The 54,077-nt window shown below is 53.7% G+C and carries 67 protein-coding genes, 2 tRNA genes and 6 pseudogenes (2 of these 75 only partly in view); 19 read left to right on the forward strand and 56 right to left on the reverse strand.

Annotation, left to right across the window (positions count from 1 at the left end; all coding sequences use genetic code 11):
- The 4 genes from ACQ86N_RS23205 to ACQ86N_RS23220 form a co-directional block, all read right to left on the reverse strand.
- Positions 1–28 carry the start of a helix-turn-helix domain-containing protein gene (locus ACQ86N_RS23205; RefSeq protein WP_431217189.1) on the reverse strand. It extends 278 nt beyond the left edge of the window, so only the first 28 of its 306 coding nucleotides appear in the window; it begins with the start codon at positions 26–28; the stop codon falls past the left edge of the window.
- Positions 29–237: 209 nt separating this feature from the next.
- Positions 238–828 carry a hypothetical protein gene (locus tag ACQ86N_RS23210; RefSeq protein WP_431217190.1) on the reverse strand — a complete coding sequence of 197 codons (591 nt, stop codon included), beginning with the start codon at positions 826–828 and terminating at the stop codon, positions 238–240.
- A gap of 474 nt (positions 829–1,302) precedes the next feature.
- A complete protein-coding gene (locus ACQ86N_RS23215; protein WP_431217191.1) occupies positions 1,303–1,449 on the reverse strand; it encodes a hypothetical protein in 147 nt (48 codons plus the stop codon).
- A 255-nt stretch (positions 1,450–1,704) separates the two neighbouring features.
- Positions 1,705–3,009: a site-specific integrase gene (locus ACQ86N_RS23220; protein ID WP_431217192.1), complete on the reverse strand. Its 1,305-nt coding sequence runs from the start codon at positions 3,007–3,009 to the stop codon at positions 1,705–1,707.
- 172 nt (positions 3,010–3,181) lie between these two features.
- Between ACQ86N_RS23220 and ACQ86N_RS23225 the strand changes: the two genes are divergently transcribed.
- Positions 3,182–3,259: transfer RNA gene (locus tag ACQ86N_RS23225), tRNA-Val, on the forward strand.
- Positions 3,260–3,294: 35 nt separating this feature from the next.
- Positions 3,295–3,367, forward strand: a tRNA-Lys gene (locus tag ACQ86N_RS23230).
- Between the two features lie 53 nt (positions 3,368–3,420).
- On the opposite strand, the gene ACQ86N_RS23235 is transcribed toward ACQ86N_RS23230, so the two are convergent.
- The 17 genes and pseudogenes from ACQ86N_RS23235 to ACQ86N_RS23315 all read right to left on the reverse strand — a co-directional run bounded on the left by ACQ86N_RS23235 (position 3,421) and on the right by ACQ86N_RS23315 (position 14,058).
- Positions 3,421–3,594: a DUF2165 family protein gene (locus ACQ86N_RS23235; protein WP_431217193.1), complete on the reverse strand. Its 174-nt coding sequence runs from the start codon at positions 3,592–3,594 to the stop codon at positions 3,421–3,423.
- The gene (locus ACQ86N_RS23240) at positions 3,563–3,940 is read right to left on the reverse strand and encodes a DUF2165 family protein (RefSeq protein WP_431217194.1); all 378 of its coding nucleotides are present in this window, start codon (positions 3,938–3,940) and stop codon (positions 3,563–3,565) included. The genes ACQ86N_RS23235 and ACQ86N_RS23240 overlap by 32 nt, the downstream gene beginning before the upstream one ends.
- A 10-nt stretch (positions 3,941–3,950) precedes the next feature.
- The gene (locus ACQ86N_RS23245; protein ID WP_431217195.1) at positions 3,951–4,178 is read right to left on the reverse strand and encodes a hypothetical protein; all 228 of its coding nucleotides are present in this window, start codon (positions 4,176–4,178) and stop codon (positions 3,951–3,953) included.
- Positions 4,150–5,571 (reverse strand): RagB/SusD family nutrient uptake outer membrane protein, encoded by a 1,422-nt coding sequence (locus ACQ86N_RS23250; RefSeq protein ID WP_431217196.1) that lies wholly within the window; start codon positions 5,569–5,571, stop codon positions 4,150–4,152. Before ACQ86N_RS23250 ends, ACQ86N_RS23245 begins: the two co-directional genes overlap by 29 nt.
- Positions 5,555–5,893, reverse strand: a complete 339-nt coding sequence (locus ACQ86N_RS23255) for a hypothetical protein (RefSeq protein ID WP_431217197.1) — start codon at positions 5,891–5,893, stop codon at positions 5,555–5,557. Before ACQ86N_RS23255 ends, ACQ86N_RS23250 begins: the two co-directional genes overlap by 17 nt.
- Before the next feature lie 20 nt (positions 5,894–5,913).
- Positions 5,914–7,284, reverse strand: a pseudogene (locus ACQ86N_RS23260) (TonB-dependent receptor domain-containing protein); the annotation flags it as partial.
- A 141-nt stretch (positions 7,285–7,425) separates the two neighbouring features.
- Complete coding sequence (locus ACQ86N_RS23265) at positions 7,426–8,346, reverse strand: hypothetical protein (RefSeq protein WP_431217198.1); 921 nt, start codon at positions 8,344–8,346, stop codon at positions 7,426–7,428.
- Complete coding sequence (locus ACQ86N_RS23270; protein ID WP_431217199.1) at positions 8,343–9,023, reverse strand: TonB-dependent receptor plug domain-containing protein; 681 nt, start codon at positions 9,021–9,023, stop codon at positions 8,343–8,345. The genes ACQ86N_RS23265 and ACQ86N_RS23270 overlap by 4 nt, the downstream gene beginning before the upstream one ends.
- Positions 9,024–9,353: 330 nt before the next feature.
- The gene (leuB, locus tag ACQ86N_RS23275) at positions 9,354–10,412 is read right to left on the reverse strand and encodes a 3-isopropylmalate dehydrogenase (RefSeq protein ID WP_431217562.1); all 1,059 of its coding nucleotides are present in this window, start codon (positions 10,410–10,412) and stop codon (positions 9,354–9,356) included.
- A 29-nt stretch (positions 10,413–10,441) separates the two neighbouring features.
- Complete coding sequence (locus tag ACQ86N_RS23280) at positions 10,442–10,855, reverse strand: alpha-isopropylmalate synthase regulatory domain-containing protein (RefSeq protein WP_431217563.1); 414 nt, start codon at positions 10,853–10,855, stop codon at positions 10,442–10,444.
- Positions 10,783–11,175 carry a homocitrate synthase/isopropylmalate synthase family protein gene (locus ACQ86N_RS23285; protein WP_431217564.1) on the reverse strand — a complete coding sequence of 131 codons (393 nt, stop codon included), beginning with the start codon at positions 11,173–11,175 and terminating at the stop codon, positions 10,783–10,785. Before ACQ86N_RS23285 ends, ACQ86N_RS23280 begins: the two co-directional genes overlap by 73 nt.
- Positions 11,176–11,221: 46 nt before the next feature.
- Positions 11,222–11,692: pseudogene (locus ACQ86N_RS23290) on the reverse strand (2-isopropylmalate synthase); the annotation flags it as partial.
- 326 nt (positions 11,693–12,018) lie between these two features.
- A complete protein-coding gene (locus ACQ86N_RS23295) occupies positions 12,019–12,330 on the reverse strand; it encodes a 3-isopropylmalate dehydratase small subunit (RefSeq protein WP_431217200.1) in 312 nt (103 codons plus the stop codon).
- A complete protein-coding gene (locus ACQ86N_RS23300; RefSeq protein WP_431217201.1) occupies positions 12,321–12,575 on the reverse strand; it encodes a hypothetical protein in 255 nt (84 codons plus the stop codon). Before ACQ86N_RS23300 ends, ACQ86N_RS23295 begins: the two co-directional genes overlap by 10 nt.
- Before the next feature lie 74 nt (positions 12,576–12,649).
- Positions 12,650–12,820: an aconitase family protein gene (locus tag ACQ86N_RS23305; RefSeq protein WP_431217202.1), complete on the reverse strand. Its 171-nt coding sequence runs from the start codon at positions 12,818–12,820 to the stop codon at positions 12,650–12,652.
- The gene (locus ACQ86N_RS23310; RefSeq protein ID WP_431217203.1) at positions 12,813–13,397 is read right to left on the reverse strand and encodes an aconitase family protein; all 585 of its coding nucleotides are present in this window, start codon (positions 13,395–13,397) and stop codon (positions 12,813–12,815) included. Before ACQ86N_RS23310 ends, ACQ86N_RS23305 begins: the two co-directional genes overlap by 8 nt.
- Positions 13,384–14,058 carry an aconitase family protein gene (locus ACQ86N_RS23315; RefSeq protein WP_431217204.1) on the reverse strand — a complete coding sequence of 225 codons (675 nt, stop codon included), beginning with the start codon at positions 14,056–14,058 and terminating at the stop codon, positions 13,384–13,386. Before ACQ86N_RS23315 ends, ACQ86N_RS23310 begins: the two co-directional genes overlap by 14 nt.
- Before the next feature lie 456 nt (positions 14,059–14,514).
- On the opposite strand from ACQ86N_RS23315, the pseudogene ACQ86N_RS23320 reads away from it, so the two are divergent.
- Both ACQ86N_RS23320 and ACQ86N_RS23325 read left to right on the forward strand, forming a co-directional pair.
- Positions 14,515–15,485: pseudogene (locus tag ACQ86N_RS23320) on the forward strand (DUF6340 family protein).
- Between the two features lie 292 nt (positions 15,486–15,777).
- Complete coding sequence (locus tag ACQ86N_RS23325; protein ID WP_431217205.1) at positions 15,778–16,254, forward strand: hypothetical protein; 477 nt, start codon at positions 15,778–15,780, stop codon at positions 16,252–16,254.
- Between the two features lie 75 nt (positions 16,255–16,329).
- Here ACQ86N_RS23325 and ACQ86N_RS23330 read toward each other — a convergent pair whose 3' ends face one another.
- The 4 genes from ACQ86N_RS23330 to ACQ86N_RS23345 all read right to left on the reverse strand — a co-directional run bounded on the left by ACQ86N_RS23330 (position 16,330) and on the right by ACQ86N_RS23345 (position 18,785).
- Positions 16,330–17,424 carry an MFS transporter gene (locus ACQ86N_RS23330; RefSeq protein WP_431217206.1) on the reverse strand — a complete coding sequence of 365 codons (1,095 nt, stop codon included), beginning with the start codon at positions 17,422–17,424 and terminating at the stop codon, positions 16,330–16,332.
- A complete protein-coding gene (locus ACQ86N_RS23335) occupies positions 17,421–17,549 on the reverse strand; it encodes a hypothetical protein (protein WP_431217207.1) in 129 nt (42 codons plus the stop codon). The genes ACQ86N_RS23330 and ACQ86N_RS23335 overlap by 4 nt, the downstream gene beginning before the upstream one ends.
- 57 nt (positions 17,550–17,606) lie before the next feature.
- Positions 17,607–17,894: an ArsR/SmtB family transcription factor gene (locus ACQ86N_RS23340; RefSeq protein ID WP_431217208.1), complete on the reverse strand. Its 288-nt coding sequence runs from the start codon at positions 17,892–17,894 to the stop codon at positions 17,607–17,609.
- 528 nt (positions 17,895–18,422) lie between these two features.
- A complete protein-coding gene (locus ACQ86N_RS23345; protein WP_431217209.1) occupies positions 18,423–18,785 on the reverse strand; it encodes a hypothetical protein in 363 nt (120 codons plus the stop codon).
- A 218-nt stretch (positions 18,786–19,003) separates the two neighbouring features.
- Between ACQ86N_RS23345 and ACQ86N_RS23350 the strand changes: the two genes are divergently transcribed.
- Positions 19,004–20,101: a sensor histidine kinase gene (locus ACQ86N_RS23350; protein WP_431217210.1), complete on the forward strand. Its 1,098-nt coding sequence runs from the start codon at positions 19,004–19,006 to the stop codon at positions 20,099–20,101.
- A gap of 95 nt (positions 20,102–20,196) precedes the next feature.
- The gene (locus ACQ86N_RS23355) at positions 20,197–20,823 is read left to right on the forward strand and encodes a LytR/AlgR family response regulator transcription factor (RefSeq protein WP_431217211.1); all 627 of its coding nucleotides are present in this window, start codon (positions 20,197–20,199) and stop codon (positions 20,821–20,823) included.
- Here the strand turns inward: ACQ86N_RS23355 and ACQ86N_RS23360 are convergent.
- The 24 genes from ACQ86N_RS23360 to ACQ86N_RS23475 all read right to left on the reverse strand — a co-directional run bounded on the left by ACQ86N_RS23360 (position 20,816) and on the right by ACQ86N_RS23475 (position 40,752).
- Positions 20,816–21,568 carry a MutS-related protein gene (locus ACQ86N_RS23360; protein WP_431217212.1) on the reverse strand — a complete coding sequence of 251 codons (753 nt, stop codon included), beginning with the start codon at positions 21,566–21,568 and terminating at the stop codon, positions 20,816–20,818. The two genes, ACQ86N_RS23355 and ACQ86N_RS23360, sit on opposite strands and share 8 nt — an antisense overlap.
- Positions 21,466–22,920, reverse strand: a complete 1,455-nt coding sequence (locus ACQ86N_RS23365; protein WP_431217213.1) for an ATP-binding cassette domain-containing protein — start codon at positions 22,918–22,920, stop codon at positions 21,466–21,468. Before ACQ86N_RS23365 ends, ACQ86N_RS23360 begins: the two co-directional genes overlap by 103 nt.
- The gene (locus tag ACQ86N_RS23370; RefSeq protein ID WP_431217214.1) at positions 22,917–23,225 is read right to left on the reverse strand and encodes a hypothetical protein; all 309 of its coding nucleotides are present in this window, start codon (positions 23,223–23,225) and stop codon (positions 22,917–22,919) included. The genes ACQ86N_RS23365 and ACQ86N_RS23370 overlap by 4 nt, the downstream gene beginning before the upstream one ends.
- A gap of 80 nt (positions 23,226–23,305) precedes the next feature.
- Positions 23,306–23,911: an alpha-ketoglutarate-dependent dioxygenase AlkB family protein gene (locus ACQ86N_RS23375; RefSeq protein ID WP_431217215.1), complete on the reverse strand. Its 606-nt coding sequence runs from the start codon at positions 23,909–23,911 to the stop codon at positions 23,306–23,308.
- 15 nt (positions 23,912–23,926) lie between these two features.
- The gene (locus ACQ86N_RS23380; protein ID WP_431217216.1) at positions 23,927–26,356 is read right to left on the reverse strand and encodes an FtsX-like permease family protein; all 2,430 of its coding nucleotides are present in this window, start codon (positions 26,354–26,356) and stop codon (positions 23,927–23,929) included.
- 122 nt (positions 26,357–26,478) lie between these two features.
- A complete protein-coding gene (locus tag ACQ86N_RS23385) occupies positions 26,479–27,090 on the reverse strand; it encodes a hypothetical protein (protein ID WP_431217217.1) in 612 nt (203 codons plus the stop codon).
- Positions 27,087–27,350, reverse strand: a complete 264-nt coding sequence (locus tag ACQ86N_RS23390; RefSeq protein ID WP_431217218.1) for a hypothetical protein — start codon at positions 27,348–27,350, stop codon at positions 27,087–27,089. Before ACQ86N_RS23390 ends, ACQ86N_RS23385 begins: the two co-directional genes overlap by 4 nt.
- Entirely contained in the window at positions 27,332–28,051 is a 720-nt protein-coding gene (locus tag ACQ86N_RS23395) for an MFS transporter (protein WP_431217219.1), read from the reverse strand. The genes ACQ86N_RS23390 and ACQ86N_RS23395 overlap by 19 nt, the downstream gene beginning before the upstream one ends.
- Before the next feature lie 31 nt (positions 28,052–28,082).
- Positions 28,083–28,709, reverse strand: coding sequence for a hypothetical protein (locus tag ACQ86N_RS23400; protein WP_431217220.1), 627 nt, complete (start codon positions 28,707–28,709; stop codon positions 28,083–28,085).
- A gap of 97 nt (positions 28,710–28,806) precedes the next feature.
- On the reverse strand, positions 28,807–29,121 hold the full coding sequence (locus ACQ86N_RS23405; protein ID WP_431217221.1) for a hypothetical protein: 315 nt from the start codon (positions 29,119–29,121) through the stop codon (positions 28,807–28,809).
- A gap of 209 nt (positions 29,122–29,330) precedes the next feature.
- Positions 29,331–29,927, reverse strand: coding sequence for a TMEM175 family protein (locus ACQ86N_RS23410; RefSeq protein ID WP_431217222.1), 597 nt, complete (start codon positions 29,925–29,927; stop codon positions 29,331–29,333).
- A 116-nt stretch (positions 29,928–30,043) separates the two neighbouring features.
- Complete coding sequence (locus tag ACQ86N_RS23415; protein ID WP_431217565.1) at positions 30,044–32,668, reverse strand: M16 family metallopeptidase; 2,625 nt, start codon at positions 32,666–32,668, stop codon at positions 30,044–30,046.
- A complete protein-coding gene (locus tag ACQ86N_RS23420; protein ID WP_431217223.1) occupies positions 32,628–33,323 on the reverse strand; it encodes a peroxiredoxin family protein in 696 nt (231 codons plus the stop codon). Before ACQ86N_RS23420 ends, ACQ86N_RS23415 begins: the two co-directional genes overlap by 41 nt.
- Before the next feature lie 62 nt (positions 33,324–33,385).
- Positions 33,386–33,685, reverse strand: coding sequence for a hypothetical protein (locus ACQ86N_RS23425; protein ID WP_431217224.1), 300 nt, complete (start codon positions 33,683–33,685; stop codon positions 33,386–33,388).
- Entirely contained in the window at positions 33,627–34,010 is a 384-nt protein-coding gene (locus ACQ86N_RS23430) for a DUF4369 domain-containing protein (protein WP_431217225.1), read from the reverse strand. The genes ACQ86N_RS23425 and ACQ86N_RS23430 overlap by 59 nt, the downstream gene beginning before the upstream one ends.
- 29 nt (positions 34,011–34,039) lie before the next feature.
- Positions 34,040–35,476, reverse strand: a complete 1,437-nt coding sequence (locus ACQ86N_RS23435) for a RagB/SusD family nutrient uptake outer membrane protein (protein ID WP_431217226.1) — start codon at positions 35,474–35,476, stop codon at positions 34,040–34,042.
- Between the two features lie 10 nt (positions 35,477–35,486).
- Positions 35,487–36,587: a hypothetical protein gene (locus tag ACQ86N_RS23440; protein WP_431217227.1), complete on the reverse strand. Its 1,101-nt coding sequence runs from the start codon at positions 36,585–36,587 to the stop codon at positions 35,487–35,489.
- Positions 36,547–37,044: a hypothetical protein gene (locus tag ACQ86N_RS23445; RefSeq protein WP_431217228.1), complete on the reverse strand. Its 498-nt coding sequence runs from the start codon at positions 37,042–37,044 to the stop codon at positions 36,547–36,549. The genes ACQ86N_RS23440 and ACQ86N_RS23445 overlap by 41 nt, the downstream gene beginning before the upstream one ends.
- A complete protein-coding gene (locus tag ACQ86N_RS23450) occupies positions 36,953–38,419 on the reverse strand; it encodes a TonB-dependent receptor plug domain-containing protein (RefSeq protein WP_431217229.1) in 1,467 nt (488 codons plus the stop codon). The genes ACQ86N_RS23445 and ACQ86N_RS23450 overlap by 92 nt, the downstream gene beginning before the upstream one ends.
- A 104-nt stretch (positions 38,420–38,523) precedes the next feature.
- Positions 38,524–38,769 carry a hypothetical protein gene (locus tag ACQ86N_RS23455; protein WP_431217230.1) on the reverse strand — a complete coding sequence of 82 codons (246 nt, stop codon included), beginning with the start codon at positions 38,767–38,769 and terminating at the stop codon, positions 38,524–38,526.
- 184 nt (positions 38,770–38,953) lie between these two features.
- A complete protein-coding gene (locus ACQ86N_RS23460) occupies positions 38,954–39,226 on the reverse strand; it encodes a DUF4974 domain-containing protein (protein ID WP_431217231.1) in 273 nt (90 codons plus the stop codon).
- Positions 39,201–39,899, reverse strand: a complete 699-nt coding sequence (locus tag ACQ86N_RS23465; protein WP_431217232.1) for a FecR family protein — start codon at positions 39,897–39,899, stop codon at positions 39,201–39,203. The genes ACQ86N_RS23460 and ACQ86N_RS23465 overlap by 26 nt, the downstream gene beginning before the upstream one ends.
- A 275-nt stretch (positions 39,900–40,174) precedes the next feature.
- Positions 40,175–40,549: a sigma-70 family RNA polymerase sigma factor gene (locus tag ACQ86N_RS23470; RefSeq protein WP_431217566.1), complete on the reverse strand. Its 375-nt coding sequence runs from the start codon at positions 40,547–40,549 to the stop codon at positions 40,175–40,177.
- Entirely contained in the window at positions 40,471–40,752 is a 282-nt protein-coding gene (locus tag ACQ86N_RS23475; RefSeq protein ID WP_431217233.1) for an RNA polymerase sigma factor, read from the reverse strand. The genes ACQ86N_RS23470 and ACQ86N_RS23475 overlap by 79 nt, the downstream gene beginning before the upstream one ends.
- Positions 40,753–40,936: 184 nt before the next feature.
- Between ACQ86N_RS23475 and ACQ86N_RS23480 the strand changes: the two are divergent.
- Both ACQ86N_RS23480 and ACQ86N_RS23485 read left to right on the forward strand, forming a co-directional pair.
- Positions 40,937–41,086: pseudogene (locus tag ACQ86N_RS23480) on the forward strand (aldo/keto reductase); the annotation flags it as partial.
- Between the two features lie 112 nt (positions 41,087–41,198).
- Entirely contained in the window at positions 41,199–41,711 is a 513-nt protein-coding gene (locus ACQ86N_RS23485) for an aldo/keto reductase (protein WP_431217567.1), read from the forward strand.
- Positions 41,712–41,752: 41 nt separating this feature from the next.
- Here ACQ86N_RS23485 and ACQ86N_RS23490 read toward each other — a convergent pair whose 3' ends face one another.
- The 3 genes from ACQ86N_RS23490 to ACQ86N_RS23500 form a co-directional block, all read right to left on the reverse strand.
- The gene (locus ACQ86N_RS23490) at positions 41,753–42,232 is read right to left on the reverse strand and encodes a glutathione peroxidase (protein WP_431217234.1); all 480 of its coding nucleotides are present in this window, start codon (positions 42,230–42,232) and stop codon (positions 41,753–41,755) included.
- 164 nt (positions 42,233–42,396) lie between these two features.
- Positions 42,397–43,266: an ABC transporter permease gene (locus ACQ86N_RS23495; protein WP_431217235.1), complete on the reverse strand. Its 870-nt coding sequence runs from the start codon at positions 43,264–43,266 to the stop codon at positions 42,397–42,399.
- On the reverse strand, positions 43,256–44,872 hold the full coding sequence (locus tag ACQ86N_RS23500; protein ID WP_431217236.1) for an ABC transporter permease: 1,617 nt from the start codon (positions 44,870–44,872) through the stop codon (positions 43,256–43,258). Before ACQ86N_RS23500 ends, ACQ86N_RS23495 begins: the two co-directional genes overlap by 11 nt.
- 70 nt (positions 44,873–44,942) lie before the next feature.
- Here ACQ86N_RS23500 and ACQ86N_RS23505 point away from each other — a divergent pair, with 70 nt between their 5' ends.
- The 8 genes and pseudogenes from ACQ86N_RS23505 to ACQ86N_RS23540 all read left to right on the forward strand — a co-directional run bounded on the left by ACQ86N_RS23505 (position 44,943) and on the right by ACQ86N_RS23540 (position 50,489).
- On the forward strand, positions 44,943–45,476 hold the full coding sequence (locus ACQ86N_RS23505; protein WP_431217237.1) for a hypothetical protein: 534 nt from the start codon (positions 44,943–44,945) through the stop codon (positions 45,474–45,476).
- A gap of 59 nt (positions 45,477–45,535) precedes the next feature.
- Positions 45,536–46,657, forward strand: coding sequence for a hypothetical protein (locus ACQ86N_RS23510; RefSeq protein WP_431217238.1), 1,122 nt, complete (start codon positions 45,536–45,538; stop codon positions 46,655–46,657).
- Complete coding sequence (locus tag ACQ86N_RS23515) at positions 46,599–47,402, forward strand: YfhO family protein (RefSeq protein WP_431217239.1); 804 nt, start codon at positions 46,599–46,601, stop codon at positions 47,400–47,402. The genes ACQ86N_RS23510 and ACQ86N_RS23515 overlap by 59 nt, the downstream gene beginning before the upstream one ends.
- Positions 47,403–47,622: 220 nt before the next feature.
- Complete coding sequence (locus ACQ86N_RS23520) at positions 47,623–48,315, forward strand: fatty acid desaturase (RefSeq protein WP_431217240.1); 693 nt, start codon at positions 47,623–47,625, stop codon at positions 48,313–48,315.
- A gap of 58 nt (positions 48,316–48,373) precedes the next feature.
- Positions 48,374–48,964: a class I SAM-dependent methyltransferase gene (locus ACQ86N_RS23525; protein ID WP_431217568.1), complete on the forward strand. Its 591-nt coding sequence runs from the start codon at positions 48,374–48,376 to the stop codon at positions 48,962–48,964.
- Positions 48,937–49,353: pseudogene (locus tag ACQ86N_RS23530) on the forward strand (class I SAM-dependent methyltransferase); the annotation flags it as partial. The gene ACQ86N_RS23525 and the pseudogene ACQ86N_RS23530, both read left to right, overlap by 28 nt.
- A 258-nt stretch (positions 49,354–49,611) precedes the next feature.
- Entirely contained in the window at positions 49,612–50,145 is a 534-nt protein-coding gene (locus ACQ86N_RS23535; protein ID WP_431217241.1) for a hypothetical protein, read from the forward strand.
- Positions 50,124–50,489 carry a hypothetical protein gene (locus tag ACQ86N_RS23540; protein ID WP_431217242.1) on the forward strand — a complete coding sequence of 122 codons (366 nt, stop codon included), beginning with the start codon at positions 50,124–50,126 and terminating at the stop codon, positions 50,487–50,489. Before ACQ86N_RS23535 ends, ACQ86N_RS23540 begins: the two co-directional genes overlap by 22 nt.
- 11 nt (positions 50,490–50,500) lie before the next feature.
- Here ACQ86N_RS23540 and ACQ86N_RS23545 read toward each other — a convergent pair whose 3' ends face one another.
- Positions 50,501–51,961 carry a hypothetical protein gene (locus ACQ86N_RS23545; protein ID WP_431217243.1) on the reverse strand — a complete coding sequence of 487 codons (1,461 nt, stop codon included), beginning with the start codon at positions 51,959–51,961 and terminating at the stop codon, positions 50,501–50,503.
- Between the two features lie 139 nt (positions 51,962–52,100).
- On the opposite strand from ACQ86N_RS23545, the pseudogene ACQ86N_RS23550 reads away from it, so the two are divergent.
- Positions 52,101–52,274 (forward strand): annotated as a pseudogene (locus ACQ86N_RS23550) (alcohol dehydrogenase catalytic domain-containing protein); the annotation flags it as partial.
- Positions 52,275–52,282: 8 nt separating this feature from the next.
- Here ACQ86N_RS23550 and ACQ86N_RS23555 read toward each other — a convergent pair.
- Positions 52,283–52,492, reverse strand: coding sequence for a hypothetical protein (locus ACQ86N_RS23555; RefSeq protein WP_431217244.1), 210 nt, complete (start codon positions 52,490–52,492; stop codon positions 52,283–52,285).
- Between ACQ86N_RS23555 and ACQ86N_RS23560 the strand changes: the two genes are divergently transcribed.
- Positions 52,491–52,763, forward strand: a complete 273-nt coding sequence (locus ACQ86N_RS23560; RefSeq protein ID WP_431217245.1) for a zinc-binding dehydrogenase — start codon at positions 52,491–52,493, stop codon at positions 52,761–52,763. The two genes, ACQ86N_RS23555 and ACQ86N_RS23560, sit on opposite strands and share 2 nt — an antisense overlap.
- Positions 52,679–52,972, forward strand: coding sequence for a zinc-binding dehydrogenase (locus tag ACQ86N_RS23565; protein ID WP_431217246.1), 294 nt, complete (start codon positions 52,679–52,681; stop codon positions 52,970–52,972). Before ACQ86N_RS23560 ends, ACQ86N_RS23565 begins: the two co-directional genes overlap by 85 nt.
- On the opposite strand, the gene ACQ86N_RS23570 is transcribed toward ACQ86N_RS23565, so the two are convergent.
- On the reverse strand, positions 52,965–53,438 hold the full coding sequence (locus ACQ86N_RS23570; RefSeq protein WP_431217247.1) for an OsmC family protein: 474 nt from the start codon (positions 53,436–53,438) through the stop codon (positions 52,965–52,967). The genes ACQ86N_RS23565 and ACQ86N_RS23570 overlap by 8 nt on opposite strands.
- Positions 53,389–54,077, reverse strand: partial view of a PepSY-associated TM helix domain-containing protein gene (locus tag ACQ86N_RS23575; protein ID WP_431217248.1) — the 3' portion only. It continues 487 nt past the right edge of the window; only the last 689 of its 1,176 coding nucleotides appear in the window; the start codon falls outside the window, past its right edge; the stop codon is at positions 53,389–53,391. The genes ACQ86N_RS23570 and ACQ86N_RS23575 overlap by 50 nt, the downstream gene beginning before the upstream one ends.

The raw sequence follows: 54,077 nt of genomic DNA on the forward strand, positions 1-54,077 counted from the left end.
CTTCGCAGGGTACGTAAAGGGTAGGCATAGGGTGATCTTTTGATTATTATTTACAAAGGGCATTTTATCCCCTTGAGGAACTGGACAAAGATCAGGCTGCAGAGAGGACAGTTTTCAGTAGGGATAAAGTGTTGGGACCGATTTTGGTTAAGTGGGATTAGACACTGGTAAAGATTAGAATTTGGGGGGGTATCTTGTGCTTCCCGTTAAAGGTGTGTTGGAGGTAGTGGTCTTCACTTAGCCTTTATTCCGCTGCAATATTTCCAAAATGGGTGCCAATTGGTCACTATATTTCGGCTGATCAAGATCATTCGAAATGACAGCCATTAGAGAGTGCGGCTTTGAGTATTTTACTGGGCCGTTTTTCCGGTATGCGAAATAAATAATCCTTTCTTTATCTGTCAGCTTTTCTACGTCTACGTATTCTAGCATCTTTTTGATTTTGGCAGTAATCGCTTTTGGCTTGATAAATTGCTGGATCTGCCAATATTTGACTGCAATGGAAATCCATAAAAGCCCTTCATTTCTTTCAACCAGGCCGGCGAGATCATTAGAGGCAAAAATGTTATCTGATACAAGTTTAAAGGTTCTGTCCAACATGACAATACTCGAAGTTTCGTCGCTCTCTTCTTCGTCAGCATAATAGACAAAATCAGCCGTAACTGCTGCCAACTTATATGTGTTTTGAACCTCAAGTTCTTGATCCCAGATCTGATAAAGTAGACCGGGAAATAGTCCAATATTTGGTATTGCCTTAATTTTCCCGCCTAAATAATAACGGGTGGGCTGATCATCACTTCTGTTTTGAATTGGTTCTCTCTTCTTCATACAGTGTTCATTTTGTGATATAGTGTTTCAACTTTGTTGAATCGACCGCCTACAACGGATCTCTGGCCTCTTTATCTTCGTTGTTCTTATTTTTGAGTCTGTTATGCACGTCGAAGGCTATTTCATAGAGGTCCATGTCGAATATTCGACATATTTGAAAACAACATTCTAGCTTTTGGTTGAGTATAACGGCCTGTTGATTGGTATATATCGGTTCGCCGGTCAGTGCGTGATGATAGTCTTCGAACGGTGTGTCAGGATGGAAAATTAGTTTCTGGTCCGACTCGCACCATGCGAAAAAAGTTTCTACATCAGTATTGTTGTGGATAGCTAGAAATTCTATGGTCTCAATATCCCACTCGATTTCGTCGGAGTCGGCGATACAGAAATAGAGGTATGCTTCGCAACGTTGCAGATTTCCCTCGTAATGATCGTTAGCGAAGTCTACGAAGAACGTCCCGTCAGGAGCTTTGTCTATCCAATAGCAGCCGCCATAGGTGTGAAGTTGCTGTGGGTAACTGCCATTGAGATCGTCTGGATCGACATATTGTTTGTAAAAGCCTTTATGGCTTCTGGATCGATGAGTAATGTGTGGTCTTTGCGGAATTGTTGCAAGTTCATATATTTTGTTTTAAAAAATGATTCACCAAAATGGACATCGTTTACGGGCAGCCTTTTGCCGAGACTTCCAGTTGAATTGCATTGAGGCAGGTAAAGAAAAAAGCCATCCGAGGGGATGGCTTTGGGTGGTGATAGTGCTAATATTATGCTGCTTCGTCGTTATTTTGTCGCTTAAAAGCTTCCAGACGATTCGCGTTGATTTTCTTTTTCGATAACGGCAGGCTGCCAACATATCTGGCGGTCGTTGAGGGCTTTTTATGCCCTAGGTCCTGCCCTATTTCCAGGAGGCTTGCACCAGCTTTCCGCCAGTCGGGTGGCATATGATCCCCGGGCGACCTGGCAACCTGCCGTTTCATCAATCCCTAGTTTATCAAGGATAAACTGAATCCACTTATTAATGAATTTTATAAAGTATTCGAGGACATCGACCTGTCGAAGGGCAGTCATTTCCGGCTGAAAGATGGGGAAAAGGTAATTTTCAGGCAATTTATGCGGATTGGCAAATTCGTTGATGGTTGCCTGCATGTCGCTGGTAATGTAAACGCAAATCTGGGGCGTTTCATCACCCATAGTATCTTCGGTCTTGGCCCTCTCAAAGATGATGTGTTCGCCGTGAATGTTCTTAAATTTCAACAAGGCGACATCTTTTGGATTCATGCCTTGGCCGAAATACATAAAGAACCAAAAAGATCGAGCCTTACGCAATGGCTTCCGCCAGCGGGGTAGCAGCTTGCTGTCGTCATAATAGTAGATTTTTTCGATGGTCTCCTCCGAAAATACCTTCTTGATGTTCTGTGTGCCAGGTATTGAAAATTCCTGCTGACCAAATGGGTAGCAGTTTTCCTTTTTGATGATCTTAAGTCGGATAGCCCTGTTAAAAACGGTCATCAATGTCCTTGCATAGATCCCGATGGTCGTCTTTGAGCATTTTTTCTTCTTGACATCATCCGTGTGTTCTTTCATCCAACGGGCGTATTTCTTCAGGTAATCGGAAGTGACCGTTTTAAACAGAACATTACCGCCGAAACGGACGAGGGAGGTATACGCTGACTGATAGTTCCTGGCAGTCTTGATTGGCCCGCTCTTTCCGGACTCTTTGCCTTCCTCCAGCTTTTCTTTAATGATCACTGCGTATATTTCACCAATGGTACCGGGGGACGGCTTTTCCAGCAGGATCGGAAATTTCTTATGGAATTCGGTCAGGTCTGTTTCTTTCTGACTTGGAAGCAACGGCGTGGACTTTATCCGGGTCTGGTCAAAATGCAGATTGTCTTTTATAAAATCGCGGGTAAAGTCCTCGAAGGTAAAGAGGTCCATGTTTTTAATAAACTGGGACGCTTTTTCTTCGATGTCTTTTAGCTTATCCCGGACCTCCCGGAGCCGGGGGCTAATGTTCTTGGCCGTGAGTTTGTCATGATCGTCCTTGGTTAGTCCGTAAATGGTCTGGTAGAGTTTGGGTACTCCGTCAGAGTAAATTCGAAGCTTGTAAGGATAGTCATTGCTACGTTTTCGAAAGCTTGAGGGGCGGATGTCAAAATAAATTTCAATTTTTACCGACATAACACTATTTTCGCGTTCGCAAATCTTTCCTGCTGCTGCACAGTTTCTGCACGAAACCTCTGCATAAACGAGGTTTGAAGTCGTAAAGCAAAAGTCGCGAAAGAGAGTTTAATCTTTGAATGTCAAGTTATTAAGTTAAAATAAGTTAAGGGAGTTAAATCCCTTGGACTTTGGGAGCTTAGCTCAGCGGATTCAGAGCGTCTGCCTTACAAGCAGAGGGTCGGCGGTTCGAACCCGTCAACTCCCACCAAGTCCCGCAAGGGACTTTTTCAATCATCAACAAAAGTCTCCGTAGCTCAGTTGGTAGAGCAGATGACTCTTAATCATCGGGTCCACAGTTCGAGCCTGTGCGGGGACACAAAAAAGCGCCTGATTCAATCAGGCGCTTTTTCATTTACCTCATGTGTACCCCTAAATCTCCCCCTTCACCGGCTCCTCCCGGAACTGCAACAATATCAATGTCAGCACCAAAAAATCAAGAATCCTTTCAGCAGCCGCAAGCCCATTCCAGGCAGAACTCTGCCACATGGCAAACCATTCTCCGCCGATAACTTCAAAACCCAGGGAACCATACAATAATGCCAATTATGATACCGGCAATTCCCCAGTTTTTGGCCGCATGAAATGAGCGGGCATCCTTTCGCAGATTCCTGAACAAAAAGCAAGCCCCCTTCAAACAACAGAAAGCCATACCGGTCTCCAGAACTATTATCACAATATACGCGCCATGCAACAACACAGGCGCATGGATGCTCCTGTAACGAAGTCCGCTACCAGGAAAAGTAGTGTCCATTTTCAGGACATGTTCCACGAACAAATAGTTGGTGTAATAGTCCGTTGTATTGCCTATCGCAACCAGCAGGGCCATCATTCCAATGGCGCCCACACAGACCGCTTTTGCAACGCGAAATAAGAATGATGTCGGATACATAAAGTAAAATCTAATATCCGGGATTCTGCATCGCCTGCTTCTGACTTCCCGTCAACGCCTTCCCACCACTCTGGATCCCATCCAAAAAAGTCTGCGGTATCGGCCTCAGCAAATGAAAATCCTTGATATTCGGCGCCGCATCCGGATTGAACGCCTTAGCCCGCGCCACCAGCGTCTTCGTCCGCGACAGATCCTCCCACCTCAAAAACTCACCCGCCAGCTTCCCGTGCACGCTCATTCAGCAAAAAGCACAACATCCTGTCATAGGAGGAAGTATAGCCCAGCCTGGCAATAATATACTCGTCCGTCGCCGGCAATGGCGCGATACCCGCTACCGTTAGATCGGTTGCCCCCGTCGTCACCGGAATATTATTCGACTCATAATATGAATTCTCCGGCATGAACGAATTCAGCGCCGCAGCCTGCCCATTACTCGAAGGCGCCGCTCCCCCGTCATAATAGACAGACCGATCCTCGCCAGCCACATACTGCCCCCTCTTTCTCACCGCATTGATATACGGCAGCGCATCCGTATAAGCCCCCGTCCCCAAAGACGCCAGCCGTATCTTCGCCTCCGCCGCGATCAGATAGGTCTCAGCCGAACGCGCCAAAGTAATATCCCGCAGCCCGCGAACATCATTCATCCCACCGACACGCGAACCATCCAGGAACTTACTCAGCGACGGAAAACGTACATCGACAAACAACGCCCCATCATTCGTAGCACCATTCGGATACGCCACGTAAACATTCGCGATCGGCCTTCCCGTCTTGCTGTAAGGGACCGTATTCAGTATCTTATAAGACGAAAACCGGGTATCCCCAGGCTGGTTGATCACATACATGATCCCCACATCACCGACAGCATAACTACCCGAAGGCTTATTTAAAAGATCCTTCGTCTTAAAACTCTTCCAGAACCTCGAGTCATTGACCAGATCATACACCCGGTACATATAATAGGTAGGCCCCAGACGACTGAACGGACGGTCGCCGGTAAGATCACGCTGCATGAACGGCAAATCGTCATACCGCGACCTGTAATACAAATGCTGCGTATTGGTCCCATTGGTAGATGCATCCGCCGTAAACTGCGCCGCTAGAATGATCTCCGGCAACTTCTCATTCGCCCCATCAGGCGCCGTATATCGCCACAAACTGGCAAAATCACCCGCCAGCGGATGATTGGCGATCACCGCATCGCACAAAGGCCCTATAGCCGCCAGATCCGCAGCCTTGGTCGAAGAATTCCACGAATCGTTGATCTCGCTCGCACGACACAGATACGCCTTCGCAAGGTAGTGCGCGGCCGCATCCTTGGTAATATGCGCCGGGCCGGTCCCGTTGGACAGCAGATTGTAGGCGCTATCAAAATCCGAGATGATCTGCGCATAAACGTCCTTAGGAGCAGCACGCGTGAATTCCAATTCGATAGTCGTACTCACCTTTGTCTTCAGCGGAACCGCACCGTACTGACTCACCAGTCTCAAATAGCTATACGCCCTTAAAAAATAACCTTCCCCAAGGGCCGTTTTCTTGACGGCAGCGGAAGTAGAAGGACTGGCAGCCGCGCTTTGTATCAGCAAATTCGCGTCCCCAATACCCAGATACAGGTTATCCCACTTGGACATTGGCGGTAATGGTATTCCCGTTGATCGGCGTAATGATGGATTCCAGCCCGTTCGAGTAGGCATTGCTCTGCGCATTGGAATTGTCCCCGCCGACATGGAACTCATCCGTCCCATAAGCTGTATTCGCATACATATACTCGCCATTAAAAGGCAGCGAAAACACCTGATAATAGGCTCCGGTTGCCAGCGAGGTGATCCCCGCGTCGGTCGAATAAAAACTCATCCCCCGCGCCGTGGTAAGATTCTCATCCAGGACAGACTTCTTGCAGGACAACGCAACAACACCCACAAACAACAACACCAAATATTTATATTTTTTCATTTTTAATTTTTTAGGGATGATTAAAACGAAGCATTGATACCGAACGTAATACCACGATTGGCGATGCCGGTAGGATTCGTGGTCGTATTGACGACGTCCATATCGATATACTTTATCTTCGAGAATAGCATTCCCGGATTGGCGGCCTGCGCATAAAGTCTCAGACTCCCGATCCGTGTCTTTTTCAAAAGAGAAGGATTCATATTGTAAGCCAGCGAGATGTTGCGCACCTTAATAAAGGAAGCCTTCTGATAACCCAAAATGACCGAATAGGGATCGCCCGCTCCCGCCGTATAGATCGGCTTCTGAAAGTCGGAATTCTGGTTGTTCTCCGTATAATAATTGATCACCCGCTGGGTGCCACTGGCGCTTTCGCTCTCTCCGCCGGTGCTAAACCAGTACTTCAGCCGTCCATATAAGAACACGGACAGCTCGAACCCCTTGTAAGAAATGCTATTGGTCATCCCGACGATATAGTTCGGCCGGGTATTGCCGATGATCTTCCGGTCGTTGTTCGGGTCGATCTTGTGATCCCCATTCTGGTCGACCGGCCGCACATTTCCGGCGCTGAACACGTTGCCGTTGGCGTTAAACTGTTTATAGGTCCCCGAGTCGGCAAAGTGCCAGATCCCGGCGGACTGATAGCCGTAGATAACCCCGATCGGCTGCCCGATAAACCACAGATTGTTGATATCATTCTGCTTCCCATTGGACAGGGAAACGATATGCTCCTTTTGAAAAGAGAAATTGGTAGTGGTAGTCCAGGTCAGATCCCTGGTCTTCACGTTCACCGTATAAAGACTGAAATCGAATCCCTTGTTGGATGTGGCCCCAATATTGGCGAAGATATTATTGTAGCCCGTTACCGTGGGAATCGATCGGTTCAGAAGCAGATTGGGCGTATTGGAAGTATACACGTCGAAAACCGCCGTTATCCTTCTGTTCAGGATACTAAAATCGATACCGGCATTGTATTGCGTCGTCCTTTCCCACTCCAGCGACTGGTTTGCCAGTGTTCCCGACGGAAGCGAACCCGCCGTAGTTGAATTGACGAACGGATAGAACAATGGAGTAACCGCCCCCTGAGTGGAATAGGGCGCAATAGCGGAGTTCCCTGTAACGCCGACACCAAACCGCAGTTTCAGATCGTTCAGCCACGAAACATTCTCCAGAAAACGCTCCCGGTTCATGCGCCACGCAACCGCGGCGCTGGGGAATGTAGAATACTTATGACCCGTGCCAAGCACCGACGACCCGTCCCGACGCACCGAAACAGTCAACAGATATTTATCGGCAAAGCCATAGTTCAACCGCGCCATATACGACAACAATTGATACTGGGTTAGATTCGAGCTGTAGCCCGTAAGATTGGACGGAGATATATTCGCCTGCGTAAGCGCATTCCAGAGCTGGCTCGAAAAGGTATACCCAGCGCCGCGATCGTACTGGTGTCGGCACTGAACTTCGTATAGCTCTGCAGCAGGGTGAGACCGAAGTTGTGTTCTTTTATCTGTTTGTTATAGTATACCAGATTATCCAAAGTATAAGAGAAAGCCTGCCCCTTGGCCAACGAAGCCCGGTTGATGCCGGCGCCGATAACAGAACTGCCCATCCACAAACACCCCATCCTTATAGAGGGAAAAATCAGGCCCGAAATTCAATCGGTATTTCAACCCTTTCAGAGCAGGGACCACCCCGCCCAGGTCCACCTGCCCATAAAAACTACCAAAAGCCCTCAGGTTGGTTCTTTCGTCTTTGGTATAGTTGACCTCGTTGACAATGGTCTTAAATGCCGCGTCCCCGCCGGGATAGAGCACCCTGTTGCCAGCAGAATCATATGGCACCGCATATGGGAAAAGCGCCCTGGCCGACTCATAGATACTCCCGGTTGCCGACACAGCACTGCTACCCGTAGTCGACTGGCCAAATTCCTGAATATTATAGCTGACGTTGATATTGCTGCCCATGGAGAACCATTTGGTGGCAGCGATGTCTACGTTCGACCTTCCGGAATAACGGGTAAACGCCTGACCCAGAGAAGTCCCTTTGTTATTGAGGTAGCCGAACGACGCGTATGCTTTTACCTTATCGGATCCCCCGCTGACACTCATGAACTGCGTATTGGTAACGCCGGTCTGCGATACCATGCCCCTCCAGTCCGTCGTCGCCACCTGGGAGCCGTCCCAGCTGCCGCTGGCCCAGCCTTTCGCAATATTCGCCCACGCCGCCGGATCGGCAGACGCCAGGAATATGAACTTATCATTGGCCACTGTCGGCTGGTCGCCTCTTGGGAAAGCAAGAGGATTTGAATAATAGTAAGCCCAACGACGAAAATCAATATACTGACTGGAGTTCATCATGATGTCCCCGTCGTGGATCTTTTCAAAAGTAGCCGAACTGTTCAGGGTCAGGACAAGTTTGCCGTTCTTGCCGGATTTGGTAGTTACGATCACAACGCCATTGGCCCCCGCGAACCATAGATGGCGGTAGCGGACGCGTCTTTCAGGACGTCGATCGTTTCGATATCGTTCGGGTCGATATTGTCAATCGTACCCGTCGACAGCGGGATATTGTCCACAACGAACAGCGGCGTATTGCTGGCCGTCAGAGAACGTACGCCACGAATGGTAATATCACCCAGGACCCCCGGACGCGTATTGGAAGTAATATCGACACCGGCGATCTTTCCCTGCATGGCGTCCAGTGCGGTCACTACAGGCCTTGATTTGATATCCTGCTGATTGATCCCCGCAACAGAGCCCGTGACATCCGTCCTTTTAACGGCCGCGTAACCGATGACTACAATGTCGGACAAGGCGTCGTTTGTGCCTTTTAAGGCCACGGACAGGCTGGTCCTTCCATCCACGGCGATCTCCTGTGCTTCGTGCCCGACATAGCTGACTACCAGATGAGCCTTGCCGGAAGAAACGTTTAACTGGAAAACACCCCCCTGTTTTGTAAGCGTGGAATTCTTAGTGCCCTTCTCAACGACGGTCGCGCCCTCCATCGGTACGCCGCTGGCATCGGTAACCTTTCCCGCTACCGCGAAAGGCTGGGCATCAACGGAAAGAGCAGACATGAGTAGTAGAAAGAGGAGGATAAAATTTCCCCTGAGCAGTTTTTTGGTCATAATGGCATCGTTCGTTATTGGTTAAAAAATGAAGTTTTCTCATTAGTATTTTTGGACGGGTACGGAAATTAATGGACAGTAAAAGCCGGCACTATTGGGCCATAGGCAGGATCAAAAACATCGCAATCGGTTGCAAAACAGGATATTAGATATTACTCTGGATAAGAATTAAAAGAAGTTATCAAGATTTTAGCAAATGGCCATCCTGTGCCATCCTGTATGTTGGTTCACCGCACTCGCGTCGCAGCGCTGTCGTCCCCCACACCTTAAATCTGGAACATAAAAAAACACCTGGAGTCAACCAGGTGCTTCTAAAAATTTGACTAAAGTCTATATGAACTTCAAAACCTCCGCTCCAATAGCCTCCGTCCCCAATATCTTCTCAGCGGGCGTCTGACCATCTGCAATATCCCTCGTCCGGAATCCCTCTTTCAATACCTTATCCACCGCACTGATCACCGTCTCCGACTCCGCCTTCATCCCAAAGGAAATATCCAGCAGCAACGCCGCGGAAAGGATCGAAGCCAGCGGATTCGCGACTCCCTTGCCAGTGATATCGTGCGCGCTGCCGTGGATCGGCTCATACACCCCAGTACCTTCGCCAACGCTGGCTGACGCCAGCATCCCCATAGATCCAGCTATCTGCGACGCCTCATCCGTAAGAATATCCCCGAAAAGATTCGCCGTAACGACCACGTCGAAACGACGGGGGTCCTTGATCAGCAACATCGCCGTAGCGTCTACGAACTGATGTTCGACTTCCACATCCGGATATTCCTTCGCCACCTTCTGTATCACCTCTCTCCACAGTCTGGAGGTCTCGATCACATTCGCTTTATCCACCGAGCAGAGCTTCTTGCGGCGGGTACGGGCAGCATCAAAAGCTTTACGCGCGATGCGTTCCAGTTCGAACCGGCTGTATTCAGCGATATCATACGCCGTATCGCCATTGTTTTTGCGGCCCTTCTCCCCGAAATAGATATCTCCCGTCAGTTCACGGAAGAAGAGGATATCGGCGCCCTTTAATATCTCCGGCTTGATGCTGGAAGCGCCAAGCAGTTCATCGAATAATTTGATAGGACGCAGGTTGGCATACAACCCCAGTTCTTTCCGCATCTTCAGCAGACCCTGCTCGGGACGAACCTTTGCCGACGGATCATTGTCATACTTCGGATGGCCAACTGCGCCGAACAGCACGGCATCGGACTTCCGCATCTTCTCCAGCGATTCGTCCGGCAGCGCACTGCCCGTAGCCTCGATGGCGACATGGCCGATCAGCGCCGTGTCATAGCTGAACTCGTGCCCGAATTTCGCGGCGATCTTGTCCAGCACTTTCTTTCCTACTGCTGTTACTTCCTGTCCGATCCCGTCTCCAGGAACAATTAAGATTTTTTACTTGCCATTCAATATGATTTAACTTAGATCAAATTTAGCATTTTCTGCGTGGCCTTGATAGCCGAGACCGTCTGGTCACTGTCAAGTCCCCTCGTCTTAAATTCCCGGCTCGCGGATGCCCAGGTGATAACCGTTTCACAAAGCGCCGTCGGTCTTACCACCCGGAGGATCCGAACGGAATAGTCTGCCAGCGTCGGCAGCACGAGGTTCTGCTTCTTATATACTTTCTTCAGCGCATTCATAAAGGCGTCGTACTGACCGTCCCCCTGCGCGTGCTCTTCGAACATTTCCCCGTCGACACTCACCTTCACCGTCACGGACGGACGCAGGTTCTTCGAATGCGTGAGCACATAGTTCTCTATCTTCACCTTTTCCTGTATCGCCTTGCTGTCCAGAATATCGGAAATGATATAAGGCAGGTCGGCCTGGGTAACCAGCTTCCTTGCGGTCTCCCAGTTCGATGACCCGCTCTGTCACCAGCTTGAGGTCGGAGTCGGACAGCAGTATGCCCAGCTGAGGCCAGGTTGTTCTCGATATTCGCCTTGCCGCTGGTCTTGCCCAGCGCGTACTTGCGCTGACGGCCAAAACGCTCCGGCATCAGGTCGCTGAAATAAAGTTTGTTTTTCTTGTCCCCGTCGGCATGGATGCCGGCCGTCTGGGTGAATACGTTCTCTCCTACCACAGGCTTGTTGGCGGGTATACGCACCCCCGAAAAAGTCTCCACCAGCTTGCTGACCCGATAGAAGGGAGGCTTCATTGACCGCCGTCTTTACAGAAGGCAGAAAGTCGTTCAGCACCGCAACGGCGCTGGCCAGCGGCGCATTGCCGGCCCTCTCCCCCATCCCGTTGACAGTAAGATGTATGCCCCGAGCCCCGGCTTTTACCCCTTCCAGGACATTAGCCGTACCCAGATCGTAGTCGTTATGGGCATGAAAGTCAAAATGAAGATCAGGATAGCGTTCCACAATCGCGCTGATAAATTCCGTTACTTCCGAAGGGATCAGGATCCCCAGCGTATCGGGCAGCATGATCCTTTTCACCGGCTGGGTCTGTAAAAAATCCAGATACTGATAGACATACTCCCTCGAGTGGCGCATGCCGTTGCTCCAGTCCTCGAGATAGACATTGGACTCCAGTCCTTTCTTCTTTCCCAGTGCAATAACCGCGGCCACCTCCGCAAAATGCTGTTCCGGCTTTTTCTTCAGCTGGTGCGTCAGGTGATTGAGGGAGCCCTTGGTCAGCAGGTTCATGACTTTGGCCCCGGCCTGCTGCATCCAGCTGAACGGAGACGTCTCCGTCGACAAAGGTCAGCACCTCGATCCTGTGCAGGAGGTCGTTGGCCTTCGCCCACCTTGTGACCGCCTTTACCGCCTCCAATTCACCCTCAGACACCCGGGCAGATGCAATCTCTATCCTGTCCACATGCAGCTCAGTCAATAACAGTTGGGCAATCGTCAGTTTCTCCGGGGTGAAAAGAGACGCCGCTCGTCTGTTCACCATCCCGGAGGGTAGTATCCATGATCTCTAAATAGCGCGGAGTGGGAGACATGTCGTAAGTAATTTTTAACATCCGGCCCTGGCTGGCGGGGCCGAAACCCGTTTAATAGACGCTCTTTGCTGCAAAAGCCTGTATATCCTCTTTCATCGACTGCAGATAATCGATGTCGTCATAACCATTCGTCAGATTGTGCTTCTTGTAGCTGTTGATCTCGAATGATTCCTGTTCTCCCGTGGCCGGAATGGTAATGGTCTGGTCCGGCAGGTTTACTTCCAGCTGGGTATTCCGGATCGGTCCTCGATAGCCCTGAAGATCTTGTCCAGAAAAGCAGGGGCTGACCTGTACGGGCAGGATGCCGATATTGAGCGAGTTGTTCTTGAAGATGTCCGCGAAAAAGCTGGATACTACACACACCGGAAGCCGTAGTCATAAATGGCCCAGGCCGCGTGCTCACGGCTGCTGCCGCTGCCGAAATTCTTGCCGCCTACCAGGATCTTGCCGGTATAGATAGGATTGTTCAATACAAAATCCCTTTTGGGAGTGTTGTCCGCATTGTAGCGCCAGTCGCGGAAGAGGTTATCGCCAAAGCCCTTGCGCTCGGTCGCCTTCAGGAAACGGGCCGGGATGATCTGGTCGGTGTCCACATTCTCGATGGGCATGGGAGACAGCGCTGCTCTTTAGTACCGTGAATTTATCGTAAGCCATGATGCTTTTACAATTGTTGAAATGAAAATTATTCTGCCATTAATGTCCTCGGGTCCGTCACAACGCCTGTTACCGCAGCCGCGGCGGCTACCAGCGGACTCGCCAGCATTGTCCTGGCGCCAGGTCCCTGTCTGCCTTCGAAGTTGCGGTTGCTGGTGCTCACCGCATATTTACCCGCGGGTATCTTGTCGTCATTCATCGCCAGACAGGCCGAGACACCCCGGCTGACGCAGCTGAAAGCCGGCCGCAGTCAGTATGTCCAGTATCCCTTCATCTTTGATCTGCTGTTCGACGATATGGCTGCCGGGAACGATCCACGCCGTCACATGATCGGCCTTTTTGCGATCCTTGACGATAGACGCAAAAGCACGGAAGTCTTCAATGCGCCCATTCGTACAGCTGCCTACAAATACATAGTCCAGCTTCTTGCCCAGCATGGCGTCGTCCTTATGGAAGCCCATATAGTCCAGCGATTTTTCATAGCTGGCCTTGCTCCCGCCATCTTCGTTGGGGATATGCTGCGTAATGCCGATGCCCATACCCGGGTTGGTGCCGTAGGTGATCATTGGCTCGATATCAGCGGCTTCGAAATGATACTCCTTGTCGAAACCCGCACCATCTTCCGTCCGCAATGTCTTCCAGTAAGCCAGCGCCTTATCCCAGGCAGCGCCCGGAGGAGCTTTTTCGCGGCCTTTTATATAGCTGAAGGTCGTCTCGTCGGGAGCGATCATGCCTCCGCGGGCGCCCATTTCAATACTCATATTACAGACGGTCATACGACCCTCCAGCACTCATATTCCTGAATACCTCGCCCGCAAACTCCACAAAAATATCCCGTGGCGCCGGCTGCCGTCGGCACTGGAGATGATATACAGAACCACGTCCTTTGGCGTAAGCTCCCTTACCCAGCTTCCCGTTGACACTGATCCGCATTTTCTTTGGCTTCGGCTGCATGATACACTGGGAAGACAGCACCATCTCCACCTCAGAGGTACCGATACCAAACGCAATAGCGCCAAACGCCCCATGCGTCGAAGTATGACTGTCACCGCAAACGATCGTCATCCCCGGAAGGGTGATCCCATTTTCAGGACCAACGACGTGGACGATCCCGTTCTTCGGGTTGCCCAGCCCCCAGTGAGAGATACCGTACTTCCCGGCATTCACTTCCAAAGCTTTCAACTGATTGGCAGACAAAGGGTCCTGTACCGGAAGGTGCTGGTTGATGGTCGGGGTATTGTGGTCGGCCGTCGCAAACGTCTTTTCAGGGAACATCACTTTCAGACGACGGCTTTCCAGCCCCAGGAAAGCTACCGGACTGGTCACTTCATGGATGAAATGGCGGTCGATAAACAGCACGTCAGGACCACCTTCGATCTTCCTGACCACATGAGAATCCCATACTTTGTCAAATAATGTAGCGGGTGTAGTACTCATTTTCCAGAATTTAAAAGAAGACGTAAAATTCTTAAATAATTTCCAGATAATGAGGATTTAAGCTGAATTTTTTCTAAGCAAGCCAAAAAAAAGCCTCAATATAAGGTTGAGGCTTTTCACAATCAGGTCCGGAAGGGTCATTTTTTATTTCCAGCCCACTTATTATACTCCCTCACCGAAGTAAGCAGGTCCTTGTACTTATATTCCTTCGACCTGATCTTCTCCGCCAGCTCAGGAATTTAGGTAAACTAATTAGTCCAAATTACTCACGCCCATCCACAATTGCAAGTCCCGTCAAATCAATACGTTGATAGTATCTGAACGGATCGAACTATATACTAAATTCCCCAAAAACCGTTGTAAAACAGTAACCCAATACCCTTTAAAACCATGAAATACCACCTGGCCATCCTCGGAATAATCATCCTCTGCTATTCCTGCAGCTCCACAAATCTCATGTCTCTCAGCGTGACGGAACCCGCGCCGGTAAGCCTTCCACCCAACGCAAAAACAGCAGCAGTAGTCAACAGAAGCCGCGCCGACGACGCGAACAGGACCATCGATGCCATCCATAAAGTGATCTCCCTCGAAAGCAAAAGCCTCCAGACCGAAGGTGCAAGATCCTCTGTCGACGGCCTCACCAACGAACTGACAAAGACCGGCCGGTTTACCAACGTAAGATCGCTCGACAAACTCGACCTACGGTCATACGGCGCCGGAGTATTCCCTCCACCCTTCCATGGGACTCCGTCGACAAGATCTGCCGCCAAAGCAATAGCGACCTCCTCTTTTCACTCGAACTCTTCGACGCCGAATCCAATGTCGGCATCGGCGCCGGCCCTGCAGCCATCCGTACCGCTATGGGCAATATACCCGCCCTTACCCAGCAGGTGAACATGAATACCCAGGTGAAGACCGGCTGGAGGATCTATGATCCCTCATCCCGGACCATCCTCGACGAATACGTACTTTCCAGAAACCTGTCCTTCCAGACCCGCGGCTTCGACCCTTCATCCATCGTCGGTCGCAAAGAGGCTGTAAAGGACGCAGGCACCAACGCCGGCCAGGCATACGCCTCCCGTATCGTGCCCTACTCCATCCGGGTCTCCCGCTTCTACTATGTAAGAGGCAACGGCAATTTCACCATCGCCACCCGCATGGCCCGGACCGGCAACTGGGACGGCGCCGGGAAGATCTGGCAGCAGGAGACAAATAACAGCTCCCGCAAGGCAGCCGGCAGGGCCTGCTATAATATGGGAATCATCAGCGAGATCAACGGAGACCTGGACGGAGCCATCCAGTGGGCGCAGAAAGCCTACGAGACGTACAACAACCGCCTCGCCCTCAGCTATATCAACGTCCTGCGGCAAAGACAGTCGAACAACGAGATCCTGAAGAGCCAGACCGAGGTCACAAGCAATCCCTGAGTCGCTTAAGCGCTGCCTCAGAAGCGGAAATCAACTCCCATGGTATCTCCCCTTTACTATATGTGGGTATGGTCTTCATACGTCTATCGCCCGGACAGACGAATGCAGTCCAGGTCCCAAAGAAAAAAACTTTTTTTGACTAGGACCACAACCCCGATCCACTGTCTTCTATGTACAGGATATAGGATTAATGGGCGAAAGCCCGCTGGTTAATGATTCATTTCAGAAACAGCTGGGGATGGGGGGACAGGCCCTATCCCTTTTTTTTACCGATCATCTCAAAATCATTATAATGAAAAACCTGATTGCAATTCTCGCATTCCTTTCCGTATCATGCGGTACCTACAGCGCAAACGCCCAGGTGCAGGTGAGCGTGAATGTCAATATCGGCTCACAACCACAGTGGGGGCCCCAGGGCTATCAGCACGTCGACTACTATTATATGCCGGATATCGACGTTTACTACTGCGTGCCGAGACAGCAGTTCGTATACTTCGACGGCGCCAACTGGGTCTTTGGCGTCTCTCTTCCGTCCAGATGCCAGGGCTATGACCTGTACAGGGGCTACAAGGTCGTCATCAACGAGCCCAATCCCGGCAGCGCCACGCGGTCTATCACACGCGCTACGATCGCTACAGACACTGCTACGATCGCCAGCCCGCCCCTCCGCGACTGCCGTCACGATGACGACGACCACGACGGCCCCGGACGCCACGGCAAAGGCCACGCCTACGGGCACTACAAGAAACACCACGGCGAAAACGAATAGCAGAACCACAACCTGACCGGGCCGCGGTAAGAGGAAGATCGGCACAAAAACCGCTATCGCTCATATTTCGCGAGATCATGAAGCCAATGGGCGATATTTCGTCGCCTCACCCGCCAGCCGCGCCCTCCTGAACAGAAGGAACGCCCCCAGCAACAGCACCGCCAGCAGCAGATCGGCCACCCCAAGCAAAGACGGGCCCGAGATCCGGAAAAACCCCGTTATCGTATAGCTGAAGAAAGACGTGACGATATAGTTCCCGCCCCCGGTGATCCCGCTCGCGACCCCGGCATTCTTCGTGAACCTGCCCAGAGCGTAGGCAAACACGATATTAAAGATAAAGCCACCCAGCAGATGGATCAGCGCTATGAAAACCATCAGCGTATAGATATTCGCCCACACCCTGGTCACCCCGATCATCAGCAGGGAAAAAAGTATCTGCAGCGAGACAGCTACCAAAATTTTCCTGTCCAGCGGCCTGCTGATCAGCGCCTTGCTGATAATGCCACCAGCCATCAGCGCCACACCCGACAATAGCGCGCTATACCCCGACACGACCGGCGAAAAATGAAAGACATGCTCGATCAGGAAAGGACTGGTCATCCCAAATACAACCAGCATCGAATAGCTGAGGGCCAGAATGATCAACCCATAGGTGAAATCTCCCGTCCTGATCATCATCGAATAAACACCGGCGATAGAACGCATCCCAAAAGGATGTTTGACCCTCAGGGACTCCCCGCTATATAGCTGCTCGAGCACCAGGATCACCAGCGAAAAGACACCGAGGAAGATGAAATTCGACTGCCAGCCCCACAGTTCCTGGAAATACCCTCCCAGAAATGGCGCAACGATCGGCGCCGTAGCCCAAACTATAGAGAACAAACTCGTATAGTGCTTTAGCTTATCCCCCTGATAGATGTCCATGAAATAGGCCCTCTTCCCTACCATGATAAAAGACACCGCTATCCCCTGCAGCACCCGCATGGCATAGATCAGATAGATATTGTTGGTAAAGGCGATGACAAAGCTCGACAGACTGAACGCCAGCAGCGCCGCCGACCCCAGCCTGAAACGGCCAAAACTGTCCAGCAGGCTTCCCACCAGTAGCTGACTCACCCCATAGCTCACCATAAAAAGCAGTATCGACAACTGCACCGCCGCATTGCTCACATGCAGCTCCCCGCCATTGCCGGCAGGGAAGGAATATAGATATCCGTCGCAAATCCGGAGATCGGAATTAGCGCAAAAGCCAGAATGGTACTGATGCCCTGATGATTTTCCTTTATGATTCTCATACTCTTTCTGTTAAACAATTAATATATCTAAGAATTTCGATTAATGGGGCAAAAAAATTATTCTTCGTACAGGCTCAGATACTTCACAAACTCACTCATCCCCTCCTTATTGATCGTGTATCGCGCGCAACGCCCGTCTTTCTCCAGGATCAGCAGTTCAGCGTCGACCAGCTGCTTCAGATGGTGCGAAACCGTGGACTGCGCAAGGTCGAACATTTCTACCAGGACTGAACACTGCATCCACCCCTTTTGTTTCATAATGGCCTCCATCATCTGAATACGGTACGGATCGCCCAGGGCCTTGGAAACCTTCTCCACCCGCTTTATGTCGATCTTTAAGTTCATGGGTGCAAATTTATCGATGATTTTCGAAATACAACTGTCTTCCCGCCGACACACCCAATCCTTCAACATAACCAAATAAGAACCAGCCCGTTCAGGAATCAACGGGCTGGCGAATCAACGGGCCTCTCATAGGTAAATGCGTTTATAGTGGAAGGGTCGGTATCACAGGGACTGGGAAAGAATTTCCCTAATCCCGGTACCGAAATCAACAACCAGGTCCAAAATTCCACAGTGATATCCCCGGTTAACCGGACGACAAAGGTGCAGATTGATGCAATGGAGAACAGTATTTTCGACGAAAGGTGAAATGGAGCAAAGACAGGCCAGGCCTCGAATGGGAACAAAGGGGTAATCTTCTGATCATACGCGCCGTTATAATGGTTTCGAAATACTTGCTGCGCGTACAGGTAATAGAAAGGGATAAAAAGTTATCCACAAAATTCATACCATCCTTGCAGTCGTAAAAAAACTAACCCGACCGTAGAAACGATCGGGGTGCAAAAACTCTCTCGATAAGAGAGAAGAAGTTTAACGCTGGCTACTCCACGAAGATGTGCCGCCGGGATCGACACCAAATCGTGCCGCCACAATGCCCCGGTCTTCGGTCGCCCGCCCGTATACCTGCCATGCCGCCCGGGCGTCGAGCAGACTCCCATCCAGTTTACGCCGCGTCCTTCGCTTGCCTACGTCCATCCGGACACCCATCAGATGCTCCTCGTAGATCAGCACACTCCCCTCCCCGTAAAATCTTACCGTAACATCGCGTGGCGCTGCCAAACTCGATTCCACTACCCAAAAACCATCACCGGTCTTTGTCTGCGCGGCGGCATACTGGACAAACAGGCTTATCAGGATGACGGCGATACCCGTCAGCATATATGAATGTTTCATGACCCAAATCTACAGGACCAGCTCTCTGACCTTCAGAATAGTAGAGCAGGGGCAAACCCGGGCATCCACACACTGCGTCAGCGTCGACAAACCACCCGTCCCCCCGCGGCGACGCTTTCATCGACCAAATCGATACGTCTGTCGACCGTTGGCAACATTCGACCGGACAAACCGACTCTTTTTAGATAAATTGCCCCGTGGACAGAACCCCGAAGCATATGGAACAGCACATGTATGCCCGATTCATCAACAAACTATCTCACAACCGGCTGCTGATGCACGTCCTGTTCTGGGCCGCAGTCACCCTCTTCTTCTGTTTTGTATTCAACCGGGGCGAATCCTCCTGGATAACGATTGGCAATTCCCTGGGCTTCCTCCCCGGTCACATGATATTCGTATACACCCTCAACTATTTCCTCGTCCCCCGATACGTCCTCAAAGGAAAATTCATGACCGCATGCCTGGGGCTCATAGTCGTCCTCGCCATGGCCCTCTTATACCTGCGAATCGCAGACGTCTATATCCTCCACTATTCCGGCTACCGGCGGCTATGGGTGCTCGAGAACTTCCCGCGAAGCATCTTTGCGCTGTTCAGTGTCGGCTGGATTGCTGTGTCTATAAAATTGATCAAGCACTGGTACCTGGAAAAAGAGGTCCAGCAGCGCCTGGAAAAGGAGAAACTGATCGTCGAACTGCAACTCCTCAAGTCCCAGCTGCACCCGCATTTTCTGTTCAATACGCTCAACAGCCTGTATTCACTGACCCTCGAACGGTCGCAGCAGGCCCCGCAGCTCGTACTGAAACTCGCCTCCCTGCTGCGCTATATCCTCTACGAATGCAACGAGCCCTATACCCCACTGGAAAAAGAGATCGAAAACATCCGTAACTATATCGAACTCGAACAAAGCCGTTTCGCCGAACGCCTCGATATCTCCCTCAGCTTTACCGGCGATATCGCAGGCCGCACGATCGCCCCGCTCCTGCTGCTACCGTTCATCGAGAACAGCATCAAACACGGCGTCAGCGAACAGCTCGATACCAGCTGGATCAGCCTGCACCTCCACGTGGAAAACGACGTCCTCACGTTCAAGCTCATCAACAGCAGAGACGAACAGCCTCCGGCCGACCCGCAGGGCCTGGGTCTCCGCAACGTCCAAAGAAGACTGCACCTGCTCTACCCCGGCCTTCATACACTGAAGCTGACACCCGAAGAGGACAGCTATATGGTATTTTTGACGATCGTCTTTCCCGCGCAAACCCATCCCCAAACGCTCCCAAAATCGGCTAACCATGCGGTACAGATGTCTTATAGTTGATGACGAACCCCCGGCGATCAGGGTCCTGTTGTCCTATGTGGAGAATATGGACAACCTCGAACTGGTAGGAACCTGCTACAACGCCACTGGAGGCAATGCAGCAGCTAAAACAACACCCAATAGACCTTATTTTTCTGGATATCAATATGCCCCGCCTGCTCGGCACCGAATTCATCCGAACCCTCCGCAATCCGCCAAAGATTATCTTCACCACCGCCCACAAAGACTACGCGCTCGAAGGCTTCGATCTGGACGCGGTAGACTACCTGCTCAAACCATTTTCCTTCGAACGCTTCCTGAAGGCCGTCAACAAACTCGGCGGCGCCAGTGCTGAAGAAGAACCCGCCGCCGGAGCCGGCGCAAGCCCGGCAATCCCGGGCCTCCCGGGCCCCACCCCCTTCCTTTATTTCCGTGTCGATCGCAAAATGGTCCGCGTAAGCCTCGATGAGATCATCTATATCGAAAGCCTGAAAGACTACAGCCGCGTCGTCAGAACCTCGGGAACCCCGCTCGTAATGAAAAAATCCATCAGCTCCATCGAAGAAATGCTCCCCGCAAACCTCTTCGCCCGAATCCACCGTTCCTTCATCGTCTCCATCCAAAAAGTCACCGCCTACACCCAGCACGATATCGAGATCGGCGGACAGGAGATCCCCATCGGAAAACTCTACCGCCACCAGCTGGAAAAGCTCGCACGACTCACAAACCCCGGCATCAGCTGATATACCGTTGGTGGCTTCCCACCTCCCTCAGTATCTCGATGATCTGCTCATTCCGGATGATCAGCATCCCTACCCGCTCGTTGGAGATCCCCTCCCTGATCTTATAGTTGTACCAGGGCACCCCGGCCTCCATCGTGGACTCGAAACAGTTGAAGAATATATTCTTATTCTCGCTGAGCTGCTCTGCTATCTCGACGATATGAGTAGAGATCACGAACAGGCTGTTCCGGACCCGGGAAAGGGCATCGATCACCTGAAGAGACGCGTCCGAAGCATCCTTCACATTCGTTCCCCTGAACAACTCGTCAAACAGGACCACAAGCCGCTTCTTCTCTTTGATCTTCAGCGCTACGTCCTTCACCCGCCGCACCTCATTATAGAAATGGCTGTACCCCTGGCTGATATTATCGGAAAGATTAATGGTCGTGATCAGCCCGTTGAACAACGTCGTCTCCATATACGCCGCAGGAACAGGAAAGCCGAGATGCGAAAGATATACGCACAAGCCAAACGCCTTCAGAAATGTCGACTTGCCGGACATATTCGCCCCGCTGATAAAGCAGAGGTTACTGTCGTTATCGATGCTGTAGTCGTTGGAGACGGGGCTCGCCAGCAGAGGATGGAAAAGACCCCTCAGCTGGATCAGCGGCAGAGGCCTGCGGATATATTCGGGGAAAGAAAGCGAATGCTTCTGGGCCGCCCCGGCCACCGCCTGATAGACGTCGAATTCGTAGATGGTATCCATGATCCTCCGCAGCTGCTCCCTGCCCCTCCTCCGGAAATAGTGGTCGCACTGGACATATCCATCGCCGACAGCTCAGTATTCGAAGAAGAGAGTATTTCGCGGATCTTTCTGTCCGGGATCAGTTCGTCGATATTCAGCGACATCGCCGCCAAATGATAGGGACATCCTTTTGCCCTGAGCTCGTCGGCCAGCCGGAAGAACTGACGAAGCGTGCTCACGGTCGTCTGGATACCGATAGTAACGAGGTAGTGGTTATTCGTCTGCTTCAGCTTGTTCCGGAGGGTGTACACCAGAGCGTCCATCCGGGTGTCCGGATACAACGGGATGCTCGCATTCAGATAGTGCTCGATGGTATCCATCTGCTGGCGCCCGATATTGAGGTCGATGCCGTTGTTATAGAAGAACCGAATAGCGTCCCGCCGCTCCTCCAGTACCTGAAGATCATTGGAAGGCGACTTGAACAGCTGTTCCAGCCGGTCTCCGCCCCCTACGGTCTTTACATTGTTGAACAGACCGAAGACAAGGCCCTTTCTCCCCTGATCGAACAGATCGAGGTCCTTCCAGGTCTGCTTGTCGACTTCGAACGGAACAACGGCCTCCCCGATCGTTTCCACTTCATCCCCCACTACTGACAAAAAATTCAACCGCTCGCCCTGGGCGAATTTCGGAAGGACACTCCCACTGAAGGTCCCGCGTGGTACATAGCTGAACTGTTCCAATTGTTCTGGTTTTGATATAGGAATAGTTTTACCCTGACTGATCAGCAGCAATTTGTCGCTGATCCCGATGATCTTTCGGTATACATGGTCCGTGACGACAAATCCCTTCTCCCGACGGTACTCATTTATCAGGTCCGTAACCCGGTCCTGATAGATCGGCTCGATACCGGAAAAGGGCTCGTCCAGCAATACAAATTTTACTTTGAGATTCACCAGCAATAAGATCTCGAGATAACGAAGCTCTCCGCCCGATAGCCCCCGGATCCTTTTTTTCAGATGAGGCCTGACCCGCGGATCGGCTGCTATTTTCTTCCGGCCCTCCGCATCCACATAAAGGCCGATGATCTTTCCTATCGGGATATTCGAAGGAAGAAAGCCGTTTTGGGGCAGATAGGCGATCCATTTTCCCTGCAGATGCGGAGGATTCACCACCTCCCCGTCGATCCGGACGCTCCGGTCTTCCGATGACAGGGTCCCGAAGATCAGCTGCAGCAACGTCGATTTGCCCGCCCCATTTCTTCCCAAAACACCGACCACTTCCCCACTCTGGCACCTTAAATAGACGTCCGACAATACCTTCTTTCCGCCTAAAGTAGCAATGATGCTATCCGCTTCCAGTACATGAGTGTTCATCGGATAATGCTTTTGACAATTGCGATCAAAAAAGCCAGCAGTCCCGCCAATAACCACGAATAAGCGATCAGACCTGCCCGCGTGAATCCCTTGTTATAATAGAAATAATACTCATGTTTGCGCCTCCTCTCAAAGAAATAAGACGCCAGAAAGTATCCTCCTGTTACAAGTGACACAATAAAGGACGTAAGGAAATTCCAACCTGTTGCATATCCGACCAGAGCAGCCAAAAAAGAAAATGGGATATTGATGCTCTGGATCTCCAGATGGTAGTTGAAAAGAAGGGAAAATGGGCGGGCATTCATGAGAATAAAGGTTGCACCTAAACTAGACAATATAATTTAGCCCCTAATTCTCAAATAGTTAAATAAAACAAAAAAAGGCGCTAGGCGCCCGTGATCGTCCGGAAGGTCAGGTTCACCCTCGGCCGGCTCACCTTCTTCGTCTTCGGCAGCGCGTGCAGCCAGAACCGCTGACACTCCGCCCGCATCACCAGCAGACTTCCGGGCTCCAGCACGACCTCCACCAATTGCCCCTTTGTCTTATGCTTGAACTGAAATTTTCTTTCCGCCCCCAGACTCACCGACGCAATTGCCCCATCCCGCTCGAGTTCCTTCTCGTCGTCGCTATGCCAGGATACCCCCTCCCCGCCGTTATGATAAAGATTCAGCAGACAGGAATTGTACCTCGCCCCCGACAACTCCTCGACGGTAGTCTTCAGCGCCCGCAGATCTTCCGTCCACTCCAGCGCCTGCCGCGTCACTCCGGAATACGTATATCCGTAGTCGTTATCTCCGTACCACGCAACCATCCGCTTCGTCAATATCCTTCTTCCAAAAATAACAACCTCGTCCTGCCGCCATCGGATCTCGCGCATCAGCCGGTCAAAGTACGCCGCGGCTTCCGTCGACCCAAACACCCTGCCGTAATAGTCCGCTATACCGTCGTATGGCAGGACATTGACGACGCGCTCTGAATTGAATAGGTCCATATCATAAAGATACACCTATTCCGTCCTCAGACTCTTCACGGGATTGGCCAGCGCCGCCCCGATCGTCTGAACGCTGATCGTGACCAGCGCGATCAGCAAGGTTGCGACACCCGCAAGGGGAAAAATCCACCAGCCAATCGGGACACGATAACTAAAATTGTCCAGCCATTTATTCAGAAGGAACCACGCCAGCGGAGCAACCAGCACAAAGGCCAGCACGACCAGCCGCAGAAAATCGGCCGATAAAAGTCCCGTGATCTGTCCGACCGTCGCCCCCAATACTTTCCTGACGCCGATCTCCTTCCGCCGCTGCTCCATCACTAGCGAAACGATGGCAAACAAACCCAGACAGGACAACAGGATCGCGATGAACGCCGCCGAACCGAATATCGACGAAAGCCGCTGCTCTCTGTCATACCACCGGCGGGTATTCTCCGTCAGATAGGTCGGACGCATTCCATTGTCCGGCTCCACCGCCTTATAGGCAGAACTCACCAGTTCCATCGCCTTCAGCGGATTGTCGGTCCTCACCTTTACCAGGATATAGTTCAGCGCCTGCCCCTTCCTGATCTGCAGGGTCAGCGGCTCCGGCTTCTCCCTCACCGAATAAAAACGGATATCGGGTATCACCCCGACGATATTCCACTTAGGCTTCGCGCTGTCAGAATAGAACGAAAGCCCCACGATATCTTTAATGCCGAACTGACGGGCCATACTCTCCGTGACCACCACCGTATTCTGCGAAGCCGAGGTATCGGACGGATATTCCCTGTTGAAATCCCGGCCGGCCACCGGTCGGACACCCATAGTCTTCAAGAAATCATAGTCTACCGTCACTATATCTGTCCCGATCTGTTTGTCCCGCCAGTCGAATCCCAGCGTATGCTCGCTCTGGCTGTTGTCCTGCCCGATCCCCACGTTGACCGAACTGCCCGTCATGGAGATCACCTGCGGCTGCGCCCGCAGCCTGGCCCGCATCTCTCCAAGCAGCCGCACCGTATTCTCGGGACGGCGCACCGGGATGCTGATGATGGACTCTTGTTCAAACCCCAGCGAGGCCTTCCGCATATGCTCGAACTGGCTGTAGATGACCATCGTCCCGACGATCAGCAGGCTCGCCATAACGAACTGAAAAATGATTAGTCCGTTCCGCAGCCAGGACTGCCGGTTGATCGCCACCCTGCCCTTCAATATCTCCACCACCTGGAACCTGGCGACTAGCCAGGCCGGATAGCCGCCGGCCATCAGCGATACCAGCAGCACGCCGGCAACCGTCACAACGACCACCGATGGCTGCAACAACGCTTTTAACGACAGCCTTTCCGTAAACAGGGAATTGAAGGGATCCAGCACTACTACCGTCAGCATGACAGCCGCTGCAATGGCGATCACACAAAGCAAAAGACTCTCTGTCCACAGCTGGAAAAAGATATGCCTCTTCCCCGCGCCGATGGTCTTGCGTACGCCCACTTCGCGGGCCCGCGTAAACGCCCGCGCCACATTGAGGTTGATAAAATTGAAACAGGCGATCGCCACCACCGCGATGGCAATGACGATCAGTATATACAGATAGGGCTTACTGATGGTATTCCCCGTACCCAGCTCGACGTCGAAATGGACGTCACTGAGCGGCAGCAGCTTGTAGGCGCCATAATCGCCGTTGGCGTCGCGCCGGTATCCCTGGCTCTTCAGCTGCTCGTCATTGAAGAGACGATGCCTTTTCCCCAGCTGGCGCAGCCCGCTTTCCAACTGCTGCCCGGTCGCCCCCGGCGCAGCCTGCACATAAATGGGATGGTGCGAAGCCTCCCACACATTCTTCAGTTCGGGATAACTACCGGCCAGCTCTATTCGCGCGAGTATGCTGTACTGTATGGAAGAATTGTCGGGCGCATCGGCCAGCACAGCGGAGACCATCAGTTCTTTCCACGTACCGCCAACCTTTACACCCACCATCCTGCCGACCGGAAATTCATCCCCAAACAGCGCCTTCGCCACGGTCTCGTTGATCACCACCTTCCCCAGGTCACTCAGTGGACCCGCCTTGTCTCCCATCAGGACCGGAAACGAGAACATGGAGAAAAAATCATTGTCGACCAGAGAAATAGTCCGGTCTATTTCCTTACCCCTATAACGTATACCCGCCCCTCCGTCCATAACAGAGCTCACCTTCGCCACGCCCTGTACTTCCGCTTTTATCGCCGGCCCCATCGGAAAACTCATATCAGTCCCTTTCTCGTCCCCGGCGGCCTTATAGCTGACGCCATACACCTTGTACAACCCGTCCTTATTCTCCTGAAAATCGTCGAACGAAAGCTCCCTGTAAACAGTCAGGAACAACAATATGCAGCAGACAAACGCCACCGTGAGTCCAAGAATATTGACCGACGCATTCAACCTGTTCTTCCTCAGATTCCGCCAGGCGGTAAGAAAATAATTACGTATCATTTGGTTGTGATCCTCCGCCCCAATCCCCACAAACCCGCGACCACATTTTCAAATATGTAACAATCAACAACTTACAATCCAACAACCTTCCCCACTGTCCGGATTTGACACACCCGTTGTCCCTAATCAGTGCGCCTCCACTTCCACCTTCGGCGCCGGAGGCGCCCCTGCGCCGCAGCCCTCTTCTTCCGGATCGTCGTCACCACCAGCGGGATACAGCACGCATTCAGCACCGCCAGCAAAAAGAATGCATCCATATAACTCAGCAGATAGGTCTGCCGTACCACCGTCGCTTCCAGCCCCGCAAGCGCCCGCCGGCCCGCATCATAGACGGTCGATCCCGTCGAGACGAACCGCGCCGTCGCCAGCCGCAGCCGGTCCTGCGTTGGCAGATCGCTGGCCGTGATATGCGTCACGAGCGAACTCCGGTTGTAGGCCGCGCGGTGAGCGATATAAGTATTGATCAGCGCGATACCGAAAGAACCGCCCATCTGCCTCATCATATTGTTCAGCGCCGCTCCCTGCGGAATGTCGCGGGGCTGCAGCTCCGATACGGCCAGCGCCGTCAGCGGCACGATCAGCAGCGCGGCGCCAAGCGCCCGGAAAACCAGCGGAAGCGCAAAGTTCACCGACCCCGAGCTGAGGTTCGACTCCGACATCCAGTAGTTAAAGACGGCCGTCAGCCCAAATCCCAGAATGACCAGCCACTGCGGTCGCACCCCTCTCTGCATCATCTTCCCCAAAAAGGAGAGATGGCCGCGCCCATCAGCACCCCCGGCATGATCATCAGCCCCGTCTGAAAGGCCGAATACCCCAGCGTGCGCTGGGCAAACAACGGGAACACATAGATGGCGCTGAACAACCCAAAGCCCAGCACAAAGGTCAGCACCGCCGATACGGAAAGCGTCGCACTCTTCAGCACGCGGAGATTCACAACGGGAAACTTCACCTGCAGCTCCCACCAGACAAAAATGGTCAGACACAGCGCCGACAACGCCGACAGGAATATAATATAGTTGGCCGAGAACCAGTCGTCGGTCTCCCCCTTTCCAGCACGACCTGCAGCGCGCCGACGCCAACCGCCAGCAGCCCGATACCCAGCCAGTCGATGGGCCTGCCATCCCGGGAACGCTGCGTCGGCCGCAGATAACGGAGACACAGCAGGGTCGCCATCAGACCGATCGGAATATTGACAAAGAAGATCCAGGGCCACGACGCATTGTCGACGATATACCCACCCATGACCGGTCCTATCGAGGGGCCGATGATAACACCCAGCGCAAATATCCCGCTGGCCAGCGCCCGGTCCTTCGGCGGGAAGGTCTCGAAAAGAATGGCCTGAGAGGTAGACAACAGCGCGCCGCCACCGAGTCCCTGTAAGAACCGGAATGCCACCAGCTCCCACAGACTGGTAGAAAATCCGCACATCGCGGAGGTAACGGTAAATAAAATGATTGATCCGATATAGTATTGTTTCCGGCCGATCTTTTCCGCCAGAAAACTCGTCATCGGAATGACGATCACGTTGGCAATGGCATACGACGTAATGACCCAGGCCGTATCCTCCAGCGAAGCCGCCAGATTGCCGCTCATCGTATTGATCGACACGTTTACGATGGTAGTATCGATCAGTTCAATTATAGCCGAAATAATAACAGTGAACGTAATGATCCACTTTCTAAAGCCTGTCTCCATAAATAAATCCTATCTACCACAAAGGAAAAATTTAAAATGGAGTATAAATTGTCCATAGCGTCAAAAAAAATGTCGGATCAGCCAGAAAGCCGGCCCCTACTCCCTCATCAACTGGTATTTCTTCGGCTTCACATGATAAGCCCGCTCGAACAGCCGCGAAAAATGCCCGATATTGGTAAATCCGAGCTCGTATCCAACGTCCTTCACCGTCCTTCCCCCCTCCGCCAGCAGCTCGACGGGCCTTTTCCAGACGCGCGTTCTGAAAATACTGATAGATACTGACCCCGAAGATCTCCCGGAATGACTGCTTCAGCTGTGACTCGCTCATCAGTATGCCCCGGGCCAGACCCGCAATGGTCGGCGGCGAGGAAAGGTCACGCAACAGCAGCTGACGGGCCTTAAAGACCCGCGCCACATCCACGGAATTGCTGTTCTTGTGCGGCGCCGCCGTCCGCTGGTTCAGCTGCTCCAGTAAAAGATAGACCAGCTGCTGGATCCGGACCTGATAGAAAAGACGCTGCAATACCTTCGCCGCCGGAGGCATCCGCAACTCCCACAACAACGCCCGCATCTCCGGCGATAGCCGCTCGTGAATAAAAAAGGACTGGTCCTGCTGCAGAAGACCGTCGAGATACTTCTCCTGGTCCTCCCCCAGCATCCCCCCAGCCTCTTCCTGTCTATCCGCATACAGACGACATTGCGCTGGGTACCCGCCGGAAATTCCAGCACGGCGTTGATCGGCTGCGCATAGATATTCACCCCTGGTCATAGTCTACCTCCATTCCCTGTATAATGGCTGTCTCCGGAACCTCCAGATAATAAAATACGATATATACACTCTCGTAGGCTTCCTCCGTCGCCTCTTTGATCACCTGCAGCGGAACGGCCAGGCGGTATGACTGCACATTGGCCTGAAACCCCTCGGCAATCTCGACCGAGACCAGCGTGCCCTCCCCGATGGACTCCGGAACCTGCTCGTTCCTGTAGCCCGCCTTAAACCCGAGGGTCTCCTCGAACGCAGCCAGCGCCGGATCGGAATGCCCTTTCTTCAACTTATAGCGGATGTTCATATGCAGTTAACATTTCAATCGGAAAACTATCACTAACAAAAATTTCAGAATATCGTTTAAACATGTATTTTTACTCCTATTCCAGGGATACTTCCTTTTACCGGCGGAGAAAACGGGCTCCACCGGCCAGAGTAACCAGCGCAGCCCCCTGCCGGAATACCTCAACCACCCGTTTGCAGAAATTTACCTGACGACATTTTCCTGCCGTTTCATTGCTCCTCCGAACCTTTTACACCACGTACCTTTTTCTCGATCCTCCTGTCCGGTATAAACCACGCCGCGGCCACTGTAACATAGAGGCTGACAGATATCCACGTGCTGACAAACGCCAGAGCGATCGCGGCGACATAGGCCAGCACGGAATATTTCGCTTTCCAGTCCCTGCCCAGCGCCTCCGCCAGCGTGGAATCCCGCCCTCCTTCCTTTATCAGCTGCGTGCAAAGGATATCGTAGGCCAGACCCGCCATGATCAGCACCCCGCCATATAAGATCACCGGCCAGCGGTTAAAACTATTCTCGCCCATCCACGACGTTACAAACGGTATCAGCGAAAGCCAGAATAAAAAGTTCAAATTCGCCCACAGGATCGCCCCGTTGATCCGATCCACCGCATAGATCATATGATGGTGGTTGTTCCAGTAGATCCCCACATAGGCAAAACTCAGCACATAAGAGAACAGCACCGGCAGCAGCGGCACCAGATCGCGGATATGGTCGCCGTGCGGAACACGAAGTTCCAGGACCATGATCGTAATGATGATGGCGATAACGCCGTCGCTGAACGCTTCCAGTCTCCCTTTTTTCATTCGGCTAATATACGAATAAAGCCCGCCGGAGCGGGCCCTATTACTGAGTCAAACACCCCGGGACAAACCCGGCGGTCAATAAACACTATCTGGGGCAACCCCTGATCACACGAAAACTATTTTCCCTCCGGCAATAACTCGAACCGGATAAAATTATCCCCCTTCAGCCATGCCTGAGCCGCCGCACGCAAACCCTCCGCCGTTATCTTCTCCAGATTCGCCTGCACATCCAGCACCTGACGCACGTCCTCCCCATTCTGATACTGCCCGAGCAAATAGCTGAACCAAAAACTGTTCTGCCGGTACAGCGGCTCCAGCTCTCTGATATAGGCCGCTTTGAACTTCTGCACGTCCTCCTCCTGCGGCCCCTGCTCACGCAGCGCCGCCATCTCCTTCTGCACACCCGCAATAAGCCCGTCGGCATTGGCCGGCGCACAACCAAAAGCCACGACAAAAGCATACCGGCTCCGCGGATTCTTGTTATACGAGACCCGCACGCTCGGACTGTACACTTCTCCCTCCTCCTCCCGCAGATGCTGCAGCACCTTGATCTGCAGAATATCGCTCAACGCCTTCAGCTGCAGATTCGCCAGCGGACTATAGTCATAGCCCCCGCTGATCACCAGCCTCACGGTAGCCTTGTTCTCCGTGCCCATAAACACCTTCTTCGTCAGCTGACCCGGCGGGATATGGATGCCCAGGTCCCGCGCTTCCTCCTTCCGGTGCAGCGACGGCAGACTACCCAGATACCGCTCCAGCAGCGGCACAATACTGTCAACGGCAAAACTGCCCACGAACACAAAACTGAAGCCGGACGCATCGGCAAACCGCTGCCGGTAAATATCATACGCCTTTTCCAGACCCACCCGCTGCAGATGCGCCAGCGAAGGCGGCGAAGCCCGGTAGGCATAGCTCCCCAGCACATAGCCCATCGTATCCGCAAACACGTTATTGGGATCTGCACCCCTGGCCGCAATCGCGTCCCTGCTGCGGCTGATGATATTGTTGTATACCAGCGTGTCCTTCCGCGGCTGCGTAAACCGCAGATACATCAGCTGCAACGCGGTCTCCAGGTCAGCGGGCGAAGTCACCCCTCCGATGTCCTGCGTCCGGGCGGAGATAATCGCATTGACCCGCGCCACCTTCCCGTTCAGAGCGTCGTTCAGCTGCACGGCGTCAAAGCTACCCGCGCCGAACTGCCCCATCAGCATCGCTGCATCGGCCGCGGCGTCATAGTCGGAATCGCCATACAGCGAAGTACCGCCGGCAGAAGTACCCTGGAAAAAGATCTCGTCATTCTTAAAATCCGTCGGCTTCAGTACGACGGAAACCCCGTTATCTAACTTCAATAAGGTCAAACCCAGTTCGGACATGGTCTGTCTGTCCACCACCTTTCCGGGAGCCGGCTTCACGGGCAGCAACGACGACGCTGCACCCTCATCTAACCAGGGCTTCAGGTCCGCCACCTGCCCTTTCATCCACCTCGCAACGAGAAAAGAATCGGGAAGCACGCCCTTCTCCGCATCCGGCCCCATCACGATCACGTCCCTGTTGGCAGATCCCAGATATTCGCGCAGAACCCCGGCGACCGCATCCAGCGTGATCGCTCCGATATGCCCGCGCGTAAAATCCGCTTCCCAGACGATTCCCGGCGCCGCGTCCCCGTGCAGGAACAGCTGCTGGTATTCTTTTACCCAGTGCACCGAAGCCGTCTTGTCTTTTTCTTTTACCGCCCTGTCCATCGACCGCAGGTAGTCTTGCTTCGCCCTGTCCAGTTCACCCTGCGTAAACCCAAACTTCCTCACCTTTTCCAGATAGGACCAGCCCTGCGCGAAGGCCTGCTCCAGCCTCCCCTTCTTCGCTTCCACGGAAAAAGCAAACGCGTCGACATTGTTCAGCACCCCCGCTATCCGGGCCTGCACAGAACCATATGCCGGGTCGACCTGCCGGTATGCTTCCGCGGACAACCGCGCCTGCAGCAGCTCATTCAGAATATTCCTCCGCAGCAACCCAAGATAGTCGGCAGACGTGACCACCACCGGCGCCGGATGCTTCCAGTATATATCAAGACTGGTCGACGTGTTCTCTTTGTCCGTCGCAACCAAAAACTGCTTCCCTCCTTTCAGGGGAATAGCGTATTTCACGCGCGCCCGCCCGGGCGCAGGATTCCGAAGCGTCCCAAACTGCGCCCTGACCATCTTCTCCATCGCATCCACATCCACATCCCCCACTACGATCAGCGCCTGCAGGTCGGGACGGTACCAGTCGTGATAGAACCGCCGGATCGCGGCCGGGCGGAAATATTTCAGCACGGTGTCAACGCCGATGGGCAGCCGCTGTGCGTACCGGGAATGATTCAGCAGCACCGGAAAATACTTCCGCGCCAGCCGGTCGCCGGCGCCCTTCCCTAGCCGCTCCTCCTCCAGTACGACCCCCCGTTCTTTTTCGATCTCCACAGAATCCAGCAACGCTTCCCGCGCCCAGTCCCGCATGATCTGCAGCCCGTTCCTGACCAGCGACGGATCGTCCGTCGGCAACGGCAGCTGATAGACCGTCTCATCAAAAGAGGTATAGGCATTCAGATCGGCGCCAAACCGGACACCCGCCCTTTGTAAATAATCCACCAGCTCGTTCCTCGGAAAATGCTTCGTCCCGTTGAAATTCATGTGCTCCATAAAATGCGCCAGCCCCCGCTGGTCGTTATCCTCCAGCACCGAACCCACTTTGTTGATCAGATACATCTCTACCCGCTGCCGGGGCTCCGCATTGTGTCGTATATAAAAGGTAAACCCATTGGCCAGCTTCCCCGTACGGACATCCTTGTCCAGAGGAAGTGGAATGGGCTGGGCGCTTACGCCCAGCCCTCCTAGTGCCATAACTATAATTACTACGCCTGTCAGTCGTTTCATTCCAGTTCTTATTTTTTGTAGAGTTCAGCCAGCTTCGCCTGCAGCGCTTCCCCCGGAGATTCTTCGCAACGATGACGCCATTGGGATCGATCAGGAAGTTCTGCGGAATGGACGCAACGCCATAAGCCTTCGCCGCCTCGTTCTCCCATCCCTTCAGATCGGATATCTGGGTCCACATCAGCCCGTCTTTTTTGATCGCCGCGATCCACTTGTCCTTCATCGACACACCGTCCAGAGAGACTCCCAGCACGGCAAAGCCCCTGTCCTTATATTCGTTGTAGGCCTTCACCACATTCGGGTTCTCAGCCCGGCAGGGTCCGCACCAGCTGGCCCAGAAATCGACCAGCACGTATTGCCCCCGGAAAGACGACAGTGACACAGCCTTCCCCTCCGGCGTAGTCTGGGTAAAATCTGCCGCCGCCGTACCGATCGCCGTCTTCGCTTCCTTCTCCGTCTTTGCCGCCGCATCGGCTCCTTTTCTTCTCATTCGCAGACGCGACCATATCCTTTGCGAACGAACGCGAATCCGCGGGCATCATGCTGATAAGGCTATCGATGGTCTCCGCATGCACCCACGAAGAAGAAGAAAGCATCTCGACTATAACCAGACCCGCCGGCGTAACCGGATGCTCTCTGAGATAGGCCGTCGAGCTGATCGGTCATCGGAATGAACATATTGGAGATCCGGATCTGGACATTGAATTGCGCCTGCTTGTCCGCCTTAAACCCATCCGTAGCCATCACCGCCTTGATACTGTCCGCCACCCGCTGTGTCTCCTTCATCGCATCCTTATAGTCCTTCTGCGCCTGCGCACCCGGACCGTCGACGACGAACTTGTCCAGCTTCACCCGTAGCGACGAAATTGGTCCTGCCGATACCCAAAATAAAATCCGCCCGCTGCGCATACGGCACCATCATCGAAGCCTTCCATTCCATTGGCTTCGTCAGCAGCCTCACCTGAATGGCAAAATCGACACTTCCGGAAAAATGGAAGGCATTGTCCTTCACCACAGCACTGTCCACCATCTTCACCCCGTGCACGTCGTCATAGACGAGATACACCACCAATGGGACGGAAGGCATGTCTTTAAAACGGCCTTCAAGAGTAAAATCATGGGCACTTGCGACCCGGATACCGGCAGTAAAAGCCAGTAGGAACAGAAATCCCTTCATACAACAATGTTTGATTTAGCGTGGAAATATTAGTTATACCCCTGATTCTGCGTCAGGTTCGGATCGAGCGCGATCTCGAGCGCCGGCACAGGCAGCAGCTGCTTGTTGGAATTCCAGGCGCCCCCACCCTTCAGTGGAGTGACCACATTCATCACCGCATCGATATTACCGGTACGCCTCAGGTCGAACCAGCGATGCCCGAACTCCGTGAACAACTCCACCTGCCGCTCCTGCAGGACCGCCGCTACCAGCCCGCCCTGATCACTGGCCGTCGTCGCCGGCAGACCAGCCCTCGAACGGATCGCATTCAGATCGGCAGCCGCATCCACCAGCTTGTTCTGCATGGCCCGCGCCTCCGCGCGTATCAGATACTGCTCCGCCAGCCGCAGCACGACCACATTCTCGGAATTGGGCGCCGTCTGCGAGTAGACCTTGTATTTGAAAGCATAGTAGTAAGTCACCGCCGGTACGGTAGCCGTCGGCGTGGTGGTAAAATGCCCAACCCAATTCGCCCAGCGCTTGTCCCGCACCGTATCGAACGCACTCACCAGCCAGCTCGTCAGCGGGAACAGCGTACCCGTACCCGGGGCCTGCGTGAGAACCAGATAACCGGCATCGGAATTATTAGCCGGATAGGTCGTGACCTGTTGCCACTGCCAGACGATCTCCCGGCTCGTCTTAACAAAAACATTGTTCAGCACCGGCTCCAGCACATACAGCGACTTGCCGATGACATCACCCGCCGCAGCCTCCGCATTCGGATAGTCCTTCAGATAAAGATAGACGCGCGCCAGCAACGCAGACGCCGCCTGCCTGTTCGGCCGAACCCTGTCCGGAGAACCCATCGGCTGCGCGGAAGCGTTATTGTAAACACCATCCGGCAGCAACCCCTGCGCATCCTTGAGGTCCTGCACGATCTGCTTGTAGACATTCGCAGCAGAAGCCCTCGCCAGCTGGCCGTTCACCTGAAAATCGCTGGTCAGCGCCAAAGGCACGTCTCCATAGGTATTCACCAGATAGAAATAAATGAACGCCCTCGTAAACTTCGCCTCCCCTATGGACTGGTTGCGGATCGCAGGCGTCAGCGACGATGCGCCGGTTCCCGATATGCCATCAAGAATGGTATTGCAGACATTCAGGGCGCCATAAGCATTCGCCCAGAAATAATTCTGACTGCTCAACAGCGAATTGCTGTAAAATTGCGCCGGCACCGCCGAATAGCCTCCCGATGCATAGTTACCCAGTTCATCCGCTGCCAGCCCCATGCAGATAGGGATTGCCGTCGAGCTGTTCAGCAATGATCCCACCTTGACCTCCATCCCCGCAACCGCAGACTCCAGATTCCCATCCGAGCTAAAGACATTCTCGCCGTTCAGCGTTACTGGCGAAGGATTGATATCCAGTGTTTTCTTGCAGCTGAAAGCGGCACAGGCCGCAAGCAAGATAAAAATATGTAGAGTTCTCATCCTGTTTGGTTTAAAATGTGACTTGTAATCCGCCGGTGATGGTCCTGACCAGCGGCAAATGGTTCAGCGTCTGCGTTTCCGGATCATAGCCGCCATACGAGGTTATCGTCAGCAGGTTCTCACCCAGGACATAGACCTGAAGGTTTTGCACGTGCAGCTTCTTCGTCACCTCGCTCGCGAACGTATACCGCAAAGACGCATTCTGCAATCGCGCATAGGTCGCGTCCGACCACCCCGCCGTACTGTATGGCAGATAGGTCCACGGCGTATAGTTCAATATGCTGGCGGTATATTTCTGAATGTTCGTTACATCCCCCGCCTTCTGCCAGCGACCCAGCGTAGCCGTGCTGGCGTTTTGCGCAAACCCCGGAGGCAGCAGATAGCTGGCCTGGGTCAACGCGCTGCGACCGATCTGTTTCACGACACGGAACAGCACATCCAGTGAAAAACCCTTATAGGTGAACGTATTCGCGACCGAGCCAAACCATTTCGGATTCAGGTCCTCGAGCACCACATTGTCCTGCGGCTGGTTCAGATTGGCATTGATATGCCCCGTCGCATCGTAGTACTGGTAAACACCGGTTGCAGGATTTACACCCGCGGCTTTGATCAGCCGGAGCACGCCCACCGGATAGCCAACGGCAAGATTGGCGGCGATCTGCGCAGCCGGCGAGCTCGGCGGGAACTTCAGCACCTGGTTCCGCATCTTCGTGAACAGGATGGTCGTTGTCCAGGAGAAATCCTTCAGCTGCAGATTGGTCGTTGTTAGCGTCAGGTCAAAACCCCTGTTCTGCACCAGCCCAGGTAAGTTGCGCGTCACGGAATTGAAACCCGTCAGCCAGGGCTGCATATAGGCGGCCAGCAGATTGCTGGTGCGGTTGCGGAAATAGTTGCCCGTCAACTGGATCCGGTCCCTGAGAAAGTGCAGGTCCAGCGCCGCTTCGATCTTCCGCGTCGTCTCCCAACTGACCACCGGGTTCGGAATATTGTTCGGCGTGACGGCAGGCACATTCTGATAGCTGGTTCCGGTAGAATTAAAATTGGCCAGATAATAGGTCGTCCCGATCTGGTCATTCCCGGTCACGCCATAGCTGCCCCTCGAGCTTACCATAGGTCAGCCAGCGCAGGTTCTTCATGAACTTCTCTTCCGTGAATATCCAGCCCGCCCCGACGGCTCCGAAGAAGTGGAATCGGTTGTCCCGACCGAATTTGGTCGACCCGTCGTTACGCCCGGTCAGATCGAGCAGATATTTATTGTCCCAGATATAATTGACACGACCATAAACACCCGTGAACTTATACAGCGTCAACGAATACCCGTACCCGGGAATGGCCTTGATCGCCGTACCCGCGGTAGGACTGCTCAGCAGCGCATCACTCGTATAGCCCGAAGCCTGCAGCGGCAACGCCTCCTCAGTCTGTTTCTGTACGCTGTAACCCACCGTTGCAGTCAGACGGCCTTTGGCGATGTCCCTGTTATAGGTAGCCTGCGGCTCGATGCTCCAGTAGGTATTGTTGTTGGTGGTAAAATTGGACTGCCCCTGTCGTAACTCCCAGAGCGGGAGCATTTGCGGATATCGGGGTTCCATTGAATTCGTTCATCTGCTGTTTGTTGTATCCCACCGTAGCCTTCAGTTCCAGACCAGGAAAAGGCCGGTAGGCGATCACGGCGCTGGACAGCAGATTGTTGATGGAGGTCCTATTCAGTTTCCGGGCGGCCAGCGCGGGATTCGCATTGAACGTATTGTTCTGGAAATTCAGCGAGCCGTCGGAATTGAACAGTTTTGGCGCATCCGGCGCCAGCGAAATGATAGTCGAGAACTGGTCACCGGGAGGAATATCACTCACGTTATAGGTGTATCCGCCCGTAAGACTGGCCGTGAACTTGCCGTCCTGGCTGGTCGTCCCCATGCTGAAATGCAGGGAGGCCGTATGATCCGATCCGCCAAACAGCTTCTCCAGATTGTTCTGCCTCCTATAGTTACCGCTCAGCAGATAACTGCTGTTCGCGCCGCCTCCTGATACACTCACCTGCGCATTGGTGGTCTGGCCATTCCCCAGCAATTCTTTAGCCCAGTTGGTACTACGAGTAGTATCCCATGCCCCATTGATGTCATAGTCGAAGGCCGAGACCGGAAGACCATCATTCCGCTTAGCCTCGTGCCGCATCTGGAGATACTGCTGCAAATTTAGCATCTTCGGCATATATGGCACCTGACTGATACCCGTATAAGCATTCAGCGTAACCCGCGTCGCACCCGACCTGCCTTTTTTTGTAGTGATCAGTATCACACCGTTTGCGCCCCTGCTGCCATATATCGCCGTTGCATCCGCATCCTTCAGGATATCCACGCTCTCAATGTCCAGCGGGTTGATAAAATTCAGCGGATTCTGTCCCAGAAAACCGCCGTGGGCTATATTGGAGTTCAGCGTAACATACTCATCCATGGTATATGGTATACCGTCCACGATATACAGCGGACTGGAACCCGAACTGATCCCATTCTGTCCGCGGATGTTGACGCTCACCGGACTCCCCGGCACACCCGAGGTCTGCGAGATCATCACCCCCGGCACCTTCGCCTGCAACGCGGTCAGCACGTTGGCGACAGGATAGTTCTCGATCTCCTTCGAAGTGACCGTCGTCTGCTCACCCGTATTAAATCGCTTGGTGGTCGTACCATAGGCGATCACCTGCGTCACGTCCAGTTCCGCAATATCCACTTCCATGGCAACATTGATCACCGCCGCGCCATTGATCTTAACTTCCCGCCTGCGGTATCCTACCGAAGTAAAGAGCAGCGTGCGGTGGTTGGGCGCGAGGAAAAGGAACTCCCCCGTAGCACTGGTAGTGATCGCCCTGTTATAATCTTTTAAAGTAATGGTAACGCCCTGCAACGCGTTCCCCTTCTGATCCGTCACCTTCCCTTTGATAAGCACCATTGAGTCCTTCTGCGGACTCAGCACCGCCGAGTCCAGCCCCCTTCCAATAATATATACCGGTTTGTCCTCCTCGACCAGTATCGCCCCATCCTCTATCCGGAAGGTCAGGGGGTGTTCTTAAAACAGTTGTCGAGCGCTTCCTTTAAAGGAACGTCGCTCACGTCCACGCTCACAGAGCCCACCCGGCGAACCAGCGCGGCGTCGATAAAGAAATCATAGCCGGTCTGCAGGCGGATCTCTTTAAATATTTTGCTGAGTGACACATTCTTCTCATGCAGCGTGACCTTCTGTGCCTCTCCAGCGCTCACCTGCAGGACCCCAATCACGATCAGCAGCGCAGTCAATTTCATAATTCGCTGAATTTGTTGAAAATTCATACCTTAGAGTGTTTTGGTTTAAGTTGAAAATGTTTCTCACGACATTTTTTTTATTCAAAGCCATAACATCGCCGGAGGTGTTCGCTGCACTTCCGGTTTTGTTTTATTTACGATCCGGTGGACCCGGCAAAAGATCCACATCGGCGCCGTTTCGGGTCTAGGGTTTGGGTATAACCATTATCCTCCTTTTTTCGATTTTAAATTTCACTTTACCGGTGGCTTCCATCATCTGTAATACTGCTGAAATGTTCTTCGACCGGGATACGATACCGTCGAACTGCATCGGGCCGGGGCTGCCCTGCGGATAGGATATGTCTACGTCATACCACCTCGCGATCTTTCGCATGATGGAAGTAATATCTTCGCTGTTGAATACAAAGTCTCCGTGCGCCCACGCTATCACCTCATCCAGGTCGGCCCCGTCGTTCACCGTTACCCCACCACCCGCGCCATTCACCGCCTGCTGCCCGGGGGTCAGCACTACCTTCCGTCCCGAACCGCTCACCCTGATACTCCCCGTCAGCAAAGCTGGTCCGCTGATCCGGCTCGTCGGCATATACGTTGACGTCAAAGCTGGTTCCCAGCACGTCGACGGCCTGACCACCCGCATCCACCCGAAACGGCCTGGACTTGTCGGGCGCCACTTCAAAATAGGCTTCCCCGGTGACGACTACCCGCCTTTCCTTCCCCGCGAAGGCCACCGGATACTGAATGGAAGACGCCGCATTCAGCAACACTTTCGAACCGTCAGAAAGAACCAGATGATACTGTCCGCCCCGCGGCGTGGTCACGCTGTTCATCGATACTTCGGACGACCCGGCCCCCATACCAAGGGCCTGATAGACCAACTGTCCATCCGCCGTCTTGGTTACCTGTATATGCCCTTGATTCGCTACGATTCCGTTTGCAGCTCCCGTAAGAGAAATGGTCTTCCCGTCCGCCAGGGTCAGGATCGCCCTGTCGCCGCCCGCGCCGATATCCGTCCCCGCCACTACAGCCGGAGGCGCGACCGCGGAAGACCTGCCGCGCATATACCAATAACCGCCCGCACAGACCAGCAACAGGACGGCCGCAGCGGCAGTCCACCGGCGGATGCCGATCACCCGCCGCCTCCCCGCCAGTGCCTGACAGGTCGAGCACTTTGTCCCAGCCGTCCTCTACCTGCCGCTCGCTGGGCAGCATGACACTGCCGTCCCGCCGGGCATGGTCGATATACCAGCTCTCCAGCAATGCCTTTTCCTCCTCACTGCACTGACCCAAACCGTATTTTTTGAGTAGATCCTCGAATTGTTCTTCGTTCATATATCTATATATGACAGCCGACTCACCCCCAGGTAGTAGATAAAATAAAAAAAATTAACCCGGAGATAACCCGCCCTCAGGGAAGGGCTCCAAACAGGAACCGGAGAGGTCCCTTAAGTCTGTTTCTTAATATCTTAATAGCATTGCTAACCTGCTTTTTCACCGTCTTATCCGAAATATTCAATTTTTCAGCGATCTCTTTGTGCGACAGCTCCTCCCGCCGGCTCAGCTCAAACACCTCCCGCATCTTGTCCGGCAACGCCGCGATTTCCTTCTCGATCAGCGCCGTAAGTTCGCGCACACGCAGCTGTTCATCGATGATGGATTCCCCCTCTTTCATGAATCGCTGTATGGAAAACAGATACGCATCCTTTACCCTTTTGTGTTCGATACGGTTGAGGACGCGGTTCCGGACCGACGTATATAAATAGGAAGACAGCGAGACGCTGATCTCGAGCTGACCAGCCTTCTGCCAGAGACCGGAAAAACTTCCTGAACACAGTCCTCCGCCTCTCCGGACTCCTTCAGCAGCTTGCAGGCATGGATATACAACAAGGAATAGTATCGCTTGTAGATCGCTTCGAAGGCGGACTCGTCGCCTTCCCGCACCCGGGAAAGCAATTCCAGGTCAGAGTGTAAATCAATGGGGCTCATCGCGCTGCAATGACGAATATACATCATTTACCGATCTTCCATTGACGAAATGAACAATTTGGTTAGATCGGCGTTGCTTCTCATACACAGTCAAAAACATTTCCAAATGAGTACGAAAATCAGTTTTCAACGCGACTTCACACTAGGTGAAGACCTCACCGTCCGCCGCATGGGCTACGGCGCCATGCGCATCACCGGAGAAGGCATCTGGGGTCCGCCAAAGGACCGCGACGGCGCCATCAAGGTCCTTCAGCGCGCGGTCGAACTCGGCGTCAACTTCATCGACACAGCCGACAGCTATGGACCCAATATCTCCGAAGAATTGATCGCCGAAGCACTCTACCCCTACCCCGCCGGACTCGTCATCGCTACAAAAGGCGGGTTCGTACGCACCGGCCCCGGCCAAGTGGGTCATCAACTCAAGCCCCAAACACCTGAAACAGGCGCTGGAAGGCAGCCTCGCCCGGCTGAAGCTCGACAGGATCGACCTCTACCAGCTGCACCGCATCGACCCCAACGTGCCATTCGAAGAAACACTGGAGTTCCTGCAGGGCGTACAGGAAGAAGGCCTGGTCAAACATATCGGCCTGTCCGAGGTCAGCGTCGAAGACATCGAAAAAGCAGAGGAATACGTGGAGATCGTCTCCGTCCAGAACAAATACAGCCACGACTACAGAAAATGGGAGTCTGTGCTCGAGTACTGCGAAGAGACCGGCAAAGCCTTCATCCCCTGGAACCCCATCAACGCAGGCAACATGAGTAACATGAATAAAGTAGAAAAACTTGCCGCGAAACTGGGCGTCTCCACGCAACAACTGGCACTGGCCTGGCTGCTCTATCATTCCCCCAACAACCTCCTCATCCCGGGAACATCCAGCGTAGCACACCTCGAAGAGAACATGGCCGCGGAAAAGATCCAACTGACAGAAGACATCCTCGAAGAACTCGAGTCAGAATAGAAAGAGGCCTCCGGGCCTCTTTTCGTTTATGGCGCACGAACTTACAAATGCCTTTCAATATAACCCCTCATCGCCTCGGGCTTCACCACCGGCCCCCACCGTCGCAAAGGCTTCCCATCCGCACTAACTAAAAACTTAGTAAAATTCCATTTGATCCGGCTGCCCAAAAATCCACCCAGCCTCTTCTTCAGGAACCGGAACACCGGATGCGTCCCCGGACCATTCACCTCGATCTTTTCAAACAATGGAAAGCTCACCCCAAAATTGACCTTACAGGTCTCCTCCATCATTTCATTGGATTCGGGCTCCTGACCGCGGAACTGATTACACGGAAAACCCAGCACCACCAGCCCCCGATCCTTATATCGCTCATACAACTCTTCCAGGCCCCTGAACTGCGGAGCCAACCCGCACTGTGTAGCCGTATTGACGATCAGCACCGTTTTACCCCGGAAACGCTCCATACTGACCGGCCGCCCCTGAGGATCGTTCGCCCTCAGCTCGTAAAATTCATTGGACATACACAAAAATACAAAACCCCGGCGGCGCCGGGGTCCTATTGTTAAAACTGTGGTACGCAATCGCTAGACTCGAAAAGCGGGTAACCCCCGCTTCGTGTTAAAGTTATAATATTTTATTGCAATTCCGCGGCAGCCGCCAATTTTCTTTTTCCGCCCGCCGCACCCTATTCCGCTCTCAAACTTTTCACCGGCGATACCCTCGCGGCCCGCACCGCCTGCCAGCCCACCGTCGAAAGGGCTATAAAGACCGCACCTCCTCCTGCCACGACGAACAACCACCAGTAGATAGGCACCCGGTATGAAAAGTCCTGCAGCCACCGCCACATAGCCAGCCAGGCCAGCGGCGAGGCAATACAAATGGCGACCACTACGAGCCGGACAAAATCCTTTGACAACAACGCGATTATCCCGAAAACAGAACAGCCCAACACCTTTCGGATACCGATCTCCCTGACCCGCTGCTCCGCACTGAATGCAGCCAAACCCAGCAAACCCAGACACGCGATAAAGATGGTCAGCGCGGTAAAAACACCGATGATACGCCCTATCCGGTATTCCTGTTCGTAGCTCCGCTGAAAATCCTGGTCCAGAAACGAATATTCAAAAGGAGTTCCCGGATTGATCCGCTGCCAGATACCCCCGATATCCCCGAGAAGCCGCCCGTAGTCCGCCGTCCTCACCCGCGCGATCAGATAGTCCTTCTCGTCGGTCAGCATAAACCCATACGGACGAATCGGATCCCGGAGACTCTGAAAATTGAAGTCCTTGACAACGCCGACGATTCGGATATCCTGCTGATCGTTCAGATGCCCGAAATGGATCGTCGTCCCGGCCGCAGTCTTCGGGTCCAGCCCCAGCTTGCGGACCGCCGTTTCGTTGAAGATAATCGAGGGTACGGAGATTACGGGCGAGGAGGAGCGTGTCGAAGCAGCTCCGACCGAAGCCCTCGCATTCGAATCCGAGCCAAAATCCCGCGAAAAGGTCCGCCCGTCAACCATCTTCATACCAAGCGTCTCCAGGAAGTCATACCCCACCTGACCGAACGGGATATTCGTCCCGTCTATCGCACTCTGCCCCTGCCGGTAAAATCGCAGGTCGTTGAAAGGCGGCTGTCCCGGATAGGTCGTCCCCCCGCCACCGCATCGATCCTCGGATCCTTTCCCAGCGCTTCCGAGAGAACCCTGTAATTCGCCATCGTCCCGGGCGTCCGTAGCGGAATGACCAGCTGCTGGTCCTTCTGAAACCCGAGGTCGTGCGCCCCCAAAATCGCAGCTGCTCCCAGATGAGCAGCGACGACAGGATCAAAAATATAGCGATCGTGAACTGAAAGATGACCAGCCCCTTCCGAAGGAACAACACCGACAGACTATTGACCAGCTGCCCCTTCAGCACCTTTATCGGACGAAACGACGACAGGTAGAACGCCGGATATACCCCCGCCAGCAACCCCGCGACCAGCCCCAGACCGGCGATCCAGCCCAAAGCCGCCGGATAGTCGAAAAGCGACAGCTCGCGCTGCGCCAGCAGATTGAAAGCCGGCAGCAGCAGCCAAACCGCCAATAGAGCGACCAGCAGGGACACGAAACTTATAAACAACGACTCACCCAGAAACTGCGCCACCAGCTGCCCGCGCAACGCCCCCATTACCTTCCGGACCCCGACTTCCTTCGCCCTTCGCTGCGACCGGGCCGTCGACAAATTCATAAAATTCACACAGGCGATCAGCAACACGAAAAAGGCGATGCAGCCCAATATATAGAGGTACGAGCGGTTGAGATTGGGCGAAAGATCGTGGTCATAGGGCGACTCCGTATGCAGATGGATATCGGCCACCGGCTGCAGAAAGATCATCCGCTCCGCCCCCGCATTGGTGATATCCCTGCTGCCATGCCGGTGAAGAAAAGGATTGAGCTTCTTCGAAAAAGCGTCCACATCCGTTCCCTTCTTCAGCCGGATATAGGTCATAAAAGTATTATAGGTAGCCCAGTTGGTCCGCTCCTTCAGCCAGGGACGCAGGTCTTCATTGTCCATATTGAGAAACAGATCGCCGTCGATATGGGAAGGCCCCAGCGGCTCGAACACACCCTTCACGGTAAAGACACCATTCCCGGCCTTCAAGGTCTTACCGACAGGATCCGCCCTTCCAAAAAGCTTGAGAGCCAGCTCACGGGACACGACAGCCGTATTCGGCACCGCCATCGCGGTCCTCGCATCACCCCTCAGCCACCGGTACGCGAACAGGTCGAAATAGCTGGCATCGACATAATACCCCTTCTTCTCATAAAAGACCTTCTTTTCCCCGCCATCCTCATACCCGAGTACCAGCGACCCGTCATTGCCCGGCTCCAGTAAACGCGCCGCCTGCTCCACTTCCGGCATCTCCGCTTTTAACCCCGCACCGACATTCGCGTTCGAGCTGACGATCGCGCTCACGTCTTTTTGACTCTTGAAGGCCGTGGCTACCCGGTAAAGCCGGTCGCTCCCCGCATGCTGCTTGTCATAAGAGGTCTCATGAAAGATAAAGAGCAGGATGAACAGACAAACGGACAGGCCCATCGCCAGTCCCACGATATTGATCAGGGTATATCCCTTGTTGACCAGGAGATTGCGCCAGGTCAGCCGGCAGTAGTTTTTAAACATGCTGTTAATGCCACACATTTGGTGCCACATTTTCGATGTCTTCAACCCCTTATTCCTTACCTTCAACCCCATGCAAAATAAATGGCTCCAGCTCTTCCTTCCGCACCTCATTGCCGTTGTCGTTTTCCTGCTCATCGCCGTCGTCTACTGCAAACCGGTCCTCGAACACAAAGTACTGCAGCAGGCCGACGTCACTCAGTATACGGCCATGGCCCGGAACTCGGCGGTGTATAAGGAAAAACACGGAGCCTTCCCCCTCTGGACCCAGGGCATGTTCAGCGGGATGCCGGCCTACCAGATCGCCATCGACGTACAGACCTTCGCGCCCTATGCCTTCTTCCACGACCTGCTGAGCCTCTGGCTCCCAAAACTGCCCGGCTTCTTCTTCCTCGCCTGCATCTGCTTCTATTTCCTTTCGCAGGTGCTCCGCGTCAATCCTTATATCGGCATCATCGGCGCCCTGGCATTTGCCTACGCCACCTATAACCCTACCGCCCTCGTCGCGGGCCACGATACCAAGATGACGGCGCTCGCCCTGCTGCCGGCCTTTATCGCTTCCATACTCCTGATCTTCGAAAAAAATACCTCGCCGGACTCGCCCTGACGGCCCTCTTCACCGACCTGTTCGTCGCCGCCAACCACCCGCAGATCGTTTACTACGGCATGATCATCGTAGGCTTCATGGGCCCGGCCTATATCATCCGCTGGACAAAAGAAAAAGACTTCAGACGTCTCGTACTGGCGGGCACACTGACCCTGCTCGGCGCCACCATCGGCGTCATGGGCAACGCCGTAGCCACCCTCACCACCTATGACTATGCGCCGGCTTCCATCCGCGGCGGCAGCGAACTGGCTACCACCGGCGGCACGCTCACCAGCAAAGGACTCAGCGAAGACTACGCCTTCACCTACAGTACCTACAAAACAGAGTCCTTCGAGCTGCTCGTTCCGAAGATCTACGGCGGCGGCAATAACAGGACAGAGTTCAACGAAGGGAACCTGAAGTCCGTCGACGCCCTGCAAAGCATGCCCCCGCAGCTGGGACAACAACTGCAGCACCTGCTCCACATCTACTGGGGAGACATCAGTGCAGACACGGGTGGTCCCGCCTACGCCGGCGCCGTCATTTGCCTTTTGGCCTTCATAGGACTCTTCATCCTCGACGGCAAGCACAAATGGTGGATTCTCGCGGCCTGCGTCATCAGCCTCATGATGAGTTGGGGCAGCAACCTCCAGGGCTTCAACGGCTTCCTCCTCAAAGTCCTGCCTGGCTACAACAAATTCCGCGCGCCCAGCGTCATCCTCGTCATCCCCAACTTCCTGTTCTGCGTACTCGCCATACTCAGCCTCCAGCGCCTGCTGACCCTGACCGCATCCGAAAAAGAGACTTTTTGGGGTAAATACAAAAAAGCGCTGTATTTCACCGGCGGCGTTTTCGCCCTCCTTTTCATCCTGTATTTTAGCTTCGACTATACGACGGCGGCAGACAAGGACGCGCTCCAACGTGCCTCGGGCCTTCAGCAGCCGCAGATCACCGACTACGTAAAAGGCTTCCTTACCGCACTGAAAGAAGACAGACAGGCCGTCTTCCTCGGCAGCCTCCTGCGCTCGCTCTTCTATACAGCAACAGCCGCCGCCCTCCCTGACCCTCGCCGTCAAAGCCAAAATCAAACCACTGCTGACCATCGGCATCGTAGGCGCACTCGCCTTTATCGACCTGATGGCGATGAACGTCCAGTACCTCAGCTACGACAACTACCAGGACGAAGAAGAGGCGCAAAATGACTTCAAGCCGACGCCTTCCGACGACGCCGTACTCCGCGACAAGTCCTGGTACCGCGTGCTGGACCTCCGCCAGGGCGGACTCAACTCCCTTACCTACGGCGCCATGACGGCCTACTTCCACCATAGCATCGGCGGCTACCATCCCGCCAAACTCAGCATCTATAACGACCTCATCGAATACCAGCTAGCCAGATACCCCGACTGTATGCCGGTGATCGACATGCTGAACACCAAATATATCTTACAGCCGACGCAGGACGGACGCGACACGGTGTCCCTCAACCCCCACGCCCTCGGCCCCGCATGGCTCGTCCGGTCCCTCAAATACGCCAACTCTCCAAAGGCCGTGATGGACGCACTGACCAACCTCGACACAAAAGACACCGCCGTCCTCTTCAACAACGATCAGGCCGCCGTCGGCGCCACCGACAGTCCCTACCCCGCAGACACGATCAGCCTCACAAAAGCCGACAACGACGAAATGACATACGAGTCCAGCACCTCAGGCCCCCGCTTCGCCGTATTCAGCGAGATCTATTACAACCGCGGCTGGCACGCCCGGATCGACAACCAGGAAGCCCCCATCATCCGTACCGACTACGCGCTGCGCGGACTCTCCATCCCCGCAGGCCGCCATACGATACGTTTCAGTTTCCATCCCTCCTCCTACTATACCGGAATGACCCTTCAGCTCATTGCGGGCATCACTCATGGTTTTGCTTCTGCTCGCAGCGGCCATAATTAAGGGTAGAAAGTTTTTTTAACGCTGACAACCAAAAAGGTCATACTTTCGTGCCGATTTTTTAGGGCATATTTTATTGAAGATTCTATGGCTATTCTCCTGTTTTTTCTTTGTCACTGGTTCTTTTCGCTTTTTTCCCAAACCTTCTTCCTGCACCGCTACGCTTCCCACAAAATGTTTAAAATGAACAAATTTTGGGAGAGATTCTTCTATAGCTTCACTTTTGTCTCCCAGTGGCTCCTCCTTCCTCAACCCGCGTGCCTACGCCATCCTCCACCGGATGCACCACGCCTACAGCGACACGGAAAAAGACCCCCACTCCCCCCATTTCATCCGGGACGTCTGGGGCCTCATGATGCAGACAAAGAATATCTATTTCGACTACCTCAAATACAAAAAAGAACCCGAGCCTGCATTTCGCGACCGCTACCCCACATGGCCCTCGATCGACCGCCTCAGCGACCTCTGGGCTGTCCGCATCGCGTTCGGAGTCGGCTATACCGCATTTTACGTGGCCTTTGCCACACACTGGTGGATGTATCTCCTGCTACCTGTCCACTTTTTCATGGGACCGATACACGGCGCCATCGTCAACTGGTGCGGACACAAATACGGCTATTCCAATTTCGATAATGACGACCACAGCAAGAATTCGCTCCCGCTGGACTTCCTCATGATGGGCGAGCTGTTTCAGAACAACCACCACAAAAGCCCCAACGACGCCAATTTTGCAAAAAAATGGTTCGAGCTGGATCCCACTTATCCCGTCATCCGCCTCCTCCACGCGCTGAAGATCATTCGTCTGCGAAAGGTTAAACAAGCAGACTCCCGGCCGGCGATCCAACCTTCCTTAAATCTCGTATATAAGGAAGAAGCTCTCCATGGAGAACACCATTCACATAGCGATCAACAATAAACCCAGCCGGTATGAACGCATAGTCCTGAGACACCTGCGAAGGATGGACAAAGGCCGGATGGACCTCGAACTTCCCAACGGGGACCAGCTCGTTCTGGGCAACGGCAACGGGATCCGCGCCCAGATACGCATCAGGGACGCTTCCTTTTATAAACGCTGTATCCTCTATGGGAACGCCGGCCTTGGCGAAGCCTATGCAGACGGCCTCTGGGATACGGACAACATCACAGCCGTCGTCAGCTGGACCCTGCAGAACACCCGCTCCACCCCATGGTGGCGGAAATGGAACACCCGCCGCAGCACAACCCCGGGCTACGACCTTAACAACGAATTCTTCCGGACCTTTCTCGACGAGACCATGACCTGGTCCGGCGCCTATTTCGAACGCGACGGCATGGACCTCGAAGAAGCCCAGCAGGCCAAATACCGGCGCCTCTCCAACCAGTTATGCCTGCAGCCCACCGACCACGTCCTCGGACCTCGCCTGTGGATGGGGCAGCAACGCCATCTACATGGCCCGCCAGTACGGCTGTATGGTAACGGCCCTCACCCCATCGGAACAACAATACCAGCTGGCTATCCGCCGCGTCCGCCAGTGCTGGACTCGACCACCTCGTCTCGGTCCGGCAGAAAGACTACCGTCGGCTAAAAGGCCGCTTCGACAAGATCGTTTCCGTCGAGCCGCACGAAGCCACCGACCCCGGCTATTTCCGCAATTGCCGCCGGCTGCTGAAAGAGGACGGAATAATGGCCCTTCAGATCGTAACCCGCCCGGATACCCGCTACAGCGCCCACCGCTCGGGAGACATGACGCTTGTCGACATGAAAGAACTCGGCCTGCACTATGCCGCCACACTAAAGGTGTGGTTCATACACTTCAACAGCCGGCTCCCCGAGATCAGACAGCTCGGCTTCGACGACCGGTTCATCCGCAAATGGAATTTCTATCTCTGCTACTGCGAAGCAGCTTTCCGGACACGCAGCCTCCAGGCCATGCAGCTCGTCTACCGGCCATCACGGAAAACCAGTATATTCTGAACAACCGGCATGGACCGCACCCAACGGCCCGAAAATTGCCCCATCTCTCCAAATTATCAGTGATGCGACAATTCCTTACGGGCCTGATGTTTTGACCGCCACCGGCACAAACGCCCAATACCCCAGCAGCCCGATCATGGGATGGAAAATGCAGGAGAACAGCGGCCACTATACTTTCACGCCCTCGGCGCTCTTCGGAACAGCCAATTTCCGGTACGACGTCTACCCGCCCGAGAAAGCGGCCGATGACATCGGCGCATGGCGCGACCCGACTACCGGGTCCGCTATGGCCGGATCACCGGGATCCCCAACGCCACCACCACCCGCACCAATACGAACACCGCCATACAGCACTTTATCAAAATCTCCAAACAGGAAGGAAGCCTCACCGCAACGGCCGGTGACAGCCCGGACCAAACCTCCAGCCATACATCGGCGATCACATCCCCGAAAGCCGAAACACCCGTGACCGCGCCGGGACAGGGACTAAAGCCATCGGATATAAAAGGCGTAGTCCTCCACCAGGAATACGGCATGGGCGTCGGAGGAATGATGATCATCGAATACAATCCCTACCTCCTGCTAAAGGACGGCACGGTATACTCTCATCCTTACGTTTGTGCGTACGACCTGGACGTAACCAGATCACGCGAGCTGGAGCCAAAAAAATGGGGGACATGGAAAGCAGAGAACGCAGAAACCCTGATCGTGACAATGAGTGGCGACCGAAAACCCGATCGGTGGGAGGAAAAGCCCACTGGTTCTGGGCAATGCCCGCAACAAAAGACCTGAAGATCTCAGGGACCTGGAGCACCATCGGCGGAGGTGGCAACACGGCCTTCGGCGGCGGCAGCGCCGTCGTCTCTTCCAACGTCCTCACCTTTAACGACCAGGGACAGTTCACCACACTCAGCACCGGTGGCGGCAGCTACAGCGGCGCCACGGGCTCCGTCACCGCCTATAGCAATAAGGAGGGAGCCGGCACCTATACCTTCGACGGCTATTCGCTCGAACTGAAATACAACAATGGAAAACTCGTCCGGAAAAATTTCTGTTTCTACGATGACACAAAAGACGTCTGGGTATTTGGAACAAGCCCCTATACTCCGTCAGACTCCAACAAAAAGAAACGATAGCCTCCCGCCCATCATTTGGTCGGCGCCGGCGCCGTTCCAGCCATCAGAATAGCCGGCGCATCGATCAGCAAATTCCCGGGACCACCCTGCGGCGCGGCAGCCTTATAGGCTTCCACTGACACCCAGGGCCGGATGATCAGCTTCCCGGCCGCGGTGCGGTTACCCGTTCTTTCAAAGACCAGCTGCCGGGTGACGGCGTCAGGCACCCAGGTAAAATATGAGGAAAAGAACCCATACTCATCCCAGGACGATGCGCACCCATACTTTATACGGGCAAGCTCCTCGGAAGAACGGATATAATCGACCGAGCTGGTCTCCGGCCGATAGTTCTGGTCAATATATCTCTTCAGACTATTATATTCATCGACAGCCGGCTGCAGAAATACGCTTCGCAGGTTATATACCGCGACCAGCACCAATATAAAACCAGCCCCCTCAAACAAACCAACCGCCTTGCCATTTCTCATGAACGTAAGAAAAACCCAGGCAAACACAGCCATATCCAGCCCCAGCAGCGTCCTGCTGGAAGCATAGTTTTCTTTTATGATCATGGACGGCAGATAGATAAGAGCGAACGCTCCGAACAACAGCAGCACATAGAGCAAGAAATTACGATTTATACCCGATCTGTAATTCAGCCATAACATGCCGGCCAGCGCCAGCAAATAGTACACGCGGAGCGGAATACTGTTCTCCTGTATGACCAGGTTAAAATGAAATGCCGTAGGTAGCGCCTTCATCAGCAGGAAATACCCCTTGGCAAACGGATTCGTCGCCAGTGAAGCCCGATGCGTAATGCCCTCGTGGTAAACGGTCTTCATTACACTGACAAAAATCAGAAAGTACACGATATAAATGACAATGTATAGCACCACCGGAACCAGCATCTTCCTGTCGGCTTTCTGCCGGGCGACCAGCTGCAGGAACCAGGGCAGGAGAAAGCATCCGAACCCGTTCTGATAGAAGAACAGCGATATGACCCCCAAAACCAACGCCGGCAACCAGCCCCGTTTCCCGAACCGATAGGCAAAATAGCCCGAAACCAACCCGAACGTATAGGCAAAGAGCAGTTCCATACAGGACGCCCATTGGACCGAGATACCAAACGGCAGGCTGCAAACAAGGAAAAGAACCGCAAAAAATGGAAGCTGCCCGGGCAGCCCTTCATTCTTACTTACCCGAAAGAATACCATATACCACACCGGCAGACTCACGATCCCGGTGATCAGCGCAAACAACCGCAGCCGGGTCAGCTGCTCGATGCTATCGATATTGCTGAACATCAGACGGTACAGCATGTCGGTCAGGATCCTGCCCTGCGATATGTCCATCGAATAGCCGTTATTTTTCCGGAATAGCCACAACTGCAGGACCTCATCGGTATAAAAATAAGTGCTCTTCAGCACCGGAAAAAAGATCAGAATAGGAAGCAACATCAATACCCCGACCTTATAATAATCCTTTCTTTCCATGACGATAAAAATATCGAATAATTTTGCAACTGGTCTAACTTTGTAGCATGAAAGCGATCCTTATCACCAAAAAGGAGGCCCCGAAGTACTGGAGCTCCGCGACATACCAACACCCACTACCGCCGACGGCGAGGTCCTGATCCGCGTCAGAGCGGCGGGGCTCAACCGCAGCGACGTCTTCTCCCGCACCAGCAGCTCATACGGCAGCTCCGACCCGGCGATACCAGGCCTTGAAGTCGCCGGCACCGTCACGGCCTGCGGCCCAGGCGCACAGCGATGGGCGCCGGGAGACGAAGTCTGCGCACTCGTCACCGGCGGCGGCTATGCGGAATACGTCGCCGTCCCGGGCGGACAGTGTCTGCCCATACCCAAAGGCTGGAGCCCCGAAGAAGCCGCCACCCTGCCGGAAACGGTATTTACAGTATGGGACAACGCCTTTCGGACGGGAAGACTCAGACCCGGGGAGAACTTCCTCGTCCACGGCGGCAGCAGCGGCATCGGCTCCACGGCCATCCAGCTGGCCCACGCCATGCACATCCCCGTCTACACCACCGCCGGCACAGACGAAAAATGCCGCTGGTGCGAGTCTTTGGGCGCTACAAAAGCGATCAACTATAAAACACAGGATTTTGAGACAGAGCTGAAAAACGTCGGTATCGACCTGGTCCTCGACATGACCGGCGGCGACTACACCATAAAAACCTCCGACTCCTGCGCATGGACGGCCGCCTGGTTTATATCAGCAGCATGCGCGGCAAAGACGCACAGATCGATATCCGCCAGATCATGGAAAAACGACTGACCATCACCGGTAGTATGCTCAAGCCCAGGGATGCCGCCTATAAAGCCCGGCTGGCGGCCGATATCGAGGCCCAGGTCTGGCCCCTGATCGCCAAAGGCGCGATGAAACCACTGATATATAAAACCTTCCCGCTCGAACAGGCCGCAGAAGCACAGCAGCTGATGGAAAGCAGCGAACACCTCGGGAAAATACTCCTCCGCGTCAGCTGACCCTGATATCGGGCTCGTGCCTTACAGGAAACTTTATGGAATTCGCGATAAAACAAAATTTATTGGCCTCGTGATGAAGGCTCCGCGCCTTTTCCACCATGTCCTCAGACGTCACGGCAACTACCGGCTTCAACACAACTTCCCGGAAAAAGCCTCCCCCATCCGCCGTCTCTTCCATCACACCCGATGCCTCATCCCGGTAGTCCACGACGACCACGCCATTCACCGCACAAAGATGCAGATACCACAACATATGACAGGAAGACAACGAGGCAACAAGCAGCTCCTCGGGATTATAGCGCTCCGGATTGCCGCGGAAAGACGCATCGGAAGAGCCCGGTATCTCCGGCTTGTTATTCACCGACAGGACATGGTCCCGGTCATACGCCTTATAACTGACTGTCCCTTCTCCCTTGTTACCGGTCCAGACCAGCCGGCTCGTATAATGATGGAGTTTTTCTTTCATATGGACGCAAGTTCGAGGTTTTTCGCGACTTCCTCCCCGACTTCCTGCCCAGCCAGATCATAAAACCCGTCACCGGCATGGAAGCCGCGATCAGCGCCGCCAGAAACCAGATGATCTTACTGCCGATACCCAGCGCCGCGATCTTACCGGTATGGAGATTGTAGTTACTCTTCGCTACATAGTCGTACCCCGTATATTGCGTATACAGCTCGGTCTTCAACACCTTTCCGCTGTACTGGTCGAAGACCATACTGTTCTGCCGCCTCGCGATCGCATACGGATAACGCATGAGTACCCGTATAGACCCCGTCGAATCCCCGGCCGGCGTTATAAAAGTCTCCGTTGCGCCCGGATACATCGACGCCATCGTCGCATAGGCCTTGTCGATCGAATATTTCACTCCGGCCTCACCCCGGACGGATTTTAGTTGCACTTCCTTCGGCGGTACCGGCGAATGCGTGACGAATCCGGCCAGCTGTTTCACCGAATCGTATACCATGAACATCCCCGTCAGCGAAACGATAAACAACACGATCAGCGCATAGAACCCCAGCACCGAATGCAGATCCCAGTTGAGCCGCTTCCAGTTCTTCGTCCTGAAATTGATCCGGACCGCCTGTTTGAAGAACCGCTTCTGCT

Origin of the sequence: Puia sp. P3 (genome assembly GCF_050632245.1) — a bacterium.
GTDB lineage: Bacteria > Bacteroidota > Bacteroidia > Chitinophagales > Chitinophagaceae > Puia.

What these genes read in the sequence shown, in the direction of transcription:
- ACQ86N_RS23210 (WP_431217190.1), bottom strand. Translation starts at nt 828, where the DNA reads ATGAAGAAGAGAGAACCAATTCAAAACAGAAGTGATGATCAGCCCACC.
- ACQ86N_RS23215 (WP_431217191.1), bottom strand. Translation starts at nt 1,449, where the DNA reads ATGAACTTGCAACAATTCCGCAAAGACCACACATTACTCATCGATCCA.
- ACQ86N_RS23220 (WP_431217192.1), bottom strand. Translation starts at nt 3,009, where the DNA reads ATGTCGGTAAAAATTGAAATTTATTTTGACATCCGCCCCTCAAGCTTT.
- ACQ86N_RS23240 (WP_431217194.1), bottom strand. Translation starts at nt 3,940, where the DNA reads ATGTATCCGACATCATTCTTATTTCGCGTTGCAAAAGCGGTCTGTGTG.
- ACQ86N_RS23245 (WP_431217195.1), bottom strand. Translation starts at nt 4,178, where the DNA reads ATGAGCGTGCACGGGAAGCTGGCGGGTGAGTTTTTGAGGTGGGAGGAT.
- ACQ86N_RS23250 (WP_431217196.1), bottom strand. Translation starts at nt 5,571, where the DNA reads ATGTCCAAGTGGGATAACCTGTATCTGGGTATTGGGGACGCGAATTTG.
- ACQ86N_RS23255 (WP_431217197.1), bottom strand. Translation starts at nt 5,893, where the DNA reads ATGAAAAAATATAAATATTTGGTGTTGTTGTTTGTGGGTGTTGTTGCG.
- ACQ86N_RS23270 (WP_431217199.1), bottom strand. Translation starts at nt 9,023, where the DNA reads ATGACCAAAAAACTGCTCAGGGGAAATTTTATCCTCCTCTTTCTACTA.
- ACQ86N_RS23285 (WP_431217564.1), bottom strand. Translation starts at nt 11,175, where the DNA reads ATGAAGCCTCCCTTCTATCGGGTCAGCAAGCTGGTGGAGACTTTTTCG.
- ACQ86N_RS23300 (WP_431217201.1), bottom strand. Translation starts at nt 12,575, where the DNA reads ATGCCCATCGAGAATGTGGACACCGACCAGATCATCCCGGCCCGTTTC.
- ACQ86N_RS23305 (WP_431217202.1), bottom strand. Translation starts at nt 12,820, where the DNA reads ATGAATGACGACAAGATACCCGCGGGTAAATATGCGGTGAGCACCAGC.
- ACQ86N_RS23310 (WP_431217203.1), bottom strand. Translation starts at nt 13,397, where the DNA reads ATGACCGTCTGTAATATGAGTATTGAAATGGGCGCCCGCGGAGGCATG.
- ACQ86N_RS23315 (WP_431217204.1), bottom strand. Translation starts at nt 14,058, where the DNA reads ATGAGTACTACACCCGCTACATTATTTGACAAAGTATGGGATTCTCAT.
- ACQ86N_RS23325 (WP_431217205.1), top strand. Translation starts at nt 15,778, where the DNA reads ATGAAAAACCTGATTGCAATTCTCGCATTCCTTTCCGTATCATGCGGT.
- ACQ86N_RS23335 (WP_431217207.1), bottom strand. Translation starts at nt 17,549, where the DNA reads ATGAGAATCATAAAGGAAAATCATCAGGGCATCAGTACCATTCTGGCT.
- ACQ86N_RS23340 (WP_431217208.1), bottom strand. Translation starts at nt 17,894, where the DNA reads ATGAACTTAAAGATCGACATAAAGCGGGTGGAGAAGGTTTCCAAGGCC.
- ACQ86N_RS23345 (WP_431217209.1), bottom strand. Translation starts at nt 18,785, where the DNA reads ATGAAACATTCATATATGCTGACGGGTATCGCCGTCATCCTGATAAGC.
- ACQ86N_RS23350 (WP_431217210.1), top strand. Translation starts at nt 19,004, where the DNA reads ATGGAACAGCACATGTATGCCCGATTCATCAACAAACTATCTCACAAC.
- ACQ86N_RS23355 (WP_431217211.1), top strand. Translation starts at nt 20,197, where the DNA reads ATGCAGCAGCTAAAACAACACCCAATAGACCTTATTTTTCTGGATATC.
- ACQ86N_RS23360 (WP_431217212.1), bottom strand. Translation starts at nt 21,568, where the DNA reads ATGGATACCATCTACGAATTCGACGTCTATCAGGCGGTGGCCGGGGCG.
- ACQ86N_RS23365 (WP_431217213.1), bottom strand. Translation starts at nt 22,920, where the DNA reads ATGAACACTCATGTACTGGAAGCGGATAGCATCATTGCTACTTTAGGC.
- ACQ86N_RS23370 (WP_431217214.1), bottom strand. Translation starts at nt 23,225, where the DNA reads ATGAATGCCCGCCCATTTTCCCTTCTTTTCAACTACCATCTGGAGATC.
- ACQ86N_RS23375 (WP_431217215.1), bottom strand. Translation starts at nt 23,911, where the DNA reads ATGGACCTATTCAATTCAGAGCGCGTCGTCAATGTCCTGCCATACGAC.
- ACQ86N_RS23380 (WP_431217216.1), bottom strand. Translation starts at nt 26,356, where the DNA reads ATGATACGTAATTATTTTCTTACCGCCTGGCGGAATCTGAGGAAGAAC.
- ACQ86N_RS23385 (WP_431217217.1), bottom strand. Translation starts at nt 27,090, where the DNA reads ATGATGCAGAGAGGGGTGCGACCGCAGTGGCTGGTCATTCTGGGATTT.
- ACQ86N_RS23395 (WP_431217219.1), bottom strand. Translation starts at nt 28,051, where the DNA reads ATGGAGACAGGCTTTAGAAAGTGGATCATTACGTTCACTGTTATTATT.
- ACQ86N_RS23400 (WP_431217220.1), bottom strand. Translation starts at nt 28,709, where the DNA reads ATGCTGGGGGAGGACCAGGAGAAGTATCTCGACGGTCTTCTGCAGCAG.
- ACQ86N_RS23405 (WP_431217221.1), bottom strand. Translation starts at nt 29,121, where the DNA reads ATGAACATCCGCTATAAGTTGAAGAAAGGGCATTCCGATCCGGCGCTG.
- ACQ86N_RS23410 (WP_431217222.1), bottom strand. Translation starts at nt 29,927, where the DNA reads ATGAAAAAAGGGAGACTGGAAGCGTTCAGCGACGGCGTTATCGCCATC.
- ACQ86N_RS23415 (WP_431217565.1), bottom strand. Translation starts at nt 32,668, where the DNA reads ATGTATCTGATCAACAAAGTGGGTTCGGTGCTGGAGGATAACGACCAG.
- ACQ86N_RS23420 (WP_431217223.1), bottom strand. Translation starts at nt 33,323, where the DNA reads ATGAGAAGAAAAGGAGCCGATGCGGCGGCAAAGACGGAGAAGGAAGCG.
- ACQ86N_RS23430 (WP_431217225.1), bottom strand. Translation starts at nt 34,010, where the DNA reads ATGAAGGGATTTCTGTTCCTACTGGCTTTTACTGCCGGTATCCGGGTC.
- ACQ86N_RS23435 (WP_431217226.1), bottom strand. Translation starts at nt 35,476, where the DNA reads ATGAGAACTCTACATATTTTTATCTTGCTTGCGGCCTGTGCCGCTTTC.
- ACQ86N_RS23440 (WP_431217227.1), bottom strand. Translation starts at nt 36,587, where the DNA reads ATGGTAAGCTCGAGGGGCAGCTATGGCGTGACCGGGAATGACCAGATC.
- ACQ86N_RS23445 (WP_431217228.1), bottom strand. Translation starts at nt 37,044, where the DNA reads ATGCTCCCGCTCTGGGAGTTACGACAGGGGCAGTCCAATTTTACCACC.
- ACQ86N_RS23450 (WP_431217229.1), bottom strand. Translation starts at nt 38,419, where the DNA reads ATGGTGCTTATCAAAGGGAAGGTGACGGATCAGAAGGGGAACGCGTTG.
- ACQ86N_RS23455 (WP_431217230.1), bottom strand. Translation starts at nt 38,769, where the DNA reads ATGAAATTGACTGCGCTGCTGATCGTGATTGGGGTCCTGCAGGTGAGC.
- ACQ86N_RS23475 (WP_431217233.1), bottom strand. Translation starts at nt 40,752, where the DNA reads ATGAGCCCCATTGATTTACACTCTGACCTGGAATTGCTTTCCCGGGTG.
- ACQ86N_RS23490 (WP_431217234.1), bottom strand. Translation starts at nt 42,232, where the DNA reads ATGTCCAATGAATTTTACGAGCTGAGGGCGAACGATCCTCAGGGGCGG.
- ACQ86N_RS23500 (WP_431217236.1), bottom strand. Translation starts at nt 44,872, where the DNA reads ATGTTTAAAAACTACTGCCGGCTGACCTGGCGCAATCTCCTGGTCAAC.
- ACQ86N_RS23505 (WP_431217237.1), top strand. Translation starts at nt 44,943, where the DNA reads ATGCAAAATAAATGGCTCCAGCTCTTCCTTCCGCACCTCATTGCCGTT.
- ACQ86N_RS23510 (WP_431217238.1), top strand. Translation starts at nt 45,536, where the DNA reads ATGATCATCGTAGGCTTCATGGGCCCGGCCTATATCATCCGCTGGACA.
- ACQ86N_RS23515 (WP_431217239.1), top strand. Translation starts at nt 46,599, where the DNA reads ATGAACGTCCAGTACCTCAGCTACGACAACTACCAGGACGAAGAAGAG.
- ACQ86N_RS23525 (WP_431217568.1), top strand. Translation starts at nt 48,374, where the DNA reads ATGGACCTCGAACTTCCCAACGGGGACCAGCTCGTTCTGGGCAACGGC.
- ACQ86N_RS23535 (WP_431217241.1), top strand. Translation starts at nt 49,612, where the DNA reads ATGGCGCGACCCGACTACCGGGTCCGCTATGGCCGGATCACCGGGATC.
- ACQ86N_RS23540 (WP_431217242.1), top strand. Translation starts at nt 50,124, where the DNA reads ATGCCCGCAACAAAAGACCTGAAGATCTCAGGGACCTGGAGCACCATC.
- ACQ86N_RS23545 (WP_431217243.1), bottom strand. Translation starts at nt 51,961, where the DNA reads ATGGAAAGAAAGGATTATTATAAGGTCGGGGTATTGATGTTGCTTCCT.
- ACQ86N_RS23560 (WP_431217245.1), top strand. Translation starts at nt 52,491, where the DNA reads ATGCACATCCCCGTCTACACCACCGCCGGCACAGACGAAAAATGCCGC.
- ACQ86N_RS23555 (WP_431217244.1), bottom strand. Translation starts at nt 52,492, where the DNA reads ATGGCGTGGGCCAGCTGGATGGCCGTGGAGCCGATGCCGCTGCTGCCG.
- ACQ86N_RS23565 (WP_431217246.1), top strand. Translation starts at nt 52,679, where the DNA reads ATGGACGGCCGCCTGGTTTATATCAGCAGCATGCGCGGCAAAGACGCA.
- ACQ86N_RS23570 (WP_431217247.1), bottom strand. Translation starts at nt 53,438, where the DNA reads ATGAAAGAAAAACTCCATCATTATACGAGCCGGCTGGTCTGGACCGGT.